Raw genomic sequence first — 57671 nt, 5'->3', positions numbered from 1 at the left:
CCCGAGGGCCACCCCCGCTCGCCCGACATGGCCTCTGACCGCCGTCACCTGGCCGCCAAGCTGGCCGAGGCCGACTTCGGCATCACCCAGTTCTTCTTCGAGGCCGAGCCCTACCTCAGGATGGTCGACGAGCTCGACGCGCTGGGCTGCGACAAGCCGGTGCTGCCCGGCATCATGCCGGTCACCAACGCCACCCAGGTGGCCCGGTTCGCCACCCTCGCCGGGGCCGAGTTCCCTCCCCACCTCGCCGACCGCTTCGACGCGGTCTCCGACGACCAGGACGCGGTGCGGGCCCTCGGTGTGGAGCTGGCCACCGAGCTGTGTCGGGAGCTCCTCGACGCCGGCGTGCCCGGCCTGCACTTCTACACGTTGAACCGGTCGACGGCGACGCGTGTGATCGCCGCCAACCTCGGTCTGCCCGGCGCCGGCTGACATCGTCCGCCGCCGTCCGGGCAGCGCCCGGACCGGATCGTGAGAAGATGCCCGCGGCGCCCCTGGCTGACGGGCGCCGTCTCATCCGCGCGCGACCGGAAGCTCCCATGGCGACACCGCACACCATCATCTACACCTGGACCGACGAGGCCCCCGCCCTCGCCACGGCCTCGCTCCTTCCCGTGATCGAGGCGTTCACCTCGGTCGCCGGCGTCGACGTCGAGGTGCGCGACATCTCCCTCGCCGCCCGGGTCCTCGCCGCGTTCCCCGAGGCGCTCACGACCGAGCAGCGGGTCGGCGACGACCTCGCCGAGCTGGGCGAGCTGGTCACGCGACCCGAGGCCAACATCATCAAGCTCCCCAACATCTCCGCCTCGGTGCCCCAGCTCAAGGCGACCATCGCCGAGCTCCAGCAGCGGGGGATGGCCCTTCCCGAGTACCCCGACGAGCCGACCACCCCCGCCGAGGTCGACGTGAAGGTCCGGTACGACCGGGTCAAGGGGTCGGCGGTCAACCCGGTGCTGCGCGAGGGCAACTCGGACCGTCGGGCGCCGGCCTCGGTGAAGGCCTACGCCCGCAGTCACCCCCACTCGATGGGCGCCTGGTCGCCCGAGTCGAGGACCCACGTGGCCACGATGACCGGGGGCGACTTCCGGGCCAACGAGCGATCCGTCACCCTCGAGCGGGCCGGCCGGCTCCGGGTCGAGCTGACCGACGGCGACGGTCGTGTCATCGTACTGAAGGACGATCTGGCCGCCGAGGCTGGCGAGATCGTCGACGCCACGTTCATGAGCGTGCGGGCCCTGCGGGCCTTCCTCGCCGAGCAGATGGCCGACGCCCGGCGCCTCGGGGTGCTGTTCTCGTTGCACCTGAAGGCCACGATGATGAAGGTCTCCGACCCGATCATCTTCGGCCACGGCGTCACGACCTACTTCGCCGAGGTCTTCGCCCGCCACGCCGAGACCTTCGAGCGTCTCGGCGTGGACCCCGACGACGGTCTGGCCGACCTGCTCGCCCGCATCACCGCCCTCACCGACACCGAGCAGACCGAGATCGAGGCCGACATCGCGAAGGCGATGGCCGGTGGGGCCCACCTGGCGATGGTCGACAGCGATCGGGGGATCACCAACCTGCACGTGCCGAGCGACGTCATCGTCGACGCGTCGATGCCGGCCATGATCCGCACCTCCGGGCAGATGTGGAACGCCCAGGGCGAGCAACAGGACACCAAGGCCGTCATCCCGGACTCGAGCTACGCCGGGGTGTACCAGGTCGTCATCGACGACTGTCGCGCCAACGGCGCCTTCGACCCCGCCACCATGGGCTCGGTGCCCAACGTCGGGCTCATGGCCCGCAAGGCCGAGGAGTACGGCTCCCACGACACCACCTTCGAGGTCCTGACGTCGGGCACCGTGCGGGTGGTCGACGACCGCGATGTGGTGCTCCTCGAGCACGAGGTCGAGGCGGGCGACATCTGGCGGGCCTGTCGGACGAAGGACGCCCCGGTGCGGGACTGGGTGGCGCTGGCCGTCGCCCGGGCCCGGGCCAGTGGCGCACCGGCGGTGTTCTGGCTCGACGAGACGAGGGCCCACGACGCCGAGGTGATCGCCAAGGTGACCCGCGAGCTCGCCACGCTCGACACCGACGGGCTCGACATCTCGGTCCTGGCCCCGGTCGACGCGACCCGCGTGTCGGTCGAGCGGGCCCGTCGCGGGGAGGACACCATCTCGGTCACCGGGAACGTCCTTCGCGACTACCTCACCGACCTGTTCCCGATCATGGAGCTCGGCACCAGCGCCAAGATGCTGTCGATCGTGCCGCTCATGGGCGGCGGGGGGCTCTTCGAGACCGGCGCCGGCGGGTCGGCTCCCAAGCACGTCCAGCAGTTCGTGCGCGAGAACCACCTCCGATGGGACTCCCTCGGCGAGTTCCTGGCGCTGGCCGCCTCGCTCGAGCACCTCGCCACCGTCGGTGACAACCCGACCGCCCGGATCCTCGCCGAGACCCTGGACCGGGCGACGGGGCGCATCCTCGACGAGAACCGCTCGCCGTCACGCCGGGTCCACGAGATCGACAACCGCGGGTCCCACGTCTACCTCGCCCTCCACTGGGCGGCCGAGCTGGCCGCCCAGGACCGCGACCCGGCGCTGGCCGCCCGGTTCCGCGCCGTGGCCGCCGACCTCGCCGCCGCCGAGGCCGACATCATCGGCGAGCTCGACGCGGTGCAGGGCGAACCGGTCGACATCGGGGGCTACTACGACCCGGACCGGGACCTCGTCGACGCGGCCATGCGTCCCAGCGCCACCTTCAACACCATCATCGATCGGCTGCGCGCCGGGGCCTGAACCCGGGCGTGGCGCCTGGGGCCCGGGCCTACGCTGGCTCGGCCATGACCGAGCCGATCACCGCCGCCCCCACCCGGGTGACCGGGGTCCCCCGGCGGGGTGCCCGGCTCCTGCGGCGCTACGTGCGCGCCTACCCGCTGGTCTTCCTCGTCTCGATCACCGGCGCGGTGGTCTACGCGGCGGCCGCCGTCGGCACCACCGTCGTGCTCGGCCGGATCACCAACTCGGTGATCCTGCCCTCGTTCCAGGACGGCGAGGTCGACGCCGCCACGGTGATCGGGGCGGCCGGGGCCCTCCTGGCCATCGGCCTGCTCCGCGGCTCGACGATCGTCATGCGCCGCTACTTCGCGGCCCTACTCACGTTCCGGACGCAACGGGACTGGCGGCGCCGGCTGAGCCGCGTCTACGTCGACGCCCCTCTGCGGTTCCACCGCGACACCCCGACCGGTCAGCTCCTGGCCCACGCCGACAACGACATCATCGCCTCGACCGAGGTCCTCAACGCGTTGCCGTTCAGCCTCGGTGTCCTCACCCTCGTGGTGTTCGCCGTCATCAGCCTGGCCACCGTCGACTGGGCCCTCATGCTGGTCGCCGTGCTGTTGTTCCCCGCCCTCGCGCTCGTCAACCGCCTCTACACCGCCCGGGCGGAGGTCCCGATCGGCGAGGTGCAGGCCCGGGTGGGTGAGGTCTCCCGGATCGCCCACGAGAGCTTCGACGGGTCGCTGGCGGTGCGCACCCTCGGCCGGGCCGACGCCGAGGTCGAGCGCCTCGACGGCGCCGCCGACCGCCTGCGCGCCGCCCGCCTCGACGTCGGGCGCATCCGGGCGACGTTCGAGCCGGTCATCGACGCCCTCCCGAACCTGGGCATCGTCGCCCTCCTGGTCATCGGCGCGTGGCAGGTCTCCATCGGTCGCATCGACGTCGGCCAGGTGGTGCAGGCCACCGCCCTGTTCGGCCTCCTGGCCTTCCCGATGCGGGTCATCGGGTTCTTCCTCCAGGAGCTCCCGAGGGCGGTGGTGACCAGCGAGCGCCTCGACGCTGTCATGACGACGCCGGCCGAGCCGTCACCCGAGGTGGACATGGCCACGCCGCTGCCCGACGGGCCCCTGGGCGTCGAGCTCGTCGGGGTCTCCTTCGCCCACGGCGACGACCCCCCGGTGCTCGACGAGGTCTCCCTCCGCGTCGAGCCGGGCGAGGTCGTCGCCCTCGTCGGGGCCACCGGGTCGGGCAAGTCCACCCTGTGCGAGCTCCTTCCTCGCCTGCTCGATCCCGACGCCGGGGTGGTGCGCCTGGGCGGCGTCGACCTGCGCGCCGCCGAACCCGACGACGTGCGCGGTGCCGTGGCGCTCGTCTTCCAGGAGACCTTCCTCTTCGCCGACACCGTGCGTGAGAACGTCACGCTCGGCGAGCCCGTCGACGACTCGGCGCTGGTCGCCGCGGCTTCGGTCGCGCACGCCGCCGAGTTCGTGGGCCGCCTCCCGCAGCACTGGGAGACCGAGCTCGGCGAGCGGGGCGTCTCGTTGTCGGGCGGGCAGCGCCAACGCCTCGCCCTCACCCGGGCGCTGCTGCGGCGGCCGCGGGTCCTGGTCCTCGACGACGCCACCAGCGCCGTCGACCCCACCGTCGAGGCGGCCATCCTCGCCGACCTGCGGGCCACCCTGGCGTGCACCACCCTCGTGGTCGCCCATCGCCTCTCCACGATCGAGCTCGCCGACCGGGTGATCCACCTGGCCGACGGCCGGGTGGTCGACACCGGGTCCCACGACGACCTCGTGGCCCGCGACCCCACCTACGCCCGGCTGGTGCGGGCCTACGCCGACGAGGCACCGTCGTGACCGTCGCGCCGCCCGAACGTCCCGACGGCCACGACGAGCTGTTGGCCCTCGAGCACGCCGAGGCCTTCGACGACCCGACCGGCCAGGTCCGCGGCGATCGCCTCGGGGGCCCGGTGGGCGACGAGGACGGCATCCTGGGGGCGGGCGCGGTCGCCGTGTTGCGCCGTGGGCTCCGTGAGAGCCCCGAGCTGCGGCGCGGGCTCTGGTTGACCGTCCTCTTCGCGGTGCTGTCGGCGGTCGGTCGGCTCACGATCCCGGTCCTCGTGCAACAGGTCGTCGACAAGGGCCTGCTCGCCGACGAAGGCTTCCAGGCCGACGTGGTGTTCGGCATCTGCGGGATCGGTGCGGCCGTCATCCTCGTGGTGGCGGTGCTCAGCCGGTTCACCTACCTGCGCCTCGTCGCGGCCGCCGAGGCGATGCTGCGGTCGCTGCGAGTCCGGGCCTTCGCCCACGTCCACCGCCTCTCCGCCGCCGACCACGACGAGTCCCGGAGGGGTGAGCTCACGTCCCGGATCACGAGCGACGTGGAGACCATCGCCCGGTTCGCGCAGTACGGCGCGGTCGCCTGGATCGTCAACACCGTGGTGATCGCCGGCACCCTGGTGGTGATGGCGTTCTACGCCTGGCAGCTCGCCCTGCTCACCGTGGTCATCGCCCTTCCCCTCTTCCCGACCTTCCGGTACATGCAGCGCCGCCAGCTCGTGGCCTACGGGCAGGTGCGCGACCGGGTGTCGGCGACCATGGGGGAGATGTCCGAGGCGGTGCAGGGCGCCGCCGCCGTGCGCGCCTACGGGCTACGTCGCCGGTCGCTGGCCCGCCTCGACGCCGCCGCCGACCGCCAGTACCGCGCCGAGATGAGCGCCGCCCGGTGGTTCGCGTTCATGTTCCCCCTGGGCGACGCGTTCGGGGCCGTCACCCTGGCCGCGGTCACCGCGGCGGGCGTCTGGTGGGGCCCCGAGTGGGGCCTCGACGCAGGGGGGCTGCTGGCCTGCCTGTTCCTCGTGCAGCTCATCCTCGGTCCCGTCGGCGAGCTCGGCGAGGTGCTCGACCAGACCCAGACGGCGATCGCCGGCTGGCGGCGGGTGTTCGACGTGCTCGACCAGCCGATCGAGGTCGTCGAGCCCGATCCGGGCCGACCGCTGCCCGCCGGGGCGCTCGACGTGCGCGTCGAGGCGGTCGGCTTCCGCTACCGGACGGGTCCGCCGGTGCTGCGCGACGTCGCCGTCGAGGTCGCGGCGGGAACGTCGGTGGCGGTCGTCGGCGAGACCGGTTCGGGCAAGACCACCTTCGCCCGGCTGCTCGTCCGTCTCGCCGACCCGACGGCCGGTCGGATCGTGATCGGGGGGGTCGACCTCCGGGAGGTCGCCCCGTCGGCCCGTCACCAGCGGGTGCGCCTCGTGCCCCAGGAGGGGTTCGTCTTCGACACCACCCTGGCCGAGAACGTCCGCATGGGCCGCGCCGGTGCCACCGATGCCGAGGTGGCCGCCGCGGTCGCCGACCTGGGTCTGTCGTCGTGGGTGGAGGGGCTGCCCGGCGGGCTCGGGTGCGAGGTCGGTGAGCGGGGCGAGAACCTCTCGGTGGGCGAGCGTCAGCTCGTCGCCCTGGCCCGTGCCCACCTGGGCGACCCCGGGCTCCTGGTGCTCGACGAGGCGACCAGCGCCGTCGACCCCCGCACCGAGCGGGCCCTCACCACCGCGCTGCAGCGGCTGGCCGAGGGCCGCACCACGTTCAGCGTCGCCCACCGGCTCTCCACCGCCGAGGCGGCCGACCTGGTGCTGGTCTTCGACGCCGGGGTGCTCGTCGAGCGGGGCCACCACGACGAGCTGGTCGCGGCGGGTGGTCGGTACGCGGCGCTCTACGAGAGCTGGCTCGGCAACACCGGCCAGGCCCCCGCCCCGACCCCGGGTTGACCGGGGCGGGGATCCCCTTCGGGGGGTCACCGGGGACCGTCACGGGGTCGGCGCGGTAGCGTCGGCGGCCATGGCGAGCGACGAGTTCCACGCCCTGGCCGAGCGCATGGCGGCCGCCCCGCCACCGCCGCCGGACGAGACGGTGCCGGAGCAGCGGGCCCGGATCGACGCCGCCATGGCCCAGATCCCTCTGGCCGGGGGCGTCACGGCCCGGGAGGTCACCGTCGGCGGGGTGCCGGCGGTGGAGTGCCGGCCCGACGACCTCGACCCGATCGTCGCACCGGTCGTGCTGTACCTCCACGGCGGCGGGTTCCGCATCGCGTCGGCGCTGGCCTACCGCGCCTACTCGTCGCACCTGGCGGCGGTGATCGGGGCCCGGGTGGTCACCGTCGACTACCGCCTCGCCCCCGAGCACACCTACCCGGCGGCCCTCGACGACACGATCGCGGCCTATCGCGCCCTGCTCGACGACGGCGTCGCGCCCGGGCGCCTGGTGGTGGCCGGCGACTCCGCCGGCGGGGGGCTGGCGGCCTCGTTGGTGCTCCGGGCCCGCGCCGAGCACCTCCCGGCCCCGGCGGGGGTGGTCTGCTCGTCGCCGTGGGTCGACCTCACCGTCACCGCGTCGAGCTACGTGTCGAACGCCGACACCGATCGGCTGTTCTCCGGGGAGTCGGCCACGGTCGCCGCCGACATGTACCTCGCCGGGCACGACGCCGAGGACCCGCTGGCCTCCCCGGTGTTCGGCGACTGGACGGGCGCACCCCCGATGCTCGTGCAGGTCGGTGACGTGGAGGTGCTCCTCGACGACGCCCTCCGCCTCGCCGCCCGGGCGAGCGCCGTCGGGGTCGACGTCGACCTCCACGTCGAACCGGAGATGCCCCACATCTGGCCGATGAGCTACCCGGCCTTCCCGGAGGCCGTCGCCGCGGTGGAGGAGATCGCGGAGTTCGTGCGCCGGGTCACCGGCGCCACCGGCTGACGGCGGGTCCGTCACCCCGCCGGCGCCCGCCCCCGTGACGCGCGGGTGGCCAGCGCCGCGCCGTCGCGCACCGCCTCGGCGACGGCCACCACCTCGCCGGCGGAGCGCCCGGGGGCGAACCCGGTCGCGGTGAGGGCGGCGACGACGTGGCCGTCGACGTCGAAGACCGGGGCGGCCACCACACCGACGTCGTAGGTGCGGTCGGCCTCGAGCGCGTCGAGCGCATAGGGCCCCGCGGCCAGCGCCGCCAGGAGGTCACCCACGTCGGAGCGCAGGTGGTGGTGGCGGGGGACGTCGGCGAGGTCGGACGCCGCGTCGCCGAGCGCGCGCTGGAGGTCCGACGCGGCGGCGACCGCGTAGCCCCGTTGGCGGGTGAGCTCGAGGTTGGCGCGGTGGCGTCGGTCGCGCTCGGGGGTGCGTCCGGGATCACGAGCCAGCCAGGCTTCGACCTCGGCGTCGTCGGCCCAGGCGAGGAACACCGCACCGAGCGGGGGGACGAGGGGGAGCCGTTCGCCCTCCCGGAGGTCGGGGCCGTGCGCCGATGCGGCCCCGGCGCGGGCGAGGAAGATGATCTCGTCGGCGGTGGCGGCACTGACCACCACCTCGGTGCCGACCGATCGGGCGAGGGCGGCGGCGCCCTGCACGGCGTGGCGGATGCCGGGGGAGGTGTCGAGGGCGACGACCCCGGCGGCGACGAGGGCGGGACCGAGGCCGTAGGTGCGGGTGCTCGGGTGCCGGCGGACGTAGCCCGCGGTCTCGAGGGTGGCCAGCACGGCGTGGGCCGACCCGAGGCTCATGGCCGTACGGCGCACGATCTCGGTGAGGGTGAGGGGCTGCCCGGGGTGGGCCACCAGCAGGTCGAGGACCTGCAGGGCGCGCTGGGCGGCGGGGGCGGGTCGGGCCACGGGACCTCGTTGACGGTGGGGCAGGGGACGCCCTAGTCTCTAACAGAGCGAAAGTCTTTTCGCAATACCGAAATTGGTGCTCGCCGGGGGTGGGCACGACGACCAGGGGGACCCGTCACGTGAAGCTCGACCTGCTCTATGAGTTCCAGCCCAAGGTCGGTCCCTGGCCCGAGCCCTTCCCGCACGGCCAGATGAACGCCGAGCAGGCCTGCTACGACGAGGCCGTCGAGGAGATCCGCTTCGCCGACACCCTCGGCTTCAACACCGTCTGGTGCGTCGAGCACCACTTCCGTGACGGCCGCTCGGCCTGCCCGAGCAACGAGGTGGTGCTCGGGGCCCTCTCCACCATCACCGAGAACCTCCGCCTCGGCTTCGGCGTGAGCCTCATGCCGCCGGGGTTCCAGCACCCGGCCCGTGTCGCCGAGAAGGTGGCGACGGTGGACGTGTTGAGCCACGGTCGCGTCGAGTGGGGCACCGGGCGCTCCACGCCGATGGAGCAGCTCGCCTTCGGGGTCCCCGCCAACGACGACAGCCGGGCGCAGTGGCGCGAGGCCGTCGAGTTCGTGGTGGCCGCCTGGACGAACGAGCGCATCAGCTGGGACAGCGACCTCATCCAGTTCCCCGAGCGCATCCAGACCCCGAAGCCCTACCAGCTGCCGCACCCGCCGCCCTGGCTCGCCGCGGCCAGCGCCCCGTCGGCCGTCACCGCCGGTCGCGACGGGTTCGGCCTGCTGTCCTTCGCGCTGCTCCAGCCGGTCGAGGCCATGGCCGACATCATCAACCAGTACCGGGCCGCCCAGCTCGAGGCCGAGCTCGAGGGCCATCAGCCCCTCACCAAGGTCCGCAACGACCGGGTGGGGGCCTACACCCTCGTCCACTGCACCGACGACATGGACGAGGCCCGGGGCTACGGCCTCTGGGACTCGGTCACCTGGTGGTACCGCCACCTCGCCGAGTTCACCCTCGCCTGGGAGCTGCCCAACCTCACGCCCGAGGAGCAGGCGCAGGTCTTCCCGTTGCTCGAGGACTCGATCAAGGGCGACGTCGACGTCCAGAAGTACATCGACCAGGACATGATCGTCGTCGGCACCCCCGAGGAGTGCCTCGAGAAGATCGTCCGCTACGACGAGGCGGGCGTCGATCAGCTGCTCTGCTACGTGCAGTTCGGGATGCTGCCCCACGAGAAGGTCATGCGCTGCCTCGAGCTCCTCGGCACGCAGGTGATCCCCGAGCTCGAGAAGCGGGGCCACCGGGTCGACGCCCGCGCCGCGCTCGTCTGACCCGGGTCGCGCCATGGACATGATCTCGGGCCTGCGTTCGAAGGCCGCGGGCGGGGCGTCGGCTGCTGCCCCGGCGCCGAACCGTCCGGCCCTCGCCGACGAGCTCGTCGCCACCTTCTCGCTCCTCGGCCGCACCGCCGTCGTCACCGGGGCGGCGGGCGGCATCGGTCGCCAGGCCGCCGTCACCTTCGCCCAGGCGGGAGCCGACGTCGTGATCGCCGACATCGGGGTCGAGGGCCTCGAGGCCACCGCCGCCCTGGTCGCCGAGGCCGGCGGCACCGCCACCGTCGTGCCGACCGACGTCGCCGAGCGCGACCAGGTCAACGCCCTGGCCGTCGCCGCGTTGAAGGCCGGCGGTCGTCTCGACGTGTGGGCCAACGTGGCCGGCGTCATCCGCAACTCCCTGATCGTCGACACCGACCCCGCCGACGTCGAGCTCGTCACGCGGGTCAACCTCTGGGGCACCTACTGGGGGATCGCCGCCGCCGGTCGGGCCATGAAGAACGGCGGCTCGATCATCAACGTGTCCTCGGCGGGCGGCGAGATGCCCGCCCCCACCTTGTCGGTGTACGCCATGACCAAGGCCGCCGTCTCCCACCTCACGCGGTGCGCGGCGGCGGAGCTCGGCGCCGCCCGGATCCGCGTCAACGCCATCGCCCCGGGGTTCACCGACACCCCCATGGTGCAGCGCAACTGGACACGAGCCGACGGCACCGTCGACGAGGCGGCCCGCGACGCGCTGCTGGGGGGCCGGGCGGCGCAGTCCCCCCTCGGCACGACGGGGACCCCTGAGGACCAGTCGTGGGCGATGCTCTACCTCGCCAGCGACGCCTCCCGGTTCGTCACCGGCCAGGTGCTGCGTCCCAACGGCGGGGTGGTGATGGCGTGACCGCCTCCGACCCCTCGCCGGTCCCCGACTTCCTCGACCGGCTCCGCCTCGACGGCAAGGGCTTCGTCGTGGCCGGAGCCGGGCAGGGCATGGGCCGCATGACCGCCCACGCCCTCGCCCAGGCGGGCGCCACCCGGGTGGTGTGCGTCGACCTCGAACCCGACCGTGCCGCCGACATCGCCGCCGAGCTCGACGACGCCACCGGTCGGTCCGTCGCGGTGCCGTGGGTGGGCGACGTCACGACCCGCGAGGGTGCCGCCCGTCTGGCCGTCGAGGCCGAGGAGGCGCTCGGGCGCATCGACGGCCTCGTCGACATCATCGGCATGGCCCGGTGGCAGTCCATCCTCGAGATGGAGGACGAGACCTTCGACTGGGAGATCGACATCTGCCTGCGCCACGCGTACCTGCTGTCCCAGGAGTGCGGGCGGCGGATGGTCCGCAGCGGGGGCGGCACCATGGTCTTCATCGCCTCGGTCAGCGGCCTCACCGCCGCGCCCATGCACGCCGCCTACGGGGCCGCGAAGGCGGCGCTCATGGCGTGGGTGCAGTCCCTGGCCGTGGAGCTCGGGCCCCTGGGGGTCCGCGCCAACGCCGTGTCGCCGGGCACCATCCTCAGCCCCCGCATGGACGCGGCGTTCACCGAAGAACAGCGCGCCGCCAACGCCGCCAACGCCCCTCTCGGCCGGATGGGGGCCACGTCCGACATCGCCGCCGCGGCGTTGTTCCTGTCGAGCGACCTGGCCCGCTACGTCACCGGGCGCACCCTGGTCGTCGACGGTGGCGTCGACGCCAAGTTCCCGTACCCCACCACTCTGTGACCGGCGCTCCCCGCCGTCGGGCGGGCGGGCGTGTCGGGGTGGCGGAGCGGCTGACTAGTGTTCCCGGGCAGTCCCGCCCACCCACCCCCCGGGAGACGATCTCGTGAAGACCCCCGTCCGCGTCGCGGTCACCGGTGCCGCCGGCCAGATCGGCTACAGCCTGCTGTTCCGCATCGCCAGCGGCCAGATGCTCGGCCCGGACCAGCCCGTGATCCTGCAGCTGCTCGACATCACCCCCGCCCTCGACGCGCTGCGCGGGGTGTCGATGGAGCTCGACGACTGCGCGTTCCCGTTGCTCGAGGGCATCGTGCAGACCGACGACCCGAACGAGGCCTTCGCCGACGTGAGCTACGCCCTCCTCGTCGGCGCCCGGCCCCGGTCGAAGGGCATGGAGCGCAAGGACCTCCTCGAGGCCAACGGCGCCATCTTCACGGTCCAGGGCAAGGCCCTGTCCGACAACGCGGCGGCCGACATCCGCGTCCTCGTGGTCGGCAACCCGGCCAACACCAACGCGCTGATCGCCATGAGCAACGCCCCGTCGATCGACCCGTCGCGCTTCACGGCCATGACCCGCCTCGACCACAACCGGGCCATCGCGCAGCTCGCCGCGAAGACCGGGACGGGCGTCAGCGCCGTCACGAAGATGACCATCTGGGGCAACCACTCCGCCACCCAGTACCCCGACCTCTTCCACGCCGAGGTCGACGGCCGCAACGCCGCCGAGCTCGTCGACGACCAGGCCTGGCTGGAGGGAGAGTTCATCCCGACCGTCCAGCAGCGGGGTGCGGCGATCATCGAGGCACGCGGCCTGTCGAGCGCGGCGTCGGCGGCCAACGCCGCCATCGATCACATGCGCACGTGGGCCCTCGGGTCCCCCGAGGGCGACTGGGTCTCGATGGCGATCCCGTCCGACGGCAGCTACGGCGTCGACGAAGGGATCATCTCGTCGTTCCCGGTCACCTGTACCGACGGCGCATACTCGATCGTCCAGGGCCTCGACATCGACGACTTCTCCCGGGGCCGCATCGACGCCTCCGTGGCCGAGCTCGCCGAGGAACGTGCCGCGGTCGCCGACCTGGGGCTGATCTGACACCCGCCCCCTCGGGGGCGGTCACTTCAGGAACTTCGACGTCGTGTTGTCGGCCAGGATCCTGCCCTTGGTCTGGCACGTCGGGCAGTAGTTCACGGTGTAGCTGGCGTAGGCCACGGCGTGGACCGTGTCGCCGCACACCGGGCAGGCCTCGCCGGTGCGGTGGTGGACCGCTCCGGGGCGCTCGGCCGACGAGCTCATCGTGTCGCGGGCCCGCTCGACCGCGAGCGAGTCGGCCAGGCACTCGCCGATGGCCCGGTACAGGGCCTCCACCTCCTCGTCCCCGAGCTTCCCGGTGGCGGCGAACGGCGACAGCCGGGCGCGGTGGCAGACCTCGTTGGCCAGCCGGCGGCCGATGCCGGCCACCCGCCGTTGGTCGCGCAGGAAGCCGTGGAGGCGCATGGACGGGCCGTCGAGCGCGGCGTGCAGCCCCTCGACCGTGAGGGTGGCGGCGTCGGGGCCGAGGCCGAGCAGCGGCGGCTGCTCACGGGGTTCACCGCCCACCACCCAGATCCCGGCCCGCTTCTCCTTCGCCTGCTCGGTGAGCAGCAGGGCGCGACCGTCGTCGAAGGTCCACCGGGCGAGCCCACCTCGGGGCCGCGCAGCGCGCTTCTCGTCGGGCGTGAGGCGCCCACCCTGCATGAGGTGCACGACGAAGGTGACCGTCCCGATCCGGATCAGCAGGTACTTGCCGACCCGCTCGACGCCGGCCACCGCCGCCCCCACCGCCGCCTCGGGGGAGGGCTCGACCGTCTTCAGCGCGGTGAAGGTGAGGGCCCGGAACCCCTCGAGGACGGCCCCCGAGAAGGCGACGTCGAGCCGCTCGGCGTGGGCCTGCAGCTCGGGCAGCTCGGGCACGGGCTCAACCGCCGTGGCGCAGCGGTGCGAGGGTGTCGGTGAGCGACGACAGCAGGTCGTGGTGCGCGAGCAGGGCGTCGGGGTCGCCGCCGAGGGTGAGGCGCCCCTCCATGAACGCCTGCTGGGCGCTCTCCTCGCCGTCGTGGATGCGGCGGGCCGTCGTCGGATCGCACCGGAACGTCACGTCCGGCCGGTCGGCCGCACCCGTGCGCAGGGTGACACCGTCGCCGAACACGACGTGCCACGTGACGGGTTCCTCGCCGGTGACCTGGTGCTGGAGGACGAACGGGGTGTCGGGGGCGAGCCGTTGCAGGGCCTCGTCGTCGGCGATCGCCCCGGCGGCTGCCTCGAGCCACTCGGGCGAGAGGTAGCGCATCGTCCAGAGGCTACCGGGGCCGCTCGTCCGGGCCGGCGGCCGCCTCGCCACGCCGGGCGGGTTCTCGTCGCAGTCGGCCGGGTGAGGTTGCCATGCTCGGGGGTGGCGCCCATCATGGGCGCCATGGCTTCCAAGCGCACCGCCCAACCGGTCGACCTGAACCTCCGGCTCATGCGGGTGGCCCGGGCCCATCGCACGATGGCCGCGTCGCTCCTCGCCCAGGTCGGCCTGCATCCCGGACAGGAGGCGCTCTTGATGGAGCTCTGGGAGCAGGACGGGCGCACCCAGGCCGATCTGGCCGCCGCCCTCGGCGTCCAACCGCCCACCGTCACCAAGATGCTCCAGCGCATGGAGGGCTCGGGCCTCGTCGACCGGCGGGGGGACGCCACCGACGGCCGGGCCATCCGGGTCCACCTCACGCCCAAGGGTCGGCGGCTGAGCACCAAGGTCGGCAAGTTGTGGAGCGAGCTCGAGGCCCGGACCGTCGAGGGCCTGTCGGAGCGCCAGCAGGCGTCACTGGCCTCGCTGCTCGGCCAGCTCGAGGCCAACCTGGCCTCGTGACGGGGCCCCGGTCCTCCAGTCGTTCCGTCGTCCACCCGAACTAGGGTCGGCACCACGACCCGCCCGAGGAGGCTTCGCTGATGGGATTGCTCGACAACCTCAAGCAGAGCGCCAACACCCTGGCGCAGTCCGTGAACGAGACCGTGGCCAAGGGCCAGGCGTCGATGGACCAGTCGGCGTCGCGCAAGCACGCCGACGCCCTCCTGCGGGACCTCGGCGCGCTGGTCTACGCCCGTGACTCCGATCGGGGCACCCCTTCCACCGACGCCGACATCGAGCGGATCACCGCCGACCTGCGTGCTGTCGAGGCCCAGGGCGGTGTCGTCGACCTCGAACCGAAGGCCGGCCCGCCGCCGGGGGCGGCGCCCCCGCCGCCCGGGGCGGCGACCGCGCCCCCGCCCGCACCTGGCGCCGCCGCGGCACCGCCGCCTGCGCCGGGGGCCGCCACCCCGCCTCCCCCCGCACCGGGGGCGGCCGTCACGCCGCCGCCCCCGCCGCCGGGCACGGTCGCCCCTCCGCCTCCGCCGGGGACCGTCGGGGGCTGACTCGGCTCAGGCGGGGCTCGGCGCCTGCACGAGCCCGTCGGTCGGGTCGACGACCGGTGCGGCCGCTCGGCCGGTGCCGGTCGTCTGGTGCCGCAGCGACCGCCAGGCCAGCGCCGCGCCGAGCAGTGCTGCCGCTCCGCCGACGGCCAGCGCCCATCGGGCACCGAAGCTCTGGGCGATCCACCCGATGATCGGCCCGCCGATGGGGGTGGAGCCGATGAACGCCACGGTGTAGAGGGCGATGACCCGGCTGCGCATCTGCGGATCCGCGGTGAGCTGGAGCGTGGAGTTGGCCAGCGTCAGGAACAACACGCTGCCGGCGCCGACGAGGGGCAGGATCATCAGCGCGCTCAGGTAGGTGGGGGCGACGGCGAGCAGGAGCACCACCGCGCCGAACCCCGCCGCGGCCAGGCCCATGCGCCGGTGGGTGGGGGTGGCCCTGGTCGCGAACAGCAGGCCGCCGACGATGGCCCCGATGCTCATCGCGCTCTGGAGCAGGCCGAACCCGGCGGCGCCGACGCCGAAGGTCTCGCGGGCCAGCACGGGCAGGCTCACCTGGAACTCGTAGGTGAGGGTGCCCACGACCAGCATCAACAGCAGTGGGACCCTGAGCGCCGGGGTCGCCCAGACGTAGCGGAGCCCGTCGCGCAGCTGGCCCTTGGCGCGTGGCACCGGCGTGGTCGGGTTCAGCTCGTCGCGGCGCATGGCCAGGAGCGCGGCGGTGGGGGCGAGGAAGCTGAGCCCGTTGGCGAGGAAGCACACCGAGAGATCCCACCCGGAGATCACGAGCCCGGCGACCGCCGGGCCGAAGAGCCGCCCGACGTTCATGGTGATGGTGTTGAGGCTCAGGGCGTTGGTCAGCCGTTCGGGGCCGACCACCTCGATGGTGAAGGACTGGCGGGCCGGCATGTCGACGGCGCCGACGAGGCCGAGGGCGCCGGCCAGGACGAAGACCATCCAGATCTGCACGACGTCGGTGGCCACCAGCACGCCGAGGGTGATGGCCAGGGTGCCCGAGAGGGTCTGGGTGACGAGGAGCAGACGGCGCTTGTCGACCCGGTCGGCCACCACACCGGCGTAGGGGCCGAGCAGCAACGTGGGCAGGAACTGGAGTGCGGTGACCAGCCCGAGGACGGCGGCGCTGCCGGTGAGGGTGAGCACGAGCCACGACTGGGCGATCATCTGCATCCACGTCCCGGTGACCGAGACCACCTGGCCGGCGAAGAGCAGGCGGAAGTTGCGGACGGCCAGCGCCGAGAACGTGTCGCGGACGCCCCGCTCAAGCCGCGTCACCGGGGGTCCTCCTGGAGGAGCCGTTCGAGCGCGGGGAGGGCCGTCAGCACGGCGTCGAGCTCGTCGGGCGAGAGGTGGGCGAGTCGGCGGGCGAGGTAGGCGTTGCGGTCACGGCGGATGCGGGCCAGCTCGCGGCGGGCCTTGGGGGTGGCCCGCACGAGGGCGATCCGCCGGTCGTTCTCGTCGCCGATGCGCTCGACCCATCCGTCGCCCTCGAGGGTGCCGACGATCCGGCTGATGGTGGGGGGTTGGACGTTCTCGTGGGCGGCGAGGTCGCCGATGGCGACGGGGCCGAGGTGGTCGATCGAGGCGAGGGCCGAGAGCTGGGACGGGGTGATGCCCGGGGGGCTCTCCTGGCGCAGGCGTCGGGCCAGGCGCAGCACGGCGAGGCGGAGGCGGCTGGCGGTGGCGTCGTCGACGGCCGGGTCGCGTGGGGTGTGGGTTGGATCGGTCATGGCGGTCATGTCGCTCCCGAATTTGCATAGCAATGCTATCAGTTAGCAATGCTCATCGAAACCGGGGTCGCCTCCCGGTGCTCGCGCCGGCGGACGTGGGCAGGCTCGGCCACAGCGGCCGCGGGCTAGGGTCGCCCCCGTGCTCACCGTCCTCAGCCACGTCGGCGACGGCACCCGGTTCGGCCTGGACCCCGAGCTCGCCGGGCAGGTCGAGGTCGTCGCCATCCCTGCCGAGGGCGACCTCCCCGAGGGCCTCACCGGCCAGGTGCTGATCAGCCGGCCGACGTTGGTGCCCAACTTCGCCGAGGTCGTGGCCCGCGGCGTCGAGTGGGTCCACCTCATCGGCACCGGGATCGACGAGTTCCCCCTCGACCTCGTGGGCCCCGGGCTGGTCCTCACCAACTCGCGGGGGATGAGCGCCGTGCCCATCTCGGAGTGGGTGCTGGCGTGCATGCTCGCCTTCGAGAAGCGGCTCCCGGCGGCGTGGATCGACCGTCCACCCTCGCTCTGGAACTTCCCGGCCGAGCCGCTCGGCACCCTCCACGGGCGGCGGGTCGGGCTCCTCGGGCTCGGGGGCATCGGCACCGCCGTCGCCGAGCGCCTCCTCCCGTTCGGCGCGGAGGTACGGGCGGTGCGGGCGTCGAACCGCCCGAGTCCCGTCGCCGGGGTCGAGGTGGTCCCCGACGTCGCCACCCTCGCCGCAGGTGCCGACCACCTCGTCGTGGTCGCCCCGCTCACGGCGGCCACCCGCGGCATCCTCGACGACGCGGTCCTCGCCTCGATGGCGCCCGGGTCGCACCTGGTGAACGTGGCGAGGGGACCGATCGTGGACGAGGCCGCGCTGCGCCGTGCCCTCGACCGGGGCCCGCTCGCCGCGGCGAGCATCGACGCCCCCGATCCCGAACCTCTCCCCGAGGGGCACTGGATGTACACCCATCCCGGGGTGCGCCTCAGCGCCCACGTCTCGTGGAACTGGCCCGGAGCCGGCGCCGGGCTCTTCGAGGCGTTCCGCGAGAACCTGGCCCGCTTCCTGGTCGGCGAGCCCCTCGAGAACGTGATCGACCCCGCCCTGGGCTACTGAGCGTGACGGGGTTGACGGCGGGCGACGAGCGCCCCCACGACCCCGAAGGGGGCGCCGAGTCGTGGCGGTTCGTCGCCGATGCCGCCGGCTCCGAGCCGGGGCTCGAGGTCGAGGTGGGGCTGCGCCCCGGCGACGCGTGGTTCGCGGCCACGGTGCACCGTGCCGGGGTCGTGGTGGCGGTGGTGGACCCGTCGGTGCCACGACCCCGCACGCCGTTCCTGGAGCTGCGGTCTCCCGGTCTCTGGGCCGATCACGTCCTCGAGGAGGCCGGGCGGCGCTGGAGCCTGGGGCTCGAGGCGTTCGGGGTGGCGGTGCCCGACGCCGACGTCGACCTGTTCGACCCCGATCTGCGCGGCGAGCGCCTGGCCGTCGGCTGGGACCTCGAATGGGAGTCCGAGGGGCCTCCGGTCTGGGAGCGCGCCGGCGCGCCCACGGGGGTCGGCTACGCGCTCGCCTGCTCCGTGCGGGGCGAGGTGCTGCTCGGCGATCTGCGTCTCGAGCTCGACACCGTGGGCCGTCGGAGCCATCACTGGGGGCTCTGAGGCTTCCTCGGGTCAGTGGCCGCCGGCGGTGGCCGCCACCTCGCCGGCCTGGAGGAGGCCGAGGGCCCCCTTGCCGACGTTCGAGAACTTGTGGGTCACGATCGGATAGAGGCCGTCCTCGGCGAGGGTGAACTCCACGAAGCCGCCCTGGGCGGGCTGCAGGTCCATCGCCTGGGAGCCGCCCTGGCTCGTGTTGCCCGGACGCAGCAGGTAGGTGCCCTCCTTGAAGACCGTGTCGAAGATGGTGCCGACGATGTGGAACGAGGAGTTCTCGCTCGGGCCGGCGTCGAGCACCCACACTCGGATCCGCTGGTCCTTCTCGACCCGGATCGGGTGGTCCTTGTACTGGTTCACGTAGCCGTTGAAGACCACGGCGTCCCAGGCGTCCTCCTGCATCTTGACCAGGTCGCCTGGTTGGCCCTCGGGGCCGAGGTAGAGCTCGGACTGCACCAGGACGAACTCCCGGTCCACGGGCGGCAGGTCGGCCGGGTCGATGATGATGGCCCCGAACATCCCGTTGCCGATGTGGTGCAGGGCCGGCGCCGTTCCGCAGTGGTACATGAAGATCCCGGCGAACTCGGCCTTGTACTGGTAGACGAGCGACTCACCGGATTGGATGGTGCGCATCTCGTCGTTCCACGCCACCTTGCTGGCGTGGAAGTCGATCGAGTGGCCGATCTTCCCGTCGTTCACGAGCGTCACCGTGAACAGGTCCCCCACCTTGCCGCGCAGGATCGGACCGGGCACCTGGTCGTCGAAGGTCCACATCTCCTGGGTGACGCCGGGGGCGACCTCGAGGACCGTCTCTGTCGCCCGGAGCGTGATCTGGTGCTCGGTGCCGCCGGGAGCCGGCTGCAGGTTCGGGTCGAACGGCGTGAGCTCGGCGGCCGACGACGCGCTGAAGTCGATGCTGGCGGCGTCGCCGGAGCTGCTGGAGGCGGCCATGGCCATCCCGGCCGATGCGGCGCCGCTGTCACCGGCGACGTTGATGTCCATCACCATCCCCGCTGCTTCGTGGCCGGGCACCGTGCACCACGCCCGGGCGGACGCATCGATCACGCCGAGGTTCACCGTCTCGCTCTCGCCGGCGTCGAGCATCGCCGTGCCCGTCTCGCCGGCGAGCTTGAGGTCGTGGGGCATCGTGCCGGCGTTCGTCACGTTGAGGATCACCTCGGTGCCGGCTGCGACCTCGATCGAGGCCGGCGTCACGTAGAACTCGCCCATCTCCACGTCGATGGTCTGCGTGCCGCCTGCCCCTCCGCCGCCCTTGCTCTCGTCGACCGCTCGCATGCCCAGGCCCACGCCCACGGCGCTGGCCAGGAGCGCGGTGGCGGCGAACAGGCCGATGAACACGCTCAGCGTGCCCATGCGGGTCTGGTCGGTCTGCACGCGCTGCTCGAGGCGGCCCAGTCGGTCCTCGTCATAATCCTGTAGTGACTCACTCATGGATTCAGTGTCGGTCGGCGGCGGGCTCCGGCGAAGGGCCGCGCGCGTGCGACCACCAGGGTCCAAGGTCCCACCGTTGCCCGCCCTGGACCTCGGAGGTGGTGGGGTGGCGCGACGGAGCCGGGCCCGCGGGCCCGGCTCCGTCGTCGCCTCGTGGTGTCGACCGGGCTCAGGTCTGGCCGAGGAGCTTGCGGTTCTTGAACTTGGCCTTCACGTAGTCCTTGTTCATCAGCGCGATGAAGTCGATCGGGATCTCCTTCGGGCACGCCTCCTGGCACTCGCCGTAGTTGGTGCAGGACCCGAAGAACATCTCCATGGTCTCCACCATCTCCTCGGTGCGCTTCCACCGCTCGGCCTGCCCCTGGGGCAACAGGTTGAGGTGGGCCAGCTTCGCCGAGGTGAACAGCTGCCCCGCACTGTTCGGGCAGGCCGCGACGCAGGCGCCGCAGCCGATGCACGCCGCAGCGTCCATCGCCGTGTCGGCGGCCGGCTTCGGCACCGGGATCTCGTTGGCGTCACGGGGCGCACCGGTGTCGGCGGTGATGTAGCCGCCGGCCTCGATGATGGCGTCGAGCGCGCTGCGGTCCACCATGAGGTCGCGGATGACCGGGAACGCCGCCGCCCGCCACGGCTCGATGGTGACGGTCTCGCCGTCGTGGAACTTGCGCATGTGGAGCTGGCAGGTGGCCGTGCCCTTCTGCGGTCCGTGGGCCTGGCCGTTGATCATCAGCCCGCAGGTGCCGCAGATCCCCTCGCGGCAGTCGCTGTCGAAGGTGATGGGCTCGTGGCCGTCGGCGATGAGGTTCTCGTTGACGACGTCGAGCATCTCGAGGAAGGACATCTCGTCCTTGATGTCCGATGCCTGGTACGTGGCGAAGTGGCCGGGCTCGTTCGGCCCGTCCTGCCGCCAGACCTTGAGGGTGAGGTTCATGGTTGCGATCTGCTCCAGGTCTCCGGCGGCGGGCTACTTGTAGCTGCGCTGGGCCGGCTTCACGAACTCGAACACCAGGGGCTCCTTGTGCAGCTCCTGGGGGGTCCCCCGTTCCTTCCACTCCCACGCCGACACGAACGAGAAGTTCTCGTCGTCGCGTTGCGCCTCGCCCTCGTCGGTCTGGTGCTCGACCCGGAAGTGGCCCCCGCAGGACTCCTCGCGGGTGAGGGCGTCACGGCACATCAGCTCGCCGAGCTCGAAGAAGTCGGCCACCCGGCCGACCTTCTCGAGCGACTGGTTGACGCCGTTGGGGTCGCCGAGCACCCGGACGTTCTTCTCGAACTCGTCGCGCAGGGCGGGGATCTCGGAGAGCGCCTTCTCGAGCCCGTTCTTGTCGCGGGCCATGCCGCAGTAGTCCCAGACCAGCTTGCCGAGCTCACGGTGGTAGTACTCGGGCGACTTGGTGCCGCCCACCGACACCCAGCGGTGCATCTCGTCGCGCACGCCCTGCTCGGCGGCGGCGAACACGGGATCGTCGGTGCTGACCGGCGACTGCCCGAGCAGCCCCGCGAGGTAGTCGCCGACGGTGTAGGGGGCGACGAAGTACCCGTCGGCCAGGCCCTGCATGAGCGCCGACGCGCCGAGGCGGTTGGCGCCGTGGTCGGAGAAGTTGGCCTCGCCGAGGGCGTACAGCCCCGGCACGGTGGTCATCAGGTTGTAGTCGACCCAGAGCCCGCCCATCGTGTAGTGCGAGGCCGGGTAGATGCGCATCGGGACCTTCGAGGGGTTCTCGTCGGTGATCCGCTCGTACATGTCGAACAGGTTCCCGTAGCGCTCGTAGACCACGTCCTTGCCGAGGCGGTCGATGGCGTCGGAGAAGTCGAGGTACACCCCGTTCTTGAGGGGTCCCACCCCGCGGCCCTCGTCGACGACCACCTTGGCGGCCCGGGACGCGATGTCGCGTGGGGCCAGGTTGCCGAACGAGGGGTAGCGCCGCTCGAGGTAGTAGTCGCGGTCCTCTTCGGGGATCTGGTCGGCGGGGCGGGTCTCGTCGAAGTTCTTCGGGACCCAGATCCGACCGTCGTTGCGCAGCGACTCCGACATCAGTGTGAGCTTCGACTGGAACTCGTCGGACGCCGGGATGCAGGTCGGGTGGATCTGCGTGTAGCACGGGTTGGCGAACAGGGCGCCCTTCTTGTGCGCCCGCCAGATGGCGGTGGTGTTGCAGTTCATGGCGTTGGTCGACAGGTAGAAGGCGTTGCCGTACCCGCCGGTGCACAGCAGCGTGGCGTGGCCCGACCAGCTCTTCACCTCGCCGGAGGTGAGGTCGCGGGTGACGATGCCGGCGCAGACGCCGTCCTTGGTCACCACGTCGAGGAGCTCGGTCTTGGTGTGCAGCTCGACGGTGCCGAGCGACACCTGCTGCATGAGGGCCTGGTAGGCGCCGAGGAGGAGCTGCTGGCCGGTCTGGCCCCGGGCGTAGAAGGTGCGGCTGACCTGGGCGCCGCCGAAGGAGCGGTTGTCGAGCAGGCCGCCGTACTCCCGGGCGAAGGGGACGCCCTGGGCCACGCACTGGTCGATGATGTCGACGCTCACCTGGGCGAGGCGGTACACGTTCGACTCCCGGGCCCGGAAGTCGCCGCCCTTCACCGTGTCGTAGAAGAGGCGGTAGATGCTGTCGCCGTCGTTCTTGTAGTTCTTGGCGCCGTTGATGCCGCCCTGGGCGGCGATCGAGTGGGCCCGGCGCGCCGAGTCGTGGAAGGTGAAGCACTTCACCTTGTAGCCGAGCTGGGCGAGGGTGGCGGCGGCGGCGGCGCCGGCCAGGCCGGTGCCGACGACGAGCACGGTGAACTTGCGCTTGTTGGCCGGGTTCACCAGCTTCATGTCGAAGCGGTGGTTGTCCCAGCGGTCCTCGATCGGGCCGGACGGGACCTTGGAGTCGAGGCGGGCGGTGGCGGTGCTCACGGGACCTCCCTTATCCGACGACGCCGGTGAGGACGGCGATCGGGAACGAGATGTTGACGCCGGCGACGACGATGGCGAAGGCGAGGGCGAAGCCACGACGCAGGGGGTTGTGGCGGGGGTTGAACTTCGCGCTCATCGTCCCGAGGCTCTGGAAGATGCTCCAGGAGCCGTGGTACAGGTGGATGCCGAGGGCGAGGTTGGCGACGATGTAGATGGCGGCGACGGGCCACCGGTCCAGCGAGAAGGCGACGTTCTGGTACACCTCGCCGTAGACGAAGTCGTCGGTCGCCACCGGTGTCGTGCCCCACGTGAGGTCGAGGAGGTGGAACACGACGAAGAAGAGGACGATGACGCCCGTCCAGCGCATGGAACGGTTCGCCCAGTTCACGGCGATGTAGTCGCGGCGGGACTGGTAGCCGACGGGGCGGGCCTTGCGGTTGAGGACGGTCAGGCTGTAGGCGGCGTGGATGTGGAAGCCGAACGCCGCCAGGAGCCCGAGCCGCATGATCCAGAGGAAGGCCGTCTCCGGCAGCAGCGGGTACGCGATGCGGCGGAGGAACTCGGCGTAGGAGTCGAAGTCCTCGGCGCCGAAGTACATCTTGGTGTTGCCCACCATGTGGGCGAACACGAAGCCCATGAGCAGGATGCCGGTGACGGCCATCACCCACTTCTTGCCGACCGCCGAGCGGTAGAGGTCGACGACGCCGAGGGAGCTGTGCTTCTGGCGTCGGGCGATCGGCTCCGAGGTGATGTCGGGCGGGAACCCGGACGGTTCCTTGGTTGCGGTCACGAGCGGGCCTTTCCAACGAGAGCCGGTGACGGGTGGGCCTGGTCGCTCGGCGCAGCACGCCTGTCGCCTGCGAGCGAGGTGAACGCTACCCAGGCGTGCGGCGATGAGGCGAACCGGCGGGACCGGTCGGTGCCGTCGGTCCGCGACCGTGCTCAGCGGCTCCGGACGTCGCGCCGGTGGTGACGGTGGCCGCAGATGCCGTCGGGCCCCTCCCACCGCAGCGCGAGGTGCAGCGCCGTCGCGTCGTCCGGGACGACGAGGTGCAGCGTGCCGACGCGAGCGACCCGGTCGGCGGCGATCTCCCCCTCCCATCCACGCGTCTCTTCCGTGACGGCGGGTGGCCCGTCGTCGGCGGGCGCCGTCGTCCAGGTGGCCGTGGCCTGCACCCGGACCGGGGCGACCGGGTCGCGGAGGTCGTTGACGACGTGCACGGCGAGGTCGAGGGCCACGCCGGGTGCCAGCTCGTCGGGCGGGCGGTCGACGACGGCGACGACCGGTGCGCACGCCGCGACGAACGCCGCCCAGGCCGGCTTGGCGCGGCGCTCGTGGTCGAGGAGCGCGGCGGTGATGCCGGGCGCCGGCTCGGCCAGCGCGAAGGCGGTGAATCCCCCGGTGGGGCGGTACTTGAGCCGGCGCAGGGTCTCGACGTGGCTGCGGACCAGCTCCGCCTGGTGGGTCTGGAGGGCGGCGCACCACGAGGCGGCGTCGTCGTGGGCGGCGGGGTCGGCGACGCGGAACGCCTCTCCGGCCTCGAGCCCGGTGGCGGCGGCTACCGCCGGCCAGTCGAGGTCGGGCCAGGGACCGGCCTCCGCCAGGGCGTCGACGGCACCCGGCCCGGGGGCCTGGGCGCCGAACTCGCCGACGAACCGGGCCAGTCGGGGCCACGCCCGCAGCAGGCGGGCGAGGGCCTCGACGTCCCCCCAGCGCCATCCGGCCCACAGGTGCGAGGACGTGCCGGCGAGCTGGGGGAGGTGGGGCCAGACGCCGGCGTGGGCCACCACCGGGCGGCTCCCGTCGCTCTTGTCGAGGACGAGGGCCACCGAGCGGTCGAGCACGCTGCGGTTCCACGACGGGAGCACCTGGGCGGTGATCGCGCGGCGTCGCAGGCGCCGCCGGTCGCGCCGATCGGCGTTGCGGCGCGACGCCGGATCGGCCACCCAGGGCTCGTGGTGAGCGCACCACACCGCGATCGAGGGGTGGTGGGCCAGCCGGTCGACGGCGGCCCGGGCGAGGCGCCGCGCCGGCTCCTTGGCGGCCCGCTGCACGCCCCACTGGATGGGGAGGTCCTGCCACACCAGGATCCCGGCGTCGTCGGCCGCCTCGTAGAGCTCGGGTCGGGCGACGTGGCCGTGCACGCGCACGAGGTCGAGCCCTGCATCGGCGACGAGCCGGACGTCCTCGGCGACCTGCGCGGGGCTCGCCTCGGCCAGGAGCTGCCGGGTCGGGCCGAGCGACACGCCCTTCAGGAACAGCCGTTCGTCGTTCACGTGGCACACGAAGTCGTCGAGGCGCACCTCGCGCAGCCCGGTGCGCCACCTGCGGCGGTCGCTCACCTCGTCGTCGACGACCACCTCGAGCGTCACGTCGTAGCGGGGTCGTCCGCCGAGAGCCCGTGGCCACCAGAGCGCCGGGTCGGGGACGGTGACGGTCCACTCGACCCGGTTCTCGCCGGCGGCCAGCGGGTGGTCGCGCTCGACGACCATCTCGGGCTCGACGCCGGGTCGCTCCGTGCCGTCCTCGCCCACCGCCAGGCGCACCGAGGTGCGCAGGGTGACGACACGGGGGTCGCCGGTGTCGAGCACCGCCCGTAGGGCCAGCACGGCTCGTCGTGGCGAGGCGGTCGGGCACCGCAGCCGGCTGTGGCGCAGGCGGACCGGCCCGGTGCGGGCGATCGTCACCGCGCCCCAGATGCCCCCCACGTTGTGGTGCTCGCCGGTGAGCGCCGAGCGGCCCAGCGCACCGGTCAGGTCGCGGGTGCGTCCCGGTCCGACGGGCCCGTTCCACACCTCCATGGCGAGGAGGTGCTCGCCGCGGGCCCGGAGGAGATCGGTGACCTCGAACGCGTGGGCCGCCACGTACCCCGACGTGTCGCCGAGGTAGGCGCCGTCGAGCCACACGTCGCTGGCGGCCAGCACCCCGTCGAGCACCAGGAACGACCGGCCGTCGTCGCCGTCGGCGGCCGTCCCGGCCGACGGGCCGGCCATGTCGGTGGGTGACGAGAACCGGGTCCGGTAGAGCACGGGGCCGTCGGAGCTCGCGAGGGCCGGCACCGATCGCCAGTGGCCGGGGACGGGGACGGGCTCCCAGCCGGAGTCGTCGAGGTCGTCGTCGACGTAGCGGATGCGCAGCGCCTCGTCGGCGGCGGGGGCGGCGCGCCACGTGCCCGAGAGGTCGAGGTCGGGGGGTCGCACCACGGGTGGACCGTACCCCGCCCCGAGCGGACGCAGCCCTGGGTGTCAGCGGTAGCGTGAGTCGCGTTCGACATCCGTGGCCGACCGGCTCCGGAGGGGAGGAACCACCATGTCCGACTCGACCGACCGCCCCACCACCCTCGGTGCGCTGCGGGCCTCGGGCTGGGTCAGCCGCCCGGTCAAGGAGGAGGTCCGGGGCAACGCCATCGCCCGCATCCGCGAGGGTGAGGCGCTCTTCCCGGGCGTGCTGGGCTACGAGGACACGGTCCTGCCCCAGCTCGAGAACGCGCTGCTCGCCGGGCACGACGTGATCTTCCTGGGGGAGCGGGGGCAGGCGAAGACCCGCATGATCCGTTCGCTCACCGGACTCCTCGACGAGTGGATGCCGATCGTCGCCGGGTCCGAGATCAACGACGACCCCTACCACCCGGTCTCCCGGCACGCCCGCGACCTGGTGGCCACCGAAGGCGACGACACCCCCCTCGACTGGGTGCACCGCGACGAGCGCTTCGGGGAGAAGCTGGCCACCCCGGACACGTCGATCGCCGATCTGATCGGTGAGGTCGACCCGATCAAGGTGGCCGAGGGCCGCTACCTCTCCGACGAGCTCACCCTCCACTACGGCCTGGTGCCGCGCACCAACCGCGGGATCTTCGCCATCAACGAGCTGCCCGACCTGGCCGAGCGGATCCAGGTCGGCCTGTTGAACGTGCTCGAGGAGCGCGACGTCCAGGTGCGCGGCTACAAGGTCCGCCTCCCGCTCGACGTCCTGCTCTTCGCGTCGGCCAACCCCGAGGACTACACGAACCGCGGCCGGATCATCACGCCGTTGAAGGACCGCTTCGGCGCCCAGATCCGCACCCACTACCCGCTCGACGTGGCCACCGAGGTGGAGATCGCCCGCCAGGAGGTCCGCCCGCTCGAGGCGCCGGGCGTGCGCGTCGTGGTGCCCGAGTACATGGCCGAGGTCGTCGCCGAGTTGAGCCAGCTCGCCCGCCAGAGCCCCCACGTCAACCAGCGCTCCGGGGTGTCGGTGCGCCTCACCGTGTCGAACATGGAGACGTTGGTGGCCAACGCCGCCCGGCGGACGCTGATCCACGGGGAGACCGACGTGGTGCCGCGGGTGTCCGACCTGGAGGCCCTGGCGTCGTCGACCGCCGGCAAGCTCGAGATCGAGACGCTCGAGGACGGTCGTGACGAGCAGGTGGTCGAGCACCTCCTGAAGGCCGCGGTGCTCTCGGTGTTCCGCGAGGACGTGGCCGTCGAGCAGCTCCGCGACATCGTCGAGGCGTTCGATGACGACCGCATCGTGCAGGCCGGCGAGGACGTGCTCGCCGCCGACTACGTCGACCTGCTCGAGGACCTCCCCGGCCTGCGGGGCCCGGTGCTGGCCCTGACCGGGGGCGAAGACTCCCCGGCGGTGGTGGCCAGCGCCGTCGAGTTCGTCCTCGAGGGGCTGCACCTCTCGAAGCGGCTGAACAAGGACGCCGTCGGCGCCCGCGCCCAGTACCGCTCCCGCTGAGCGGACGGGCGGCGTCAGGGCGGGTCGCTAGTCCCGCACGCGTTCGGTGACGCCGTCGATCCCGGCGATCACGACCCGTTCGACCATCGACCCGGGGAAGATCCCGTGCTCGACGAGGCCGGGGACGGCCGACAACGAGGCGCTCAGCGCGACAGGGTCGTCGATCCGCCCGAACCGGGCGTCCATCACCAGGTTGCCGTTGTCGCTGCGGCGATCGCGGGTCGTCACGTCGTGCGCGCCCAGGGCCCGCACGGCGGTGGCCACCACGCCGGGGGCGAAGTCGAGGACCTCGAGCGGCGTCCCGAACGGCCCGAGGGCGGGCACGAGCTTCGACTCGTCGACGACCACCACGAAGCGGTCGGCCATCGCCGCCACGATCTTCTCCCGGGTGTGGGCCGCCCCTCCGCCCTTGGTCAGGTTGAACCCCGGATCCACCTCGTCGGCGCCGTCGACGGCGAGGTCGAGCCGACCGATCTCGTCGGGGGTGACGACCCGCAGCCCGAGCGACGTCGCCAGGTCGTGGGTCTGCACGGACGTCGCCGTGCACGTGATGTCGAGACCGCGTTCGCCGAGCTCGACGATCGTCCAGTGGACCGTCGAGCCGGTGCCCAGGCCGACCCGCATCCCGTCGGCGGCGTAGCCGGCGGCGTGGCGTCCGGCGGCCTCCTTGGCGCGTTCCTGCGCCGATGGTTCGCTCATCGGGCGAGCCTCGCGCGCTCGGCGGCCGCCGACAGCACGGCCGCGCTGGGCCGGGGGTGGCGGGCCCGGTCGACGATCCCGTCGGGCACCTCCAGCCCGGTGACCGGGTTCCACCCGTCGATGCCGGTCTCCCACATCGCCAGCTCGATCGGCACACCGTCGGCGACGGCCCGTTCGATCTCCGCGGCGGTCGCGCCGGCGACGTCGGCGCGGCGGTCGTCCTCTCGGGCGGTCACCCCCGTCCCGAGCACGGCGAGCCGCCGGCCGGGCAGCCGGGCGTGCAGGTCGCGCGCGACCACACCCAGCCCCTCGGGCCACGGGGCGTGGCCGTCGGCGGTCACCGGAGCGTCGGCCGGGTACGGCCCCGTGGTGCCGTCGGCGTGGACGGTGGTGCCCCCGCGGTAGGTGATCCCCACGACGTCGTAGGCGCCGGCCAGGCCGGGGACCTCGACCTCGCCGAGCTCGGGGACGGCGAGGAGGCCGTCGCTCAGCGCGTCGACCCACACCCCGGCGCGGAGCCGCTCGAGGCGGCGCGCCCGCTGCGTGGCCGCCTCCCGTTCGTCGGGCTCACGCGAGCGCACCCCCGGGTGGGTGGGGGAGAGGTCGAGACAGGCCGCCACCGGCGCGTCGCCGCTGCGCAGCAGCCGCCACGCTTCGACCCCGACGAGGTGCAGGGCGCGGAGGTGCTCGAGGAAGGCCCCCTCGTCGCGGCGCCCGGGTGGCCGGGTGCCGAGCGCGAAGCCCTCGGCGGCACGGGTGAACGGGTCGAGCACCGGCACCCAGCCCGCCACGAGGTCACCGAACGCGTCGGCCACCCGGTCGACGTGGCGGGGCCAGGTGAGCCCGCGGCCCCGATCGTCGGCGAAGCCCCGTTCGTCCTCGCTGAACCACCCGGGCAACGGGCCCTCGTGGAGCACGGCCCACACCTCCACGCCGGCCCGTCGGGCGGCGCGCAGCACCTCGGTCACCAGGTCGGCGGCGTCGGCGTCCCACCGGCCGGGGTGGGGTTCGAGGCGCGACCAGTCGATGCCCCAGCGCAGGCTGGTGAGGCCCAGCGAGGCGAGCAGCTCGAGGTCGGTGGCGAAGTCGACACCGAACCCGCCGCCGTCGGCGGAGGGCGGCAGGCGCCCGTCAGCCTCCCACCGCGCCCAGTCGCTGCGCGGGGCCAGCCCGAGCGACCCGGCGGCGGTCATGGCCGTCCCCCAGACCGGCGGCGCCGTCGCAGTGGGCGCGGGCGTGGCGCCCGGGGAGGAGGTCGTGGTGCGGCGGGTCACTCGGGCAGTATTCCCGGTACGGTGCGTCCATGGGGAAGGCCAACCGCGTCAGGTACTCGAGGTGGGACGGCACCCAGGTCGGCTTCGACCTCGACGCCACCGGCATCTTCGAGGAGATCACCGACGACCTGCTGTACCACGGCGACCTGAACGCCGCTCTGCGCCGCGCCATGCAGTCCGGCTTCAAGGACCGCAACGGCGAGCAGATGAAGGGCCTGCGCGAGATGCTCGAGCAGTTGCGCCGCAAGCGCCGCGAGACCCTCGAGCAGCACGACCTGGGTGGGGTGTACGACGAGATCGCCCGGGACCTGCGCGAGGTCGTCGAGACCGAGCGGGCCGCGATCGACCAGATGGCCCAGGAGGCCCGCGAGTCGGGCGACGCCCGCCGCCAGGAGCTCACCGACCAGGTGGCCGCCGAGCGCCACGCCTCGTTGGACCTGCTCTCGCCCGACCTCGCCGGCATGGTCCGCGACCTCCAGAGCCACGACTTCACGTCCTCGGAGGCCCGTGAGCAGTTCGAGGCGCTGGTCGAGAAGCTGCGCGAGCAGCTGATGCAGCAGTACGTCGACCAGATGGCCGGGGCGGTGGAGAACATGTCCCCCGAGGACATGGCCCGGATGAAGGACATGTTCGCCGAGCTGAACCACATGCTCGAGCAGCGCCAGCGAGGGGAGGAGCCGGACTTCGACGGGTTCATGGAGCGCTTCGGCGACTTCTTCCCGGAGAACCCCCGCGACCTCGACGAGCTGCTCGAGATCATGGCCCAGCGGATGGCGGCCGCGCAGGCGATGCTCAACTCGATGACGCCCGAGCAGCGCGCCCAGCTCCAGGCGCTGTCGGACCAGCTGCTCGAGGACATGGACCTGCGCTGGCAGATCGACCAGCTGGGCCAGAACCTCCAGGGCATGTTCCCCGACATGGGGTGGAGCCGCCGCTACGAGTTCTCGGGTGACCAGCCCCTCGACATGTCGTCGGCGTCGCAGATGATGCAGGAGCTGAGTGACCTCGACCAGCTCGAGAACCTGCTCCGGGGGGCCTCGTCCCCGGGGGCGCTGGCCGAGGTCGACCTCGACCGGGCCCGCGAGCTCCTCGGTGACGACGCCGCCCGGAGCCTCGAGCAGATGGCCCAGCTGGCCAAGCAGCTCGAGGAGGCGGGCCTCATCGAGAACAAGGAGGGTCGACTGGAGCTGACGCCCCGCGGCATCCGTCGCATCGGGCAGAACGCCCTCGACGACCTCTTCGCCAAGCTGGCCACCGACAAGATCGGCCAGCACCAGATCACCCGCATCGGGATCGGGCACGAGCGCGACTTCTCGACCAAGCCCTACGAGTTCGGCGACGCGTTCAACCTCGACATCAACGCCACGGTGCGCAACGCCATCCGTCGGGGCGGCACGGGCACGCCGGTGCAGCTCACCCCGGACGACTTCGAGGTCGAGCGCACCGAGCACATGGTGCGGTCGAGCACGGTGCTGATGCTCGACCTCTCGCTGTCCATGCCGATGCGCGACAACTTCCTGCCCGCCAAGAAGGTGGCGATGGCGCTGCACTCGCTCATCACCGGTTCCTTCCCGCGCGACTACATGGGGATCGTGGGGTTCAGCGAGGTGGCCCGCGAGCTCATGGCCGAGCAGCTCCCCGAGGTGTCGTGGGACTTCGTGTACGGCACGAACATGCAGCACGCGTTCCAGATCAGCCGCCGTCTGCTGGCCCGTCAGACCGGCACCAAGCAGATCATCATGATCACCGACGGCGAACCCACCGCCCACATCACCCGGTCGGGCGACGTGTACTTCAACTACCCACCGGTGCAGGAGACGGTCGACGCGACGCTCCGGGAGGTCGTGCGCTGCACGAAGGACGGGATTCGCATCAACACCTTCATGCTCGACCCGACGCCGCACCTGCGCGACTTCATCGGCAAGCTCACCGAGCTCAACAAGGGGCGGGCGTTCTTCACCACGCCCGAGACCCTGGGCGACTACGTGCTGGTCGACTTCATCGAGCAGAAGCGCCAGCTCCTTCGCGGTCGCCGCGCCGGCTGAGCACCCGCGTCCCCGACCCGGGCGCGCATCTCGGTGGGCGCCCCGCGCGGGCGCAAGAAGTTTCTCTTGCATCGCGAGCCGTATGCGGGCATGATCACACCGTTGTAATTACACCTGTGGTAGGAGGGCGTCGCCGGAGCGGTGGGCGTGCGGGCCACGGGGCCGAACTCGGGGGTGTGAAGCCCTGTGTCAGGAGGACGCATGCACGAGCCCGTCACCATCGAGGCCACCGAAGAGAAGAGCTGGCAGGATCTCGCCAACTGCCTCGGTGTCGATCCCGACCTGTTCTTCCCGGAGCGTGGCGCGTCCACCCGTGAGGCCAAAGAGGTCTGCCGGGGCTGCGTCGTGCAGGGGGAGTGCCTCGAGTACGCCCTGGCCAACGGCGAGAAGTTCGGCATCTGGGGCGGCATGAGCGAGCGCGAGCGTCGCCGCATCCGTCGCCAGCGGGCCCTGGCCCGCGCCGCCGCCAGCGAGGCGGCGGCCTCCGCCTCCGCCTAGCCGCCCGGGCGCCCGCCGCAGTCCCACCGCGGCGGCGCCCTCCCCGGCGCTCGGGGAGCTCAGGTCGCCCCACGGGCCGCCCGCGCCCGCCGGTGCTCGATCGTCGTGTCGGGTCCGAGGTCCAGCTCCGCCCATCGTGACGCCGGCGTCGCCCTGAGGACCGCCTCGGGGACCAGCCCCACCAGCTCGGCGCGCTCGATGCGGGCGCGGCCCGCCACGCGGTCCCAGACGTCGGCCGGTCCCACCCGGAGCGGGTCGACGAGGTTCATCGAGACCTGCACCCCGTCGCCGACGGCCAGCCCGAGGGCCCGCACCGCCGGGTTGCGCAGCTCACGGGCGATCGAGCCGGCGAGGGCCAGGTCGGCGTCCTCCAGCCACAGGTTGTAGGCCACCAGGAGCGGCCGGGCCCCCACCGCCACCGCCCCGGCGGTCGGGTGGGGGCGGTCGGGCCCCGTGTCGGGCGACAGGGTGGTGAACGCCTCCCGGCGCACGTCGGGGAGGGAGCGTTCCGGGCCGTACAGGAAGCAGGGCAGGCCGAGGGTGTCGGCGGCCCACCGGGCGAACCGGTCGCGGGCGGCGACGGCCTCGGCGGGCGGGGTGTCGTCGAGGGCGACGAACGGGACCACGTCCACGACCCCGAGGCGGGGGTGGGCTCCCTCGTGGCCGCCCAGGTCGAGCTCGGCCACGGCGACCTCGGCCAGCCGGCGGGGGGCGTCCTCGCCGAGCAGCGTGTACACCGAGCGGTTGTGGTGCTCACACGAGTGGCGGTCCAGGCGGTCGGGCACCACCGCGTCGAGGCGGGCGAGCACCTCGGGCCGGCGGCCCTCGCTCACGTTGACCACGCACTCGAGCACGGGGGTGATCCTCGCGGATCGCCGGGCCCCGGGCGAACGACGCCCGGACGCGCCACGAGCCGCCCGGAGGCGGCTCGTGCACGCAGGGGGACGGGCTCAGCCGGCTTCGGCGCGGACCTCGACGCGCAGGCGGCGGGAGCGCAGGATGCGGCGGCGCTGGCGCTCGGAGGTGCCGCCCCAGACGCCGTGGTCGATGCGCTGCTCCAGCGCGTACTCGAGGCAGACGTCGGTGACCGGGCAGGTGGAACAGATCTTCTTGGCGATCTCCACCCCCACGCCGTCGCTCGGGAAGAAGCGGGTCGGCGGCTCGTGGCGGCAGTTCCCCTGCGCCATCCAGTCGGTGTCGGTCTCCATCGTCGCCTCCGGCGGGTCGGGGCGCCCCGGCGATCCGCCGACCTGGTTGGTCGACGCCACCCTCGCTCGGGGAGCAGCCATGGGCGGGAAGGTACGGAACGGCTGCGAAAACGGGCATAAGCACCCTCCCGATGCCCCGCGCCGGCGCCGGTAGCCTCTCCGGGACCCCGGAGGAGGGAAGTGGCCGACGAACGTCCGGACCTCGGCGACGACGAGCCGACTGTGGAACAACCGGCCCCCGTCCGGGAGGCACCGACCCAGGTCGCGCCCGTGGCCGGCCCCGGGGGGCTCCCCTCGCCACCCCCCGAGCGACCTCCTCCGCTTCCCCTCTCACCCGGCGAGGAACCCGCGCCGTTCGAGGCCGCGCCGCCCCCGCGACTGCCGCCGGTCGACATGGTGCGCCCTCCGGGTGTGGCCCTTGGGGTCGTCGTGGTGGTGGGGGTGGTCTCCGCCGTCGTCTCGGCCGCCGTCACCGCCGCCCTGGTCCTCGTCCTCGCCCGGTAGGGTGTCCCGGTTCCGGGCCAGGCCCTGCCGCCTGCCACGAGTCGTCGAAAGAGCATCGCCATGGCCATGACCGACACCCCCGACCCGAACCTTCCGCCGCGTGGGCGGGTACGGGTCGTCTACCTCGGTCCGGTGGCCCCCCACTGGGAGGTCCTCGGCGAGTCCGAGGTGCGGGGCCTCATCGACGACTTCCGGGCCCGGGTCAACGCCCGCCTCCTGCTCCTCCCGCCCCACGATCCGCAGTTCCGGCGCAACCGGGAGCGGGTGGTCCGCGACGCCGAACGGGAGCGCCTCACCCTCGAGTGGGACCTCGGTCTGCCCGAGGACGGCTGAGCGAAAAGGGCCCGGCTCCGGCGGGGATCCGCCGCGAGCGCCGACGATAGGCTCGCCCCCATGCTCGGCGAGAGGCAGGCAGAAGCGGTGTCGTCGTCCGAGTCCTGGTTGGGCGTCCCCCGGCCCCTCGACGTGTCCGACCCGGGGGCCGTCGCCTCCCGCGATCGCTTCCTGAACCGCGAGCTGTCGTGGCTCGACTTCAACGCCCGCGTGCTCGCCCTGGCCGACAACCCCGACGTCCCGCTGCTCGAGCGGGCCAAGTTCGTGGCGATCTTCAGCCAGAACCTCGACGAGTTCTTCCAGGTCCGTGTGGCCGGGTTGAAGGACCAGGTCGCCGGCGGGGTGACCAAGACCACCGCCGACGGCCGCACCCCGGCCGAGCAGCTCGACCAGATCCGCGAGCGGGTGCGCGTGCTGGCCGCCGAGGCCTACGACCTGTTCTCCGACCGCCTGGTCCCGGCGTTGGCCGCCGCCGGTCTCGTCTACTCGTCCTACCAGGACCTCGACGACGACGATCGGGCGTACCTCGACGACGTGTTCGCGGAGCGGATCTTCCCGGTGCTCACCCCGCTGGCCGTCGACCCGGGCCACCCGTTCCCCTACATCTCGGACCTCTCGCTCAACCTCGCCGTCGTCGTCCGGGACCCGGTGAGCGGCGAGAAGCGCTTCGCCCGGGTCAAGGTCCCGAACCTCCTACCCCGCTTCGTGGTGATGCCCGACGGGGAGCGGTTCGTGCCCCTCGAGCAGGTGATCGCCGCCCACTTCGGCGTGCTGTTCCCGGGCATGGCGGTGGGCGACCACTACGGGTTCAGGGTGACCCGCAACGCCGACCTCACCCTCGAGGAGGAGGAGGCCGAGGACCTGCTCGAGGCTGTCGAGCTCGAGCTGCGTCGCCGCCGGTTCGGCCGGGCGGTCCGCCTCGAGGTCGAGGCGGGGGTGTCCGACGAGGTGCTCGACCTCCTGAAGCGCGAGCTCGACCTCGTCGACGCCGACGTCTACCGCTGCGACGGACCGGTCGACCTCGGCGGGCTCTGGGCGGTCCGCGGCCTCGATCGCCCCGATCTCGAGGACCCTCCCTGGAGCCCCATCACCCAGCCCCGCCTGCGGCCCGTCGACGACGAGCCGGTCGACCTCTTCTCGGTCATCCGCAAGGGCGACGTGCTCGTGCACCACCCCTACGAGTCGTTCTCCACGTCGGTGGAGGACTTCATCCACCAGGCGTCGATCGACCCGAAGGTCCTCGCCATCAAGCTCACCTTGTACCGCACCTCGAGCGACACGTCGATCATCACGTCGCTGGTCCGCGCCGCCGAGCGGGGCAAGCAGGTCGCCGCGCTGGTCGAGCTGAAGGCCCGCTTCGACGAGAAGAAGAACATCGGCTGGGCCCGTGAGCTCGAGAAGGCCGGCGTGCACGTCGTCTACGGGCTGATGGGCCTGAAGATCCACACCAAGACCACGCTGGTGGTCCGCGAGGACGACGACGGCATGCAGCGCTACTGCCACATCGGCACCGGCAACTACAACCCGAAGACCGCCGGGCTCTACGAGGACGTCGGCCTGCTCACCTGCGATCCCGCCATCGGGTCGGACCTCACCCAGCTGTTCAACCTCCTCACCGGCTTCGCCCGCGAGCCCCACTTCGCCAAGCTCCTGGTCTCACCGCGGACGGTGCGCTCGGGGATCACCGAGCTGATCCGCAACGAAGCGGGTCTCGGCCCGGACGGGCGGATCGTGCTGAAGATGAACAGCCTCGTGGACGCCGGGATCATCGACGAGCTCTACGCGGCGTCGTCGGCCGGCACCCCCGTCGAGCTGTTGATCCGGGGGATCTGCTGCCTGCGCCCGGGGGTGCCCGGGCTCTCCGAGAACATCCGGGTCCGCTCGATCGTGGGCCGGTACCTCGAGCACTCGCGGATCTACCACTTCGCCCACGGTGCGCCCGACGGCGGTCCGGCGTACTACATCGGTTCGGCCGACCTGATGCCCCGCAACCTCGACCGGCGGGTCGAGGCGCTCGTGCCGGTCGAGGACCCTTCGCTGCAGGCCCGGCTGGCCGAGGTGATCGACGTCGGTCTGGCCGACGACACCCTGGCGTGGACGCTCGACGCCGACAGCACCTGGTGGCACCGGCGAGGGACCGAGGGCGTGGAGACGCACCGCCGACTCCAGGACCTCGCCCTCGAACGACGCGATCACAGGTGATCGCAGCGGTGGCCGCGGCGGGGAAGCTCGAGACGGAGATGAAGTTCGGGGCGTGGCCCGGGTTCACGCTCCCCGACCTGCACGACGTGGTCCCCGGGGTCACCGTCGGCGAGCCGACGACGTTCGACCTCGACGCCATCTACGTCGACACCGAGGACCTGCGCCTCGTGCGCAACGGCGTGTCGCTGCGACGGCGGACGGGTGAGGGAGCGACGCGCTGGACGTTGAAGTTGCCGAGTACCGGGGGCGACGGTGACGCGCTGCGCCGGCGGGAGTTCGACGTCGAGACCGACGTCGGCTCGGTGCCTCCAGAGCTGGCCGACCTGGTGGTCGGCTGGGTGCGGGGTGCGGCCCTCGCGCCGGTGGCCACCATCCGCACCACCCGGCACCGGGTGGACCTCCTCCGCGACGGGCGGCGGTTGGCCGAGGTCGACGACGACGTCGTCACGGTCGTCGAGGGCGACGAGGTGGCCGCCCGCTTCCGGGAGATCGAGGTGGAGCTGGCCGACGGGGCCTCGTCGGACCTCCTGGCTCTCGTCGCGGGGGCGCTGGAGCGGGCGGGGGCGGGGGCGCCCGACCGGACCACCAAGGTCGTGCGGGCGTTGGGGCCGCGTGCCCTTGCCCCGCCGGATCTCACCGTCGCCGAGGTGGGGCCGAGGGCCACGACCGCCGAGGTGGTCAGGGCGGCGTTGGCGGAGGCGGCGCGCCGGCTCGTCGAACGCGATCACGTCGTCCGCCTGGACGACGACGTCGAGGGCGTCCACCAGGCCCGTGTCGCCACCCGTCGGCTGCGGACCGTGCTGGCGACCTTCGGCCCCGTCCTCGACGGCGACGTGGTCGAGGGCCTCCGCGCCGAGCTGGGCTGGCTGGCGGGTCTGCTGGGCGTGGTCCGCGACACCGATGTGCTGCTCGAGCGGCTCCGGGACGCGGCGTCGACGCTCGACGCCGTCGACCGGGGCGCCGTCGCCGCGGTGCTCGCGCGACTGGAGCGCGAGCGTGCCGAGCGGTTCGCGTCCCTGCTCGGCGAGATGCGCACGGCGCGCTACGTCGAGCTCCTCGATCGGGTCGTCGCCACCGCGCTCGAGCCCCCGCTGACGCGGGCCGCACGCGGCCCTGCCGCGGAGGCGGTCGCCGCGCTGGTCCGTCCCCGGTGGATCGGGCTGCGGCGGGCGGTCGCAGGGCTCGGCCCGCAGCCGGCCGAGGACGACCTGCACGAGGTGCGCATCCTGGTCAAGAAGGCGCGTGACGCCGTCGAGGTCGTCGTGCCCGTCGTCGGCCAACCGGCGCGACGGCTCGCCGATGCGCTCGACGTGCTCCAGCGCGAGCTCGGGGAGCTCAGCGACGCGGCGGTGGCGCAGGAGTGGCTGCGGGCGCTCACGCCGTCGGTGCCCCCCGCCCAGGCGATGGTCGTCGGCCAGCTCGTCGGTGACCAGCGTCGACGGTCACGTGCGGCAGGGGAGCTCTGGCCGCAGGCGTGGGCGGCGTGCGAACGGAAGGCCAACGTCAGGTGGCTGGGTTGAACGCGATGTCGGCGGGCGGCCGGTCACCGGGCCCGGCGGGCGGCGAGCCCGAGGTGCGCGCCGCCGGGGGTGTCGTGTGGCGGGTCGCCGCCGCGGGGCCCGAGGTCGTCCTCGTGCATCGACCCAAGTACCGCGACTGGACGTTCCCGAAGGGCAAGCTCGACCCCGGAGAGACCGACGAGCAGGCGGCGTTGCGCGAGGTCCGCGAGGAGACCGGCCTCGAGTGCGTGCTCGGCCGTGAGCTGCCCACCGTCACGTATCGGGACGCCAAGGGCCGCCACAAGCAGGTCCGCTACTGGGAGATGACCGTGGCGGCGGGCACGTTCACCGCCAACGACGAGGTCGACGAGATGGACTGGTGCCCGCTCGACGGCGCCCGCCGGCGACTCACCTACGACCACGACGCCGAGGTGCTCGACGCCTTCCTGCGCTTCGCGTCGGGCGATCCGGGCTAGGTCGCCGGCGCGTCCTGTTGCGCGAGTGTTCAGGGCCGGTTCATCTCTCGTTCACCCGGTTTACGTTCGCTCGCCACACTGGCTCCCTACGGTCCCCGACGCGGGAGTCCGTTCCCGCGCCCGTTTCCCCCTCTCGAGGAGAGTCCACTCTTGCGTACCACCCCGCGTCGCCACCTCGTGTGGCTCGTCGCCCTCCTGGCCAGCGTCGGCCTCGTCGCCGCCGCCTGCGGGAGCGACGACGAATCCAGCTCGTCCGACACCACCGCCGCGACCGGAGGTTCGTCCGAGATCGACTTCGGTGCACTCTCCGGCGACCTTCCCGGCACGGGCGCCACGTTCCCCAAGGCCTTCTACGAAGAGGTCATCGCCGAGTTCGAGAACGTGTCCCCGCTGGTCGTGACGTACCCCGGTGGCGGCTCGGGCCAGGGCAAGAAGGACCTCGCCGCAGGGATCTCCATCTGGGCCGGCTCCGACAGCCTGGTGAAGGACGACGAGGACCTCGCCCTGAACGGCAAGCCCTGGCTCTACTTCCCGACGGTCGCGGCGCCGATCACGGTGTCGTACAACCTGAGCGGCGTGGAGGAGATCAACCTCTCGCAGTCCACCCTGGCCGGCATCTTCATGGGCCAGATCACCTCCTGGGACGCCCCGGAGATCGCCGCTGACAACGAGGGCGTCACCCTCCCGTCCACCGCCATCACGGTCGTGGTCCGCTCCGACGGCTCCGGCACGACGTCGAACTTCTCCAAGTTCCTGGCGACGGCCGCACCCGACGTCTTCACCATTGCCTCCGGTGACACCGTGGCCTGGCCCTCGGCCCAGGCCGCCAACGGCAACGCCGGCGTCGCCCAGCTGGTGAAGGACACCGCCGGTGCGATCGGCTACGTCGACTACTCCGACGCCAACGCACTGGGCCTCACCTTCGCGGCCATCGAGAATGCCGAAGGCGAGTTCGTGCCGGCCAGCCTCGAAGGGGCCACCGCGGCGCTCGACGGCGTGACCGTCGAGGAGAATCTCACCTACAACCCTCTCAACGCCCCGGGCGCCGAGTCGTACCCGATCACGGCACCGACCTACATCCTCACCTTCGTGACCTACTCCGACGAGACGACGGTCGAGAACCTGAAGGGCTGGCTCACGTTCGTGCTGACCGAGGGTGAGCAGCTCGCCAACTCGGTGGACTTCGCCAACCTGCCGGAGGGCCTCCAGTCCAAGGCCCTCGCCCAGATCGACCAGATCACGGTCGGTTAGCCAGCGTCACCCATGGCGCCACTCCCCGAGGATCCATCCCCCGGATCGGTTGCCGTCCTCGACCCCACCGAGGGGTCGGGGGCGGAACTGATCGCCGCCGGTCGCGTCAACATCGGCGACCAGGTCTTCCGGGGAGTGGCGCTGGCGGCGGGCCTCCTGGTCCTCGCCATCCTGGCCCTCATCGCGGTCTCCACCACCCGGGAGGCCTGGCCGGCGTTCGAGCAGCAGGGCATCTCGTTCGTCACCACCAACGACTGGATCCCCGCCGAGGGCAAGTTCGGGGCGCTGGCCTTCATCTACGGCACGGTCCTGGTGTCGTTCCTCGCCTTGGTGATCTCCGTGCCCGTGAGCCTGGGCATCGCGCTGTACACGAACGAAGCCGCCCCGCAACGGCTCAAGAAGGTCGTCGTGTACGTCATGGACCTGCTCGCCGCCATCCCGTCGGTGGTCTACGGGCTGTGGGGGATCCTGGTCTTCGCCCCCAACGTGAAGGGCGTCTACGAGGCCATCGGGGGCGCGGTCGAGGGCTGGCCGGTGCTCGGCACGATCTTCGGTCCCACCTCGAGTGGACGGGCCTTCATGACCGCCGGGATCATCCTGGCCGTCATGATCACCCCCATCATCACGTCGCTGTCACGCGAGGTCATCGCGACCGTCCCGAGCGCCCAGCGCGAGGCGGCCTACGGGATGGGCGCCACCCGCTGGGAGATGATCCGCTCCGCCGTACTCCCGTGGAGCCAGGGCGGCATCGTCGGGTCGGTCATGCTCGGGTTGGGCCGGGCGATGGGTGAGACCATCGCCGTGGCCCTGGTCATCGGTTCCAACGCCCAGATCACCGCCGACCTCTTCGCCCCGGGTGACGCCATGGCCGCGGTCATCGCCAACCAGTTCGGCGAGGCCGGGGGGATCCATCGTGCCGCCCTCATCGGGCTCGGCGTCGTGCTGTTCGGCGTGACCATCATCGTGAACGTGACCGCTCGCGGCATCGTCGGGCGGTTCGACAAGAAGCTGTCAGGAGCCTGAGGTGGCCGGTCTCGACTCGCCCGAACTTCGCCAGGAGAGCGATCGGCTCCTGCTCGAGGCGACCACGTCGCGTTCGCGCAGCGTCAAGAACCGGGTGGCCAGCGTCTGGATGGCCGGTTCGCTGGTGGTGGCCGTCATCCCCCTCGCCTTCGTCATCTACTACGTCGTGGCGAAGGGCATCGGGGTCATCGACTGGGCGTGGTTCACCGAGGACATCCAGGCCCGGACCCGCGAGGCCGGCGGGGGCATGGCGCCGGCCATCGTGGGCACGCTCGTGATCACCGGCCTGGCCACGCTCATGTCGGTGCCGCTCGGCATCCTCGGCGCGATCTACCTCAACGAGTACGGCGGCAAGGGCCGGATGGCCAGCATCATCCGCTTCATGTCCGACGTGATGACCGGCGTGCCGTCCATCGTGATGGGCCTGTTCGTCTACACCGTGTGGACCCTCACCTTCGGCCTCTCGGCCTTCGGCGGCGCGCTGGCGCTGGGCTGCCTGATGCTGCCGATCGTGATCCGCTCGACCGAGGAGATGCTGCGGCTGGTCCCCGAGGAGCTGCGCCACGGTAGCTACGCCCTCGGCAACCGGAAGTGGCGCACCATCATGACCGTCGTGCTGCCCGCGGCGTTCGGCGGGATCGTCTCGGGGGCCATGTTGGCCGTCGCCCGCGCCGCCGGCGAGACCGCCCCGCTGCTGTTCACCATCGGGGCCGCCCGCGCCGTGAACCTCGACGTGTTCGGCGGCGCCACCACCGCGCTCTCGGTGCAGATCTTCACCAACGCGCAGTCCCCCTTCCAGCCCGCCATCGACCGGGCGTGGGCGTCGGCGCTCACCCTGGTGGTCATCGTGTTCATCTTCACGATCGCCGCCCGAGTCGTGTCCGCCCGCGTGGCCCGGCGCCACGCCGCCTGACCGTGTCGACCCTCGATCCCCCCCTACCCGGAGAGAGCCCCACGATGTCTGCCGATGCCCCGACCGCACCTCCCGCCGGTGGTGCCGCCACCGTGGCCCGCGCCGTGGCCGCCCCTCGTCAGGAACGCAGCGGCGAACCCGAGGTCGTCTTCGACGTCGAGGGTCTCAACGTGTACTACGGGCCGTTCCGGGCGGTGCGCGACGTCGACGTGCAGGTCCACCGTCATGAGATCACGGCGTTCATCGGGCCGTCGGGCTGCGGCAAGTCCACCGTGCTGCGCTGCTTCGACCGCATGAACGACCTCATCGAGGGCGCCCGCGTCGAGGGACGGGTGATGTACCACGGCGTCGACCTCTACGACAGCCGCGTCGACCCGGTCGAGGTGCGCAAGCGCATCGGGATGGTCTTCCAGAAGCCGAACCCGTTCCCCAAGTCGATCTTCGACAACGTCGCCTTCGGTCCCCGTCTGAACGGCGTCAAGAAGGACCTCGACGACGTCGTCGAGAAGGCGCTGCGGGGCGCGGCGCTGTGGGACGAGGTGAAGGACCGGCTGAAGAAGTCGGCCATGGGCCTCTCGGGCGGGCAGCAGCAGCGTCTCTGCATCGCCCGGGCCATCGCCGTGGACCCGGAGGTGGTGCTGATGGACGAGCCGTGCTCGGCGCTCGACCCCATCGCCACCGCCCGCATCGAGGACCTGATGCAGGAGATCAAGTCGGAGTACACGATCATCATCGTGACCCACAACATGCAACAGGCCGCCCGGGTGAGCGATCGCACGGCGTTCTTCACCACCGAGGTGAACCCCGAGAGCGACACCCGCACCGGACTGCTCGTCGAGTACGACTTCACCGACAAGATCTTCTCGGCCCCGGCCGACGAGCGCACGGAGAACTATGTCACCGGCCGATTCGGCTGACGGCACGCCCCTCCGCCTGCAGTACGGGGCGGAGCTGGAGCAGCTCTCGCTCCAGGCCGAGATGATGGGCATCGTCGTCGACGAGAACCTCCAGCTCATGCGCGAGGTCCTCGTCACCGGCGACACGGCGCTCGCCGAGCGGGCGCTCGCCGCCGACGACCGCATCGACGCCATGAACGTGTCGCTCACCGAGCGGTGCTACGAGCTGTTGCGCCGGGAGGCCCCGGTGGCCGCCGACCTGCGCCTCATCGTCTCGGTGCTGCGCGTCATCGCCGAGTTCGAGCGCATCGGCGACCTGTGCCTCCGGGTCGTCAAGCAGGCCCCCCACCACGACGAGCTGCGTTCGGTCCCCGAGGCCTTCGCCACCTTGTGCACCCTCGCCGACGACGCGGTGGCGCTCTACCGCGAGGCGCTCCAGGCGTGGTCCACCCTCGACGCCGAGCGGGCCGCCTCGGTCGCCTCCTCGGCGGTGAGGGCCGAGCTCGTCGACGGGCTGGTGGCTGCGCTCCTGGCCAACGACCGGCCCGACGCCGTGTCGGCCGCCCTGCGTACGATGGTGGTCGGCCAAGCTCTCGATCGCATCATCGACCACTCGGCCATCCTCGGTGCCCGGGTCCGCTACCTGATCACCGGGGACCCAGCCCACCTCGCCGCCGAGGTCCGTTGATGTCACCGACCGACGGGCCACCAGGAGACACCGTGCCCGAGCAGCGCAAGTCGTTCCACAGCGAGCTCGACCAGATTCGTGATGGCATCGTCCGGCTGGCCGCCATGCTCGGTGAGTTCATCCCCCGGGGCACCGAGGCGTTGCTGACCAACGACATGCACGCCGCGCAGCGGTTGATCGAGGCCGACGACGAGGTCGACTCGTTGACGCTGAAGATCGAGGAGGAGTGCTACCACGTGCTCGCCCTCCAACAGCCCATGGCCACCGACCTGCGCAGCATCGTCACCGCCCTCTGGCTCACGGCCGAGATCGAGCGGTCGGCCGACCTCATGGTCAACGTCGCCAAGGGGGCACGGCGCATCTACGGCGCCTCGCTCGACCCGAGGGTGCGAGGCCTGATCGAGCGGATGGCCGAGGAGGCCGCCCGGCTCTACAAGCTCGCCATCGACGCGTACGTCGAGCGTGACGACGCGCTCGCCGCCGCCCTCGACGACATCGACGACACCCTCGACGGGCTGCACAACGACTACATCGAGGCCATCTTCCAGTCGCACGCGGTGGCCACCCTCGACCTGCAACAGGCCGTGCAGCTGGCGCTCATCGGCCGCTACTACGAGCGCATCGGCGACCACGCCGTGAACACCGGCCAACGGGTGGAGTACATGGTCACCGGCTGGCTCCCCGAGCGCAGCGGGGCGGCGCGCCTCGAGGCCCGGGCGGCCATGAAGCTCGAGGACGACGAGTACGAGATCCGCCGATTGCTGGAGCCCGGGGCCGACGGGTGACCCCGACGCTGGCGGTGGTGCAGGTCCAGCTCGTCGTCGTCGTCGCCCTCATCGTCGCGGTCGGTGTCGCGGCCGGTCTGTGGGCGCGGGCCGCGGAGCGCCGGCGCATCACCGAGACGATCATCGAGTCGGTCGAGCGAGCGGGCCTCACGCTCGACGAGGGGCCCGACCCGGTGGCCGCCGGGCTGGCCACGTTCGAGCGTACGGTCGCCGACTGCGCCGACGAGCTGACCGCTGTGCGCTCGATGCGCCACCTGCTCGAGGACGCCCTCGACGGTCTCCCCCAGGGCGTGCTGATCATCGACGCCACCGGCGCGGTGGTGCACCGCAACGCCGCCGCCGAGACCTTCGCCCGGGCCCGCCACGCCGATGCGCTCGTCGAGGCGGCCGTCGGGGAGCTGGTGACGAGCGCCCTCGGTGGTCTCCCCGACCGGCGAGAGCTCGAGCTCTACGGCCCGCCCCGCCGGGTGCTCGTCGTGGAGGTGGCGCCGATCACCGCCACGGGGGGCAACGCCGCCGTCGCGGTGATCGACGACATCACCGAGCACCGCCGCCTCGAGGCGGTCCGGCGCGACTTCGTCGCCAACATCAGCCACGAGCTCAAGACGCCGGTGGGTGCCATCGGCCTCCTCGCCGAGACGCTGCTCGGCGAGGACGATCCGGCGGTGGCGTCACGCCTCGCCGGGCGCATCCAGTCCGAGTCGCTGCGCGTCGGACGAACCATCGACGACCTGCTCGACCTGTCGCGCATCGAGACCTCCTCGGTCGACCATCCCGACTCGGTGGCCCTCGACGGCATCATCGGAGAGGCGGTCAGCCGCATCCATCCCGCCGCCGAGCAGGCCGGCATCTCGATCGACGTCAGCGGCGTCGACCACGCCATCGAGGTCCCGGGCGACGCCCGCCAGCTCACCTCGGCGGTCAGCAACCTGCTCGACAACGCCGTGAAGTACTCCGACCCCGGTTCGACGGTCGAGGTGGGAGCCGAGCTCGGCGAGGACGGTCGTGTGTCGCTCACCGTCGCCGACCACGGAATCGGCATCCCCGCGCGCGACCTCGAGCGCATCTTCGAGCGCTTCTACCGCGTCGACCAGGGCCGCAGCCGCGAGACCGGCGGCACGGGCCTGGGTCTGGCGATCGTCCGGCACGTGGCGGTCAACCACCACGGCACGGTCGAGGTGGAATCCCGCCTCGGCGAGGGGTCCGTCTTCACACTGCGCGTCCCGGCCACCGCGACCGTGGCCGTCCCGTCGTCCCATGAGGAGCTCGTCCGATGACCAGCATGCCGTCCGTTCTCGTCGTCGAGGACGAGGACTCCTTCGTCGACGCCCTCACCGTCGGGCTCGTCAGGGAGGGCTTCGAGGTGAGCATCGCCCGTGACGGCGCGGAGGCGCTCGACATCTTCGACGACGTCCAGCCCGACCTCGTCCTGCTCGACGTGATGCTCCCGAAGTTGTCCGGGCTCGACGTGTGTCGGGAGCTGCGGCTGCGGTCGAGCGTGCCGATCATCATGGTCACCGCCAAGGGGGCCGAGATCGACACCGTGGTGGGCCTGGAGGTCGGCGCCGACGACTACGTCACCAAGCCGTACCGCCTGCGCGAGCTGGTCGCCCGGATGCGGGCGGCGTTGCGGCGCCACTCGCCCGAGCCGGTCCCGGCAGTGGTGGCCGTCGGTACCGGTGACGTGGTGTCGGTCGGCGACGTGAGCCTCGACCACGAGCGCCACGAGGTGGTGATCCGCGGCGAGGAGGTGCGGCTCCCGTTGAAGGAGTTCGAGCTCCTGGCCATCCTCCTCGAGAACGCCGGGCGGGTCCTCACCCGGGACACGCTCATCGACCGCGTGTGGGGCAGCGACTACGTGGGCGACACCAAGACGCTCGACGTCCACGTCAAGCGCCTCCGGGCCAAGGTCGAGCCCGACCCTGCCGCCCCCTCCCGGATCGTCACGATCCGGGGCCTCGGGTACAAGTACGACGCCCCCCGGGGCTGACCGCGGGCCTCGGTCGCGGGGCCCGGCGCCCCTCCTAGCATGGGCCGGGTGAGTTCCCCCCCGTCCCCGCTGCGGCCGGGGTTCGGCGCGTCGACCGAACGGGATCCTCGAAAGCCGTGGTCGCCGTCGGCGTTCTCCCGCCTGGCGCGGGCCCACGCCGCGGGGGTGGCCGGTGACGCCCTGTTCGCCATGGGGCTGGCCGGGACGGTCTTCTTCTCGCTGGACTTCGACTCCGCCCGGTGGCGCGTCGCCCTCTACCTGGTGTTGACGATCGCCCCGTTCGCGGTGGCCGCGCCGCTCATCGGGCCGGCCCTCGACCGGATCAGGGGGGGCCGACGCTGGATCATCGTCGGGTCGATGGGAATGCGGGCGGTGCTGTGCGTGCTGGTGGTGCTGCACCTCGACAGCCTGCTCTTCTACCCCGAGGCCTTCGGGATGCTGGTGCTGGCGAAGGTGTACACGATCTCCAAGAGCGCCGTGGTGCCGGGGACCGTGCGCAACGACACCGAGCTGGTCGAGGCCAACTCGAAGCTGACCGTCCTGTCGGCGCTGGCCGTCGTGGTGGCGGTCGTGCCCGGCGGGATCCTGCTGGCCCTCGGGGGGGCGCAGTGGGCCCTCGGCCTGGCCGCCATCGTCTTCGCGGTGGCGACGGGTCTCGCCCTGAAGCTCCCGCCCACGCAGGTGGCCGTCGAGCCCGAGGGGGAGGCGGAGCGCGAAGAGCTGCGCAGCGCCGGCATCTTCCTCGCCGGCACGTCGATGGCGGTGATCCGCGGCATCGTCGGCTTCCTGTCGTTCATGCTGGCGTTCGCGTTCAAGAACGCGGGCGCGCCGCTGTGGCAGCTCGGTGTGGTGGCGGCCACCGCGCAGCTCGGGTTCTTCGTCGGCGCAGTGGTGGCTCCCCGTCTGCGCCGGCTGCTGAGCGAGGAGCGCATCCTCGTGGGGGCCCTCGTCGTGACGGCGGTCGGAGGTGCGCTGACGGCGATGGTGGGGGGCCTGCCCGGCGCGGCGATCCTCTCGATGGTGGTGGGGGCCACGGGGAGCTCGGCGAAGCAGGCCTTCGACTCCATCGTCCAGCGCGACGCCCCCGACGCCAACCGGGGCCGGTCGTTCGCCCGGTTCGAGACTCGCTTCCAGCTGGTCTGGGTGCTCGGGGCCCTGGTCCCCATCGTCATCCCCGTGCCGGCGACGGTCGGCTTCGCGATGATCGGGTTGGCGTCGACCGTGACGGTCGTCTGGTACCTCGTGGGGATGCGGCGCGTCCGTCAGGGACGGGTGCCGGTCCGGCGGCGGGGGTGGCGTCGTCACCCGATCTACGGGCCCGACGCCGAACCCGACCCCGCGGCGGCGACGCGCCCGGTGGCCGAGCCCGCCGTCGGGCCGCCCCCTCCCTCGACCCCGCCTCCGCCCCCGCCGTTCGCGGGGCGCGCCCAGGCTGCTCCGCCCCCGGCCGACCACCTCGGCCGTTCGTCGCTGTTCGGGACCGACCCGACGGTCGTCGACGAGGACCGCACCGTGACCCTCGACCCGGACCGCACCGTGGTCGTCGACGACCCGGACCCGACGTCCCTCCTGCCCGACCGGCCGGACCGGACCCCGCCTCGCGTCGCCACGCTCGTCGACCCCGCCCGGCGCTGGATGCCGGCGTCGCCCCCGCCGCCGCACGAGGAGCCCACGCTCGAGGGCCAGGGACTGCTGTTCTCGCCCGACGATCTCGCCACCGCCGAGGACGACCCGACCGAGCGGACCGACCCGACCGACCCGACCGACCCGACCTAGCCCTCGGGCAGGTCGATGCGGGCCAGCCAGAGCCCGGGGGCGTCGATCTCGGCGGGGGTGGGCAGGGTGCGTTCGGACTCCCAGAGGCGGACCAGCCCGTCGGCGCCGGCGCGCTCGTGGACGCCGGCCACGAACGCCGAGCCGCGGTCGTAGGCGGCCTGGGTGAGCTCCAGACCGAAGAGCCGCTCGACGAACCGGTCCGAGGGGTGGGCGTCGACCCGGCGGCGGCGCAGCGCCTCGCCGAGCATCCTGCCGTCGCCGATGAGCCCCGGCGCGACCTGGTCCATCACGTGGTCGACGTAGCCCACGACGGCGCACACCAGCGCCTCGAGCCGGGGGAGCAGCGCCCGTTGCTCGGGGGACTGGATGGCGCCGAGCAGCACCTCGGGGTCGCCGAAGAGGGACTGTTGGATGTCGCCCATGTTCGTGGGGTCGGCGATGTCGAGCGACCCGAGCCGGCTCTCGAGCGCGCCGGCATCGGGCTGGAAGCCGCCGGTGTAGGCCGAGATCAGCTCGTCGAGCCGGGCCCGTACGTGGGGGATGCGCACGATGGTGTGGGTGGCGATCTCCTGGAGGCACACCCACAGCCGCAGGTCGTCGGGGGGCAGCGACCACTCGCGCCCGAACTCGTCGAGGTTGGCGACGACGAGCATCAACTCGTCGGACGGGGACCGGGGGATGGGCAGGTCGTACTGGCCGAAGGACCGACGGGCCAGGTGCCCGACCATCGAGCCGGCGGTCATGCCGAGCATCATCGGTCCCACCATGCGCAGCAGCGGGGCCATGAACCCCATCGGGTCGGCCTCGTCGGGGGTGGGTGGGGGCTCGTCGGGATCGTGCAGCGACCGGGCGAGGGTCTCGAAGAGCGGGCGCCAGGCGTCGAGGGTGGCGGTCACCCACTGGCCGCGGGTGACCGGGGTGACGGTGACCCCGAGCCCGCTGGTCGAGGCGGGCAGGCCGGTCGCGGCGCTCACGTGCAGCTCGGCGACCCGGGCCAGCTGCTCGATCTTGATGCGTTCGAGCGGGTCGACGTTGGCTTCGGGAGTGCCGTCGGTGGCCACCGTGAAGGCGAGCTGCCGGGCGGCGTCCCAGCCGACCGGTCCCTGCTGGGAGAAGAGCCGGGCGAGGTCCCCGAAGATCGGCATACCCTCGAACGGGTTGCCGCTGGAGCGACCGAACGGGTCGTCGTCGGGGGGTTCCGGACTCACCGTGTCAGGCTAGTGGTGCCTCGCGGATTCCCCGAGGCGCGTCGCGGCCCGACCCTGCGGTCCGCCGAGCACCCCGGGGACCGAGGGTGCGGGCGTCGGTCGGCGGCGGGCATGATGGGCCGGGTGGAGCACACCGTCGTCGTGACCGGGGTGGCCGGGCCGCTCGGTCGACGGGTCCTCGAGGAGCTGGGTGGCCTCGCCGAACGGCGGGTGGCGGTCGACGCCGCGCTCGACCCTTCCTCGCGGGGCGGTCGGGGCTCGTCGGTCCGGGTCGCGCCCTTCGCCCTCGGTGACGCACGGCTGGCCTCGGCCGTCGCCGGGGCCGACGTCGTCGTGCACCTGGGGCCGGCGTCGGGCCCCGAGCTCGACGGCACGGGCGGCGACACCGTGGACCTCGACGGGTTCGGTTCCTTCCTCGACACGCTCGAGGTGGTCGGGCAGGTGTCCCACCTCGTGGTGCTCTCGACTGCGCTGGTGTACGGCTCCAGCGAGGACAACCCGGTGCCGCTCACCGAGGACGCGCCGCTCCGGCCCGATCCGAGGGTGCGCTTCGCCGGTGACAAGGCCCGGCTGGAGGTGATGGCCCGGGCTTGGGCCGACGAGCACGGCGCCACGTGCACGGTGCTGCGCACAGCCGTGGTCGTGGGTCCGGGGAACGGACGGTGGTTGGCCCGGTCGCCGTGGTCGACCTCGGGGATCGTGGTGCGCCGGGCCGAGCCCCCCGTGCAGTTCCTCCACGTCGACGACCTGGCGTCGGCCGTGCGGGTCGCCGTCGAACAGCGTCTCGACGGTGTGGTCAACGTGGCGCCCGACGGATGGTTACCCGGAGAACAGGTGAGGGCGCTGAAGGGCCCCACGATCCGGATCCGGCTGCCCTGGCGGGTCGCGTACCGCCTCGCCCGGCTGGGGGCGGTGCTCGGCTCGGGGCGGGGCAGTCCGGCGGCGGTGGTGGCCGCCTCGGGGCCGTGCGTCGTGGCCAACGACCGCCTCCGCGAGACCGGCTGGCTGCCGCGCCACACCAGCGCCGAGGCGTTCGTGGCCGCCGACCCGGGAGGGCCGTGGACCCGCCTCACCCCTCGCCACCGTCAGAGCCTCGCCCTGGGCGGCATCGTCGCCGCAGTGGGTTCGGTCGTGGCGGTGGCTGCCGTGCTGGTCCTGCGCCGCCGCCGTCGGCGCTGAGCGTCCGGGTGCGATCCGCGGATCAGGGCCGGTCGGAGAGGACGACCGCGACGCGGAGGTCCTCGCCGTCGCGGCGGACCGTGATCGTGACGGTGTCGCCCGGACGGTGGTGGCGGATGGTCGAGGCCAGCTCCGACATCGATCGCACCGCGGCGCCGTCGACGGTCGTCACGACGTCGCCGGGGCGCAGACCGGCGACGTCGGCGGGACCTCCGGGCGACACCGCCGTCACCCGGGTCCCGGCCGGACCGGGTGCCTCGGCCGCGACCCCGAGGTCGGTGCCGCTCAGCCCCAGCCACCCGTAGCGGGCCCGGCCGGTGGTCACCAGGTCGTCGGCGGCCCGGACGGCCATGGCGATCGGCACGGCGAAGTGCTCGTCGGTCGAGGTGACCCGGGTCGTGGTCGGCGGGTCACCGGACGGGTCGGTCGACGCGGGGGTGACGTCACCTTCGGGGAGGAACACCCCGAGGACGGCGCCGGTCTCGTCGCACAGCAGGGCCCCCGAGGTGTCGGCGGGGGTGCCGAGGACCGTGCGGATGAGGTCGTGACGGGCGGCGTCGCCGCTGCCCACCTTCCATCCGGTGCCGGTGATGCGGCCCTGGCCCGAGGCGGGCGACTCGACGTCGTCGGGGCGATGGGCGACGGCGAGCGCCGGGGCGCCGGCCTCGACCGGCTCGTCGGTCTGCAGCGGGGCGGGGACGAGGTCGGTGGCCTCGACGCGGACGACGGCGATGCCGCTCACCGGGTCGGCGCCGACGACGGTCGCGGGGAGGACGCGACCGTCGGCCAGGGTGACGGTCGGGTCGGTGACCTCCTCCACCGCCTCGGCGGCGGTGAGCAGGTGGCCGTCGGCGCGGTACACGACGGCGGTGGCCGTGGTGGGCACGCCGTCGCGCCGGGCGTCGAGGCGGGCGACGGCCGGGCCGAGCGCGGCGATGGCCTCGTCGCGTGGGGAAGCGGCGACGCCCGTCGTGGTGCCCGGCGACCCGCTCGTCGCCAGCGCCCCGGCGGCGGCGAGGGCGCCCAGGACGACGACCAGCCCGGAGGCGACCAGGGCGGCGCGGGGGCGGCGCCGGCCGGTCCGGGTCGTCGGTGCGGGCGACGCGACGGCGGGGGAACCCAGCTCGGAGGGGTGTCGCCAGAGCCGGTCCTCCGCGGGGAGGGGAGGTTGGAACCCGTCCGCGTCCTCGGGCTCGTCCTCGGGCGACATGGGCGCGGAGCGTACCGGTGACACCCGGATCGTTGGACGCGCCCCACTACGATGCGCTCGTGCCGATGCCGACCCCCGACGCCGACGACTGGGTGGCGCTCACCGCCGAGGACCTCGACGTGGCCGCCGCGACGGGGTGGGTCGCCCGCCCGGACTGCGGTGCCGTGGTGGTGTTCAGCGGCCTGGTGCGCGACCACGCCGAGGGCACCGTCGATGTCACCCACATCGACTACGAGGCGTGGGCCGAGCAGGTCGAGCCGCGCCTGGCCGCGGTGGCCGCCGAGGCGCGGACGCGGTGGCCCGACCTCGGGCGGGTCGTGTTGTGGCACCGTGAGGGGACCGTCGCCCTCAGCGAGTCGTCGGTGGTGGTCGCCGTCTCCGCGCCTCACCGTGGTGCCGCCTTCGCGGCCGCCGAGTTCTGCATCGACACGCTCAAGGCCACCGTGCCGATCTGGAAGAAGGAGCACTGGGCGGGGGGCTCGTCGTGGGCCCGGGCCGCGCAGCACATCACCGAAGTCCCCTCGGTGGCCGCGGTGGGGGAGCCTCGGTGAGCAACGTCGCCTTCCTCCTGATCGTGGTGGTGATCACCGTGCTCGGCTCGCTCGTGCTGTGGCTCCGTCACCGCAAGCCGACCACGTTCATGTCGAGCGTCGACGAGTTCCAGGAGGAGATGCGGGCGCTCGGCCGTGATCCCCAGGAACCGGGGAGCGGCCGCCGGACCGGCCGGCCGCGGCCGGTGGGGCCCCCTCCCAGTCGCGTCCCCCCGCCCTCGTCGCGTCGTCGGGCCCCTGAGGGCGCCGACGAGCAGGGCGGAGGGCGGTAGCCCTGGCCCGCGACCTCGCCATCGACCTCGGGACGGCGAACACGCTCGTCTACGTGCGCGGCGAGGGCATCGTGTTGAACGAGCCCTCGGTGATCGCCCTCAACAGCCGCACCCAGGACGTCCTGGCCATGGGCCACGAGGCGTGGCAGATGATCGGGCGGACCCCCAGCTACATCGTCGCTGTGCGGCCGCTGCGCAAGGGCGCGATCACCGACTTCGAGGTGACGCAGCGGATGATCCGCCTGCTGTTGCAGCGCGTCGGGGTGAACCGGTTCAACCGTCCCCGGGTGGTGATCTGCGTGCCGTCGGCGATCACCGCCGTCGAGCAGCGGGCCGTGACGGAGGCCGCCCGGCGGGCGGGGGCCGCGGAGGCCCACCTCATCGAGCAGCCCATGGCGGCCGCCATCGGATCGGGCCTGCCCATCAACGAGCCGCTCGGCAACATGGTCATCGACATCGGCGGCGGCACGTCGGAGGTGGCGCTCATCTCCCTCGGGGGCGTCGTCGCCCTCGAGGCCGTGCGGGTGGGCAGCTTCGACATCGACGCCGCCATCCAGACCTACATCCGTCGTGAGTACGGGATCGCCATCGGGGAGCGCACGGCCGAGGAGATCAAGGTCACCATCGGTTCGGCGTGGCCGACGGAGAACGAGTTCGCCGCCGAGGTGCGGGGGCGGGAACTGATGAGCGGCCTGCCCAAGACGGTGATCCTCACCGCCGAGGAGGTGCGCGACGCCATCGAGGAGCCGGTGTCGGCGATGGTCGACGCCGTCATCGCCTGCCTCGGCCACGCGCCGCCGGAGTTGGCCCAGGACCTCATCGGCCAGGGCATCCACCTCGTCGGCGGCGGTGGCATGCTGCGCGGCCTCGACCTGCGCCTCGAGGCCGAGACCGACATCCCGGTGCACCTCGTCGAGCTCCCCTTGGAGTCGGTGGTGCTCGGTGCCGGGCACTGCATCGAGTCGTTCGATCACCTCCGGGTGATGTTCATGGAGTGACGCTCGATGACGGATCCGTCATCGAGATGTCGTCGCCGCCGTGATCTGTGACTACAGTCACGGCCGATCCACGTAGTGCTCCGGGGGGACGATGGCCCAGACGACGACCGCGCCGAGCACGACCGACGTCGTGCTGGGGGTGAGCAACCTCGAGGTCGTCTACAACGACGTCGTGCTGGCGGTGCGGGGCGTCTCGCTGCAGGTGCCCCGCGGCACGATCGTCGCGGTGCTCGGCGCCAACGGCGCCGGCAAGACCACGGTGCTGCGGGCCGTCACCGGTCTGCTGGGTGTGCACCGGGCGAAGGTGACGAAGGGGTCCGTCGAGCTCGACGGCCGGCGCATCGACCGTGACGACCCGGCGGACATCGTCCGTGCCGGCATCGCCCAGGTGATGGAGGGCCGGCGGGTCTTCGCGGCGCTGACCGTGGACGAGAACCTGCGGGCCGGTGCCTACACCCGTCGGTCCAAGGCCGAGATCTCGGCGAGCTACGACCGGGTGCTCGAGCTGTTCCCGGTCCTGGGCGAGCGGCGCAAGTCGATCGCCGGCTACCTGTCGGGCGGCGAGCAGCAGATGGTGGCCATGGGCCGGGCGCTCATGGCCTCGCCCGACGTGTTGCTGCTCGACGAGCCCTCGCTCGGGCTGGCCCCGCTGATCGTCGAGCAGATCGGCCGGATCATCCAGGAGGTCAACCGTCAGGGCACCAGCGTGTTGCTCGTCGAGCAGAACGCGGCGATGGCCCTCGGCGTGGCCGACCACGGGTACGTGATCGAGAACGGGCGGGTGGTGAAGGACGGGCCGGCCGCCGTCCTCCGCGACGACAAGGACATCCAGGAGTTCTACCTGGGTGTCGGTGACGCCGGCCGCAAGTCGTTCCGCGACGTGAAGACCTACCGTCGCCGGAAGCGGTGGAGCGCCTGATGTCCGACGTGGGCGGGGCCGCGGCCCCCGAGGAGACGCTGCTGTCGGTCGAGCGGGTGTCGTTGCGCTTCGGTGGCGTGAACGCCCTGACCGGGGTGAGCTTCGACGTGCGTCGGGGCGAGCTCTTCGCGGTGATCGGCCCGAACGGCGCCGGCAAGACGTCGATCTTCAACTGCCTGAACGGTGTGTACCGGCCCCAGGAGGGCTCGATCCGCCTGCGCGGGAGGGAGCTCGTCGGCACCGGCTCGCGTCGGATCGCCGAGCTCGGGATCGCCCGCACGTTCCAGAACCTCGGGTTGTTCACCAACCTCAACGTGATCGACAACCTGATGCTGGGTCGCCACCACCTGATGCGGACCGGCTTCTTCTCCGGTGCGCTGTGGTTCGGGCGGGCCCGGCGCGAGGAGATCGACAACCGGCTCGCCGTCGAGGAGATCATCCAGCTCCTCGAGCTGCAGGCCTATCGCTACCGGCCGGTGGGGCTGTTGCCCTACGGCATCCAGAAGCGGATCGAGCTGGGTCGGGCCCTGGCCATGGAGCCGGCCCTGTTGCTGCTCGACGAGCCGGTGGCCGGCATGAACCTCGAGGAGACCGAGGACATGGCCCGCTACATCCTCGAGATCCGGGAGGCCCTCGACCTCGCCATGATCCTCGTGGAGCACGACATGCACATGGTCATGGACCTCGCCGATCGGGTGATGGCCCTCGACTTCGGCGTGCCCATCGCCACCGGCACCCCCGCCGAGATCCAGTCCGACCAGCGCGTCATCGACGCCTACCTGGGGGTGGGCTCGTGACCGACATCGCCGTCACCGGCGTCGCCGGCCCGGCGCTCGAGGGCGAGCTCGAGCCCACGCTGCCCGCCGTGTTGGTGCGTCGGGCCCGTGACACGCCCGACGCGCTGGCGCTGCGCAAGAAGACGCTCGGGCGCTGGAAGCCGTACTCGTGGTCCGACTACGCCCGGCGCACGGCGGCGGTCGCATCGGGGCTCGAGAAGCTCGGGGTCGGCCCGGGCGACCGGGTGGCGGTGCTGTCGGAGAACCGCCCGGGATGGGTGTTCGTCGACCTCGCGGTGCAGGCCCTCGGTGGCGTCACCGTCGGCGTCTACCCCACCTCGCCGCCGGCGGAGCTCGAGTACCTGCTCAACCACTGCGGCGCCAAGGTGCTGGTCGCCGAGGACGAGGAGCAGGTCGACAAGTTCGTCGAGATCCGTGACCGGGTGCCGAGTGTCGAGAAGGTCGTCGTCCTCGACCCCCGGGGCATCCGCACCATGTCGACCGACGGCCAGCTGCTGACCTTCGCGGCGCTGAACGCCCTCGGCGAGGACGCCACGCTCGACGACCTCGACCGACGCGCCGCGGCCGTCGACCCCGCCTCCGCGGCGATCATCGTCTACACGTCCGGGACGACCGGCCCCGCCAAGGGAGCGATGCTCTCCCACGCCAACCTCACCGCCGCCGCGGTGGCCGCTCGCGAGCAGTTCGCCGTCGACGGCCGTTCCGAGGTGCTCTCCTACCTGCCGCTGTGCCACGTGGCCGAGCGGCTCATCTCGGTGATGGGCGCCCTGGGGTCGGGTTACGTCGTCAACTTCGGCGAGGGCGGTGACGCCTTCGCCGGCGAGCTGCGCGAGGTCCAGCCCACCTTCTTCCTCGGGGTCCCGCGGGTGTGGGAGAAGATGATGGCGTCGGTCGAGATCCGCATGGCCGACGCCACCTGGCTCAAGCGGGCCGTCTACCGGCACTTCACCAAGCGGGGCGCCAAGCTCGGGGCCAAGCGCCGCCGGGGCGGCCTCGGGTTCGGCGGTTCCATCAGCTACGCCATCGGGTGGGTGCTGCTCTACCGGCCGTTGCGCCAGAAGCTGGGGCTGTTGCGCATCAAGGACGCGCTGTCCGGGGCGGCGCCGATCGCCCCGCAGGTCCTCGAGTTCTTCTGGTCGCTCGGTGTGCCGGTGCGCGAGGGGTACGGCCAGACCGAGAACACCGCGCAGGCCACCCTCACCCCCGAGGGCGACGTGCGCATCGGCAAGGTCGGGCGGCCGGTGCCCGGCAGCGAGATCCGCATCGCCGACGACGGCGAGATCCTCACCCGGGGCCCGGGCACCTTCATGGGTTACTACGCCGACCCCGACGCGACGGCGTCCACCCTCGACGCCGACGGGTGGCTGCACACCGGCGACGTCGGCGACCTCGACGCCGACGGGTACCTCACGATCTCGGACCGCAAGAAGGACATCATCATCACCGCCGGGGGCAAGAACATCTCCCCGTCGGAGATCGAGAACCGCCTCAAGGTGTCGCCGTACGTGCGGGAGGCCATCGTGATCGGTGACCGGCGCAAGTACCTCTCGGCCCTCATCGGCATCGAGCTCGACACGGTGGCCAACTGGGCGCAGCAGCGCCGGCTGGTGTTCACCACCTACGAGGACCTGTCGTCGAAGCCGGAGGTCGTGGACCTCGTGCGCGAGTGGGTCGACGAGGTCAACCGCGACCTCGCCCAGGTCGAGACGATCAAGGCGTTCCGGCTGCTCCGCAAGGAGCTCGACCAGGAGGACGGGGAGATCACGGCGACGGCGAAGGTGAAGCGCACCGCGGTGGCCGCGGAGTTCTCCGACGTGATCGAGTCGATGTACGAGGGGGCCTCGTGACCGAGTTCCTCCAGTTCGTCGTCTCGGGGGTGGCGGTGGGGTGCAAGTACGCCCTCGTGGCCCTCGGGTTCGTCATCATCTTCAAGGCCACGGGGGTCATCAACTTCGCCCAGGGCGGCTTCGTGATGCTCGGCGCCTACCTGACCTACAACGCCGGCACCACCTGGGGCTTGCCGTTCTGGCTGGCGGTGATCGTGGCGATGCTCGCCACCGCGCTGGTGGGCATGCTGCTCGAGCGCCTCGTGCTGCGGCGCATGGTGGGTCGACCGGCGTTCGCGTTGATCATGATCACGGTCGGGCTCTTGTTCATCATCCAGGAGGTCGTGACCACCATCTGGGGCTTCGACGCCCTCAACCTCGGCGACCCGTGGGGCGTCGACGTGGTGAACGTCGGTGACATCGTCATCACGGTCGCCAACATCTGGAGCATGATCCTCACCGCCGTCGTGGTGAGCGCCTTCTTCCTCTTCTTCCGCTTCTCGGCGCTCGGCCTGGCCATGCGGGCCACGGCCCTCGACCAGGAGGCGGCGCTCGCCCAGGGCATGAGCGCCAAGCGGGTGTGGGCGGCGTCGTGGGGGATCGCCGGTGCGGTGGCGGCCATCGCCGGGGTGACCATCGCCTCGGGGTCCGGCAACCTCACCCCGCAGGTGCAGTTCATCGCCCTGCTGGCCTTCCCGGCGATCATCCTCGGGGGCCTCGACTCGCCCGGCGGCGCGGTGCTCGGCGGCATCATCATCGGGGTCGTCCAGTCGCTGACCGCGGGCTACCAGGAGGACTACTTCTCCTGGGTGGGCACCGGCTTTCAGTCGGTCATGCCCTACGTGGTCATGCTGTTGATCCTCCTGTTCCGTCCCTACGGTCTGTTCGGGACCAAGGAGGTGAAGCGGGTCTGATGGCTCTCACCCGTCGCCGCAGCCCGGAGATGGTCGTCGACTACTCCGACGACGTCGGCCTGTTCCGTTCCCGGGGCATGCAGGTCGGGATGCTCCTGTTGCTCGTGCTGTACCTGTTGATCCCGAACAGCCTCGACGACTTCTGGATCGGGGTCCTCAACTACTGCGCCATCTTCGCCATCGGCGGCATCGGCCTGAACCTGCTCACCGGCTACACGGGCCAGGTGTCGCTCGGTCACGCCTTCTTCATCGGGTGCGGCGCGTACGCGGCGGCGTGGTTCGGCGGGGAGCAGGGTTGGCCGATGATCCTGTGGCTGCCGATGGCGGCCATCGTCGGCGGCGTGCTCGGGGCGGTGATCGGGCCGGTGGCCCTGCGCCTGCACGGCAACTACCTGGCCATCGTGACCATCGGGTTGCTGTTCCTCGGCGAGCACATCTTCACCGAGTGGGACGCCGTGACCGGGGGCGGGCGGGGCAC

At 72.4% G+C, this 57671-nt stretch carries 54 protein-coding genes (2 of these 54 only partly in view); 38 read left to right on the top strand and 16 right to left on the bottom strand.

What is annotated here, in order from left to right; translation table 11 throughout:
* The 5 genes from metF to MUE36_09080 form a co-directional block, all read left to right on the top strand.
* Positions 1-432: the 3' portion of a methylenetetrahydrofolate reductase [NAD(P)H] gene (gene metF, locus MUE36_09100; protein ID MCU0311088.1), read on the top strand. The gene continues 438 nt to the left of window position 1, outside the view; 432 of the gene's 870 nt are visible here — the last part of the coding sequence; its start codon lies off the left edge, out of view; it ends in the stop codon at positions 430-432.
* A 107-nt stretch (positions 433-539) separates the two neighbouring features.
* The gene (locus tag MUE36_09095; GenBank protein MCU0311087.1) at positions 540-2777 is read left to right on the top strand and encodes an NADP-dependent isocitrate dehydrogenase; all 2238 of its coding nucleotides are present in this window, start codon (positions 540-542) and stop codon (positions 2775-2777) included.
* A 44-nt stretch (positions 2778-2821) separates the two neighbouring features.
* A complete protein-coding gene (locus MUE36_09090) occupies positions 2822-4612 on the top strand; it encodes an ABC transporter ATP-binding protein/permease (GenBank protein ID MCU0311086.1) in 1791 nt (596 codons plus the stop codon).
* Positions 4609-6522, top strand: a complete 1914-nt coding sequence (locus tag MUE36_09085) for an ABC transporter ATP-binding protein/permease (GenBank protein ID MCU0311085.1) — start codon at positions 4609-4611, stop codon at positions 6520-6522. Before MUE36_09090 ends, MUE36_09085 begins: the two co-directional genes overlap by 4 nt.
* 70 nt (positions 6523-6592) lie before the next feature.
* Positions 6593-7501 (top strand): alpha/beta hydrolase, encoded by a 909-nt coding sequence (locus tag MUE36_09080; protein MCU0311084.1) that lies wholly within the window; start codon positions 6593-6595, stop codon positions 7499-7501.
* Positions 7502-7512: 11 nt separating this feature from the next.
* On the opposite strand, the gene MUE36_09075 is transcribed toward MUE36_09080, so the two are convergent.
* Complete coding sequence (locus tag MUE36_09075; GenBank protein MCU0311083.1) at positions 7513-8406, bottom strand: helix-turn-helix domain-containing protein; 894 nt, start codon at positions 8404-8406, stop codon at positions 7513-7515.
* 119 nt (positions 8407-8525) lie between these two features.
* Here MUE36_09075 and MUE36_09070 point away from each other — a divergent pair, with 119 nt between their 5' ends.
* The 4 genes from MUE36_09070 (at position 8526) to MUE36_09055 (ending at position 12483) form a co-directional block, all read left to right on the top strand.
* On the top strand, positions 8526-9686 hold the full coding sequence (locus MUE36_09070; GenBank protein MCU0311082.1) for an LLM class flavin-dependent oxidoreductase: 1161 nt from the start codon (positions 8526-8528) through the stop codon (positions 9684-9686).
* A gap of 13 nt (positions 9687-9699) precedes the next feature.
* Positions 9700-10575 carry an SDR family oxidoreductase gene (locus MUE36_09065; protein MCU0311081.1) on the top strand — a complete coding sequence of 292 codons (876 nt, stop codon included), beginning with the start codon at positions 9700-9702 and terminating at the stop codon, positions 10573-10575.
* The gene (locus tag MUE36_09060) at positions 10572-11393 is read left to right on the top strand and encodes an SDR family oxidoreductase (protein MCU0311080.1); all 822 of its coding nucleotides are present in this window, start codon (positions 10572-10574) and stop codon (positions 11391-11393) included. Before MUE36_09065 ends, MUE36_09060 begins: the two co-directional genes overlap by 4 nt.
* A 103-nt stretch (positions 11394-11496) precedes the next feature.
* On the top strand, positions 11497-12483 hold the full coding sequence (locus tag MUE36_09055; GenBank protein ID MCU0311079.1) for a malate dehydrogenase: 987 nt from the start codon (positions 11497-11499) through the stop codon (positions 12481-12483).
* 21 nt (positions 12484-12504) lie between these two features.
* On the opposite strand, the gene MUE36_09050 is transcribed toward MUE36_09055, so the two are convergent.
* Both MUE36_09050 and MUE36_09045 read right to left on the bottom strand, forming a co-directional pair.
* On the bottom strand, positions 12505-13341 hold the full coding sequence (locus MUE36_09050; GenBank protein MCU0311078.1) for a hypothetical protein: 837 nt from the start codon (positions 13339-13341) through the stop codon (positions 12505-12507).
* A 4-nt stretch (positions 13342-13345) separates the two neighbouring features.
* Positions 13346-13717, bottom strand: coding sequence for an SCP2 sterol-binding domain-containing protein (locus MUE36_09045; GenBank protein MCU0311077.1), 372 nt, complete (start codon positions 13715-13717; stop codon positions 13346-13348).
* Between the two features lie 123 nt (positions 13718-13840).
* Here MUE36_09045 and MUE36_09040 point away from each other — a divergent pair, with 123 nt between their 5' ends.
* Positions 13841-14278 (top strand): MarR family winged helix-turn-helix transcriptional regulator, encoded by a 438-nt coding sequence (locus MUE36_09040; protein MCU0311076.1) that lies wholly within the window; start codon positions 13841-13843, stop codon positions 14276-14278.
* A gap of 80 nt (positions 14279-14358) precedes the next feature.
* Complete coding sequence (locus tag MUE36_09035; GenBank protein MCU0311075.1) at positions 14359-14823, top strand: hypothetical protein; 465 nt, start codon at positions 14359-14361, stop codon at positions 14821-14823.
* A gap of 6 nt (positions 14824-14829) precedes the next feature.
* On the opposite strand, the gene MUE36_09030 is transcribed toward MUE36_09035, so the two are convergent.
* Positions 14830-16116: an MFS transporter gene (locus tag MUE36_09030; protein MCU0311074.1), complete on the bottom strand. Its 1287-nt coding sequence runs from the start codon at positions 16114-16116 to the stop codon at positions 14830-14832.
* Positions 16113-16571: a MarR family transcriptional regulator gene (locus MUE36_09025; GenBank protein MCU0311073.1), complete on the bottom strand. Its 459-nt coding sequence runs from the start codon at positions 16569-16571 to the stop codon at positions 16113-16115. The genes MUE36_09030 and MUE36_09025 overlap by 4 nt, the downstream gene beginning before the upstream one ends.
* Positions 16572-16710: 139 nt before the next feature.
* Between MUE36_09025 and MUE36_09020 the strand changes: the two genes are divergently transcribed.
* Together MUE36_09020 and MUE36_09015 are read left to right on the top strand one after the other, a co-directional pair.
* Positions 16711-17652 (top strand): hypothetical protein, encoded by a 942-nt coding sequence (locus MUE36_09020; protein ID MCU0311072.1) that lies wholly within the window; start codon positions 16711-16713, stop codon positions 17650-17652.
* Between the two features lie 2 nt (positions 17653-17654).
* Positions 17655-18194, top strand: a complete 540-nt coding sequence (locus tag MUE36_09015) for a hypothetical protein (protein MCU0311071.1) — start codon at positions 17655-17657, stop codon at positions 18192-18194.
* Positions 18195-18206: 12 nt separating this feature from the next.
* Here MUE36_09015 and MUE36_09010 read toward each other — a convergent pair whose 3' ends face one another.
* From MUE36_09010 to MUE36_08990, 5 genes are all read right to left on the bottom strand, one after another.
* Positions 18207-19640: a multicopper oxidase domain-containing protein gene (locus MUE36_09010; GenBank protein ID MCU0311070.1), complete on the bottom strand. Its 1434-nt coding sequence runs from the start codon at positions 19638-19640 to the stop codon at positions 18207-18209.
* A 169-nt stretch (positions 19641-19809) separates the two neighbouring features.
* On the bottom strand, positions 19810-20571 hold the full coding sequence (locus MUE36_09005; protein ID MCU0311069.1) for a succinate dehydrogenase/fumarate reductase iron-sulfur subunit: 762 nt from the start codon (positions 20569-20571) through the stop codon (positions 19810-19812).
* 33 nt (positions 20572-20604) lie between these two features.
* Positions 20605-22536, bottom strand: coding sequence for a fumarate reductase/succinate dehydrogenase flavoprotein subunit (locus tag MUE36_09000; protein MCU0311068.1), 1932 nt, complete (start codon positions 22534-22536; stop codon positions 20605-20607).
* A 10-nt stretch (positions 22537-22546) separates the two neighbouring features.
* A complete protein-coding gene (locus tag MUE36_08995; GenBank protein MCU0311067.1) occupies positions 22547-23326 on the bottom strand; it encodes a succinate dehydrogenase cytochrome b subunit in 780 nt (259 codons plus the stop codon).
* A gap of 152 nt (positions 23327-23478) precedes the next feature.
* Complete coding sequence (locus MUE36_08990) at positions 23479-25740, bottom strand: hypothetical protein (protein MCU0311066.1); 2262 nt, start codon at positions 25738-25740, stop codon at positions 23479-23481.
* 106 nt (positions 25741-25846) lie between these two features.
* Here MUE36_08990 and MUE36_08985 point away from each other — a divergent pair, with 106 nt between their 5' ends.
* Positions 25847-27259, top strand: coding sequence for a magnesium chelatase (locus MUE36_08985; protein ID MCU0311065.1), 1413 nt, complete (start codon positions 25847-25849; stop codon positions 27257-27259).
* 27 nt (positions 27260-27286) lie between these two features.
* On the opposite strand, the gene rpiA is transcribed toward MUE36_08985, so the two are convergent.
* The gene (gene rpiA / locus MUE36_08980; GenBank protein ID MCU0311064.1) at positions 27287-27958 is read right to left on the bottom strand and encodes a ribose-5-phosphate isomerase RpiA; all 672 of its coding nucleotides are present in this window, start codon (positions 27956-27958) and stop codon (positions 27287-27289) included.
* A complete protein-coding gene (locus MUE36_08975; GenBank protein MCU0311063.1) occupies positions 27955-29232 on the bottom strand; it encodes a family 1 glycosylhydrolase in 1278 nt (425 codons plus the stop codon). The genes rpiA and MUE36_08975 overlap by 4 nt, the downstream gene beginning before the upstream one ends.
* A gap of 29 nt (positions 29233-29261) precedes the next feature.
* Here MUE36_08975 and MUE36_08970 point away from each other — a divergent pair, with 29 nt between their 5' ends.
* The gene (locus MUE36_08970; GenBank protein ID MCU0311062.1) at positions 29262-31277 is read left to right on the top strand and encodes a hypothetical protein; all 2016 of its coding nucleotides are present in this window, start codon (positions 29262-29264) and stop codon (positions 31275-31277) included.
* A gap of 201 nt (positions 31278-31478) precedes the next feature.
* Positions 31479-31775 carry a WhiB family transcriptional regulator gene (locus tag MUE36_08965; GenBank protein ID MCU0311061.1) on the top strand — a complete coding sequence of 99 codons (297 nt, stop codon included), beginning with the start codon at positions 31479-31481 and terminating at the stop codon, positions 31773-31775.
* Between the two features lie 59 nt (positions 31776-31834).
* Here MUE36_08965 and MUE36_08960 read toward each other — a convergent pair whose 3' ends face one another.
* The gene (locus MUE36_08960; GenBank protein ID MCU0311060.1) at positions 31835-32629 is read right to left on the bottom strand and encodes a hypothetical protein; all 795 of its coding nucleotides are present in this window, start codon (positions 32627-32629) and stop codon (positions 31835-31837) included.
* Between the two features lie 96 nt (positions 32630-32725).
* Positions 32726-33064: a WhiB family transcriptional regulator gene (locus tag MUE36_08955; protein MCU0311059.1), complete on the bottom strand. Its 339-nt coding sequence runs from the start codon at positions 33062-33064 to the stop codon at positions 32726-32728.
* 489 nt (positions 33065-33553) lie between these two features.
* Between MUE36_08955 and MUE36_08950 the strand changes: the two genes are divergently transcribed.
* The 13 genes from MUE36_08950 to MUE36_08890 all read left to right on the top strand — a co-directional run bounded on the left by MUE36_08950 (position 33554) and on the right by MUE36_08890 (position 47319).
* A complete protein-coding gene (locus tag MUE36_08950) occupies positions 33554-33820 on the top strand; it encodes a hypothetical protein (GenBank protein MCU0311058.1) in 267 nt (88 codons plus the stop codon).
* Between the two features lie 60 nt (positions 33821-33880).
* The gene (locus MUE36_08945) at positions 33881-36022 is read left to right on the top strand and encodes an RNA degradosome polyphosphate kinase (GenBank protein MCU0311057.1); all 2142 of its coding nucleotides are present in this window, start codon (positions 33881-33883) and stop codon (positions 36020-36022) included.
* Complete coding sequence (locus tag MUE36_08940) at positions 36019-37542, top strand: CYTH and CHAD domain-containing protein (protein MCU0311056.1); 1524 nt, start codon at positions 36019-36021, stop codon at positions 37540-37542. Before MUE36_08945 ends, MUE36_08940 begins: the two co-directional genes overlap by 4 nt.
* Positions 37543-37547: 5 nt before the next feature.
* Entirely contained in the window at positions 37548-37997 is a 450-nt protein-coding gene (locus tag MUE36_08935) for an NUDIX hydrolase (GenBank protein MCU0311055.1), read from the top strand.
* Positions 37998-38147: 150 nt separating this feature from the next.
* Complete coding sequence (gene pstS / locus MUE36_08930; protein MCU0311054.1) at positions 38148-39248, top strand: phosphate ABC transporter substrate-binding protein PstS; 1101 nt, start codon at positions 38148-38150, stop codon at positions 39246-39248.
* 12 nt (positions 39249-39260) lie between these two features.
* Positions 39261-40271 carry a phosphate ABC transporter permease subunit PstC gene (gene pstC, locus MUE36_08925; protein ID MCU0311053.1) on the top strand — a complete coding sequence of 337 codons (1011 nt, stop codon included), beginning with the start codon at positions 39261-39263 and terminating at the stop codon, positions 40269-40271.
* Position 40272: 1 nt separating this feature from the next.
* Entirely contained in the window at positions 40273-41184 is a 912-nt protein-coding gene (gene pstA, locus MUE36_08920; protein ID MCU0311052.1) for a phosphate ABC transporter permease PstA, read from the top strand.
* Between the two features lie 44 nt (positions 41185-41228).
* Positions 41229-42101: a phosphate ABC transporter ATP-binding protein PstB gene (gene pstB, locus MUE36_08915; protein ID MCU0311051.1), complete on the top strand. Its 873-nt coding sequence runs from the start codon at positions 41229-41231 to the stop codon at positions 42099-42101.
* Positions 42079-42768 carry a hypothetical protein gene (locus tag MUE36_08910; GenBank protein ID MCU0311050.1) on the top strand — a complete coding sequence of 230 codons (690 nt, stop codon included), beginning with the start codon at positions 42079-42081 and terminating at the stop codon, positions 42766-42768. Before pstB ends, MUE36_08910 begins: the two co-directional genes overlap by 23 nt.
* A complete protein-coding gene (gene phoU, locus MUE36_08905; GenBank protein MCU0311049.1) occupies positions 42768-43553 on the top strand; it encodes a phosphate signaling complex protein PhoU in 786 nt (261 codons plus the stop codon). The genes MUE36_08910 and phoU overlap by 1 nt, the downstream gene beginning before the upstream one ends.
* Positions 43550-44830, top strand: a complete 1281-nt coding sequence (locus MUE36_08900) for an ATP-binding protein (protein ID MCU0311048.1) — start codon at positions 43550-43552, stop codon at positions 44828-44830. Before phoU ends, MUE36_08900 begins: the two co-directional genes overlap by 4 nt.
* Before the next feature lie 5 nt (positions 44831-44835).
* Complete coding sequence (locus MUE36_08895) at positions 44836-45543, top strand: response regulator transcription factor (protein MCU0311047.1); 708 nt, start codon at positions 44836-44838, stop codon at positions 45541-45543.
* A gap of 48 nt (positions 45544-45591) precedes the next feature.
* Positions 45592-47319, top strand: coding sequence for an MFS transporter (locus MUE36_08890; protein MCU0311046.1), 1728 nt, complete (start codon positions 45592-45594; stop codon positions 47317-47319).
* Here the strand turns inward: MUE36_08890 and MUE36_08885 are convergent.
* Positions 47316-48527, bottom strand: coding sequence for a zinc-dependent metalloprotease (locus MUE36_08885; protein MCU0311045.1), 1212 nt, complete (start codon positions 48525-48527; stop codon positions 47316-47318). The two genes, MUE36_08890 and MUE36_08885, sit on opposite strands and share 4 nt — an antisense overlap.
* A gap of 123 nt (positions 48528-48650) precedes the next feature.
* Here MUE36_08885 and MUE36_08880 point away from each other — a divergent pair, with 123 nt between their 5' ends.
* Positions 48651-49706, top strand: a complete 1056-nt coding sequence (locus MUE36_08880; GenBank protein MCU0311044.1) for an NAD-dependent epimerase/dehydratase family protein — start codon at positions 48651-48653, stop codon at positions 49704-49706.
* A gap of 22 nt (positions 49707-49728) precedes the next feature.
* On the opposite strand, the gene MUE36_08875 is transcribed toward MUE36_08880, so the two are convergent.
* Positions 49729-50916, bottom strand: coding sequence for a S1C family serine protease (locus MUE36_08875; GenBank protein ID MCU0311043.1), 1188 nt, complete (start codon positions 50914-50916; stop codon positions 49729-49731).
* A 65-nt stretch (positions 50917-50981) separates the two neighbouring features.
* On the opposite strand from MUE36_08875, the gene MUE36_08870 reads away from it, so the two are divergent.
* The 8 genes from MUE36_08870 to MUE36_08835 all read left to right on the top strand — a co-directional run.
* A complete protein-coding gene (locus MUE36_08870) occupies positions 50982-51467 on the top strand; it encodes a molybdenum cofactor biosynthesis protein MoaE (GenBank protein MCU0311042.1) in 486 nt (161 codons plus the stop codon).
* Positions 51464-51739, top strand: a complete 276-nt coding sequence (locus tag MUE36_08865) for a hypothetical protein (protein ID MCU0311041.1) — start codon at positions 51464-51466, stop codon at positions 51737-51739. The genes MUE36_08870 and MUE36_08865 overlap by 4 nt, the downstream gene beginning before the upstream one ends.
* A gap of 2 nt (positions 51740-51741) precedes the next feature.
* Positions 51742-52737 carry a rod shape-determining protein gene (locus MUE36_08860; protein MCU0311040.1) on the top strand — a complete coding sequence of 332 codons (996 nt, stop codon included), beginning with the start codon at positions 51742-51744 and terminating at the stop codon, positions 52735-52737.
* Between the two features lie 91 nt (positions 52738-52828).
* Positions 52829-53656, top strand: coding sequence for an ABC transporter ATP-binding protein (locus MUE36_08855; protein MCU0311039.1), 828 nt, complete (start codon positions 52829-52831; stop codon positions 53654-53656).
* Complete coding sequence (locus MUE36_08850) at positions 53656-54453, top strand: ABC transporter ATP-binding protein (GenBank protein ID MCU0311038.1); 798 nt, start codon at positions 53656-53658, stop codon at positions 54451-54453. Before MUE36_08855 ends, MUE36_08850 begins: the two co-directional genes overlap by 1 nt.
* Entirely contained in the window at positions 54450-56300 is a 1851-nt protein-coding gene (locus MUE36_08845; GenBank protein ID MCU0311037.1) for an AMP-binding protein, read from the top strand. Before MUE36_08850 ends, MUE36_08845 begins: the two co-directional genes overlap by 4 nt.
* Complete coding sequence (locus tag MUE36_08840) at positions 56297-57193, top strand: branched-chain amino acid ABC transporter permease (protein ID MCU0311036.1); 897 nt, start codon at positions 56297-56299, stop codon at positions 57191-57193. The genes MUE36_08845 and MUE36_08840 overlap by 4 nt, the downstream gene beginning before the upstream one ends.
* A protein-coding gene (locus MUE36_08835) for a branched-chain amino acid ABC transporter permease (protein MCU0311035.1) crosses the window boundary here: on the top strand, positions 57193-57671 show its start. The gene runs 640 nt beyond the window's last position; only the first 479 of its 1119 coding nucleotides appear in the window; its start codon is at positions 57193-57195; its stop codon lies beyond the right edge, outside the window. Before MUE36_08840 ends, MUE36_08835 begins: the two co-directional genes overlap by 1 nt.

It is taken from the genome of Acidimicrobiales bacterium (assembly GCA_025455885.1).
Taxonomy (GTDB): domain Bacteria; phylum Actinomycetota; class Acidimicrobiia; order Acidimicrobiales; family Acidimicrobilacustridaceae; genus Rhabdothermincola_A.
The sequence above is the reverse complement of the archived record's forward strand: the minus strand, read 5'-3'. Positions and strand labels throughout refer to the sequence as shown.

Excerpts from the sequence above, each read along its gene's own strand:
- MUE36_09095 (MCU0311087.1), top strand. The coding sequence starts at position 540 with ATGGCGACACCGCACACCATCATCTACACCTGGACCGACGAGGCCCCC.
- MUE36_09090 (MCU0311086.1), top strand. The coding sequence starts at position 2,822 with ATGACCGAGCCGATCACCGCCGCCCCCACCCGGGTGACCGGGGTCCCC.
- MUE36_09080 (MCU0311084.1), top strand. The coding sequence starts at position 6,593 with ATGGCGAGCGACGAGTTCCACGCCCTGGCCGAGCGCATGGCGGCCGCC.
- MUE36_09065 (MCU0311081.1), top strand. The coding sequence starts at position 9,700 with ATGGACATGATCTCGGGCCTGCGTTCGAAGGCCGCGGGCGGGGCGTCG.
- MUE36_09045 (MCU0311077.1), bottom strand. The coding sequence starts at position 13,717 with ATGCGCTACCTCTCGCCCGAGTGGCTCGAGGCAGCCGCCGGGGCGATC.
- MUE36_09040 (MCU0311076.1), top strand. The coding sequence starts at position 13,841 with ATGGCTTCCAAGCGCACCGCCCAACCGGTCGACCTGAACCTCCGGCTC.
- MUE36_09035 (MCU0311075.1), top strand. The coding sequence starts at position 14,359 with ATGGGATTGCTCGACAACCTCAAGCAGAGCGCCAACACCCTGGCGCAG.
- MUE36_09025 (MCU0311073.1), bottom strand. The coding sequence starts at position 16,571 with ATGACCGATCCAACCCACACCCCACGCGACCCGGCCGTCGACGACGCC.
- MUE36_09010 (MCU0311070.1), bottom strand. The coding sequence starts at position 19,640 with ATGAGTGAGTCACTACAGGATTATGACGAGGACCGACTGGGCCGCCTC.
- MUE36_09005 (MCU0311069.1), bottom strand. The coding sequence starts at position 20,571 with ATGAACCTCACCCTCAAGGTCTGGCGGCAGGACGGGCCGAACGAGCCC.
- MUE36_08985 (MCU0311065.1), top strand. The coding sequence starts at position 25,847 with ATGTCCGACTCGACCGACCGCCCCACCACCCTCGGTGCGCTGCGGGCC.
- rpiA (MCU0311064.1), bottom strand. The coding sequence starts at position 27,958 with ATGAGCGAACCATCGGCGCAGGAACGCGCCAAGGAGGCCGCCGGACGC.
- MUE36_08970 (MCU0311062.1), top strand. The coding sequence starts at position 29,262 with ATGGGGAAGGCCAACCGCGTCAGGTACTCGAGGTGGGACGGCACCCAG.
- MUE36_08965 (MCU0311061.1), top strand. The coding sequence starts at position 31,479 with ATGCACGAGCCCGTCACCATCGAGGCCACCGAAGAGAAGAGCTGGCAG.
- MUE36_08955 (MCU0311059.1), bottom strand. The coding sequence starts at position 33,064 with ATGGCTGCTCCCCGAGCGAGGGTGGCGTCGACCAACCAGGTCGGCGGA.
- MUE36_08950 (MCU0311058.1), top strand. The coding sequence starts at position 33,554 with ATGACCGACACCCCCGACCCGAACCTTCCGCCGCGTGGGCGGGTACGG.
- MUE36_08945 (MCU0311057.1), top strand. The coding sequence starts at position 33,881 with ATGCTCGGCGAGAGGCAGGCAGAAGCGGTGTCGTCGTCCGAGTCCTGG.
- MUE36_08935 (MCU0311055.1), top strand. The coding sequence starts at position 37,548 with ATGTCGGCGGGCGGCCGGTCACCGGGCCCGGCGGGCGGCGAGCCCGAG.
- pstC (MCU0311053.1), top strand. The coding sequence starts at position 39,261 with ATGGCGCCACTCCCCGAGGATCCATCCCCCGGATCGGTTGCCGTCCTC.
- pstB (MCU0311051.1), top strand. The coding sequence starts at position 41,229 with ATGTCTGCCGATGCCCCGACCGCACCTCCCGCCGGTGGTGCCGCCACC.
- MUE36_08910 (MCU0311050.1), top strand. The coding sequence starts at position 42,079 with ATGTCACCGGCCGATTCGGCTGACGGCACGCCCCTCCGCCTGCAGTAC.
- phoU (MCU0311049.1), top strand. The coding sequence starts at position 42,768 with ATGTCACCGACCGACGGGCCACCAGGAGACACCGTGCCCGAGCAGCGC.
- MUE36_08895 (MCU0311047.1), top strand. The coding sequence starts at position 44,836 with ATGCCGTCCGTTCTCGTCGTCGAGGACGAGGACTCCTTCGTCGACGCC.
- MUE36_08875 (MCU0311043.1), bottom strand. The coding sequence starts at position 50,916 with ATGTCGCCCGAGGACGAGCCCGAGGACGCGGACGGGTTCCAACCTCCC.
- MUE36_08870 (MCU0311042.1), top strand. The coding sequence starts at position 50,982 with ATGCCGACCCCCGACGCCGACGACTGGGTGGCGCTCACCGCCGAGGAC.
- MUE36_08855 (MCU0311039.1), top strand. The coding sequence starts at position 52,829 with ATGGCCCAGACGACGACCGCGCCGAGCACGACCGACGTCGTGCTGGGG.
- MUE36_08850 (MCU0311038.1), top strand. The coding sequence starts at position 53,656 with ATGTCCGACGTGGGCGGGGCCGCGGCCCCCGAGGAGACGCTGCTGTCG.